Below are 57,671 nucleotides of genomic sequence, written 5' to 3' on the forward strand. Positions count from 1 at the left end.
AGGATCGCCCGCCAAGGAAGAGTTTGTAGATGAGCTTCACCACTTTTGCCTGTTCCTCGTTGATTTTGAAGTCCTTGTCATAGCCGAGAAAGGCACTGTAGCCCACACTGGTCTTGCCCTCGGCGAACTGCTTCCGCTTGCCCCATGTGGTATTTTCCGAAATACTGCGGCTCTCCTCCTGCGCTAGGCTAGACATTATCGTAATAAGGAGTTCGATTTTCCCGGCATCGCAGTCATCGAGCAGACGCTGAAATTCTGCCCTGCGCCGGATGTCGCCGCCGGAGATGCCGCTGTCGGCGTACACCCCGGCATAGATCCATTCGGGATTCTTTTGGATACGTTCACTGAAGTAGTTGACCTGCGCCGAAAGCGAGTGGTTCAGCCTGTCCGATTCCATCGAGATGCGGGCATACGCCGCCACGCGTTTCCTCAGCTTTAGAGCCGTAACGACGGGTTCTATTTTTCTTGCATCCGCCACTCTACCCACCTCCTTTCCATCCTATATATTGCTCTGTGAGGTAGATTTATCAAGCATTTTCCGAGATAAGCCGCCCAAGATACGGCTGGTATTTTTCAAGGAGCATGGCATCCATTTCGTCATATTCATCTGCCGTGATGAGACCCTGCTCCCGCATGGTCTTTGCCACGGAGAGCGATACTTGGTAGAGCATGTCCGCACGATACTGCTCTTTACGCATTTGCATTACCGCCTTGAAAACGCTCTGCCACATAACAGCCGTGTGAGCAATATTTCCGCTGCTCGCGCTCGTAAGCAGAAAATGCTTTGCCACAATGGATGTAGCGGATGGTTTCGCCCGTAGGCTTATTGCCTTTGGCACGATTCTGGTTCCACCACTTCTCCCGACATTCTGCCAAGCAGAACTTCCGCTGTTTTCTCCTCGGCATCTGCACCAGAGGCTTGCCGCAAGCAAGGCACACGGCAGATGAGAAATTGCCTGTCAACTCGTTGTTGCGACAAAAGGACTTCACCGTGTTTACGGATATGCCAACCGCCAAGGCTATTTTCTTGTAACCCAGTCCACCTCTGCGGAGCGCATGAATTCGTTGTTTTTGTTCTTCCGTCATAGAAAACACCTCCTGCAAGGTAGCCTTGGCAGGAGGCGAAAAAGGACGTTTTATTCTTTCTGATAGAACGAACACTCAAAACCGTCGGCGCGAAGCAGCAGTCCTTTCGCCCAAGGCGGGGTTGTCGCCATCTGCTCGCACACAGCAGAGAGCGAGGCGCATTCGTCGCATTCGATGACGAGTTCATCGTGGATGTGAGCGACAATATCCATGTGCTTCAACGTCTGCATGGCATAGCAAAGGATGTCACGGCTGATGGCCTGTGTGATATTTTCCACGAGCTTCGGTCCGTACGATTCTATCCGTACCCACTTCTTTGCCGTGTTCAATCCCATGTAAGTGATGGATTCGCCGCCGAACTTGTTCTCGCCGATGCGCGGCTTTGCATAGGCAAGCCGTCTGCCGCTCGGAAGTTCGATGAACATCATGCCGCTTTGGCAGATGAATCGGATACCATGTGTGACCTTTGTGTTTCGCTCCTTGATGCAGTCTTTTGCGGCGCGATCGACCGCCCACCAGAAATCCACGATGTGCGGATTTGCCGCACGCCAAGCATCCACGAGAGGCTTCAGCTCATCTTCCTTCATGCCGGATTCCAATGCGCCGAATGCCTTGAGCGCACCGACGGAGCCGCCATAACCGGAGGCCAATTCTGCCTGCTTCCCCTTCTGCCGTAGATGCCCGTTCTCACCGCGCTTCACCACATTACAATGGAACATTCTGCCCGCCGTGGCACAGTAGATATCACCATCATTTGCAAATACGTCCATGCGCCATCGTTCCTTCGCAAGCCATGACAGCACCCTTGCTTCAATGGCAGAGAAGTCCACGACGATGAATTTCCTGCCCGCCTTGGGGATAAAGGCAGTACGGATCAGCTGCGACAAAACATCGGGAACAGAGTCGTAGAGCATTTCCAATGCCGGATAATTGCCTTGCTGCACGAGGGCACGGGCATACTCCAAGTCTGTGAGGTGATTCTGCGGCAGGTTTTGCAACTGGACGATGCGTCCTGCAAATCTTCCTGTACGATTCGCGCCGTAGAACTGGAACATGCCCCGTGCGCGACTGTCCGCACAGGCGGCATTTCTCATCGCCTGATATTTCTTCACGGAGGATTTCGCCAGCTGTCTCCGAAGGCTCAAGACTTCCTTCAGCGGCTCGGAAACCGTCTCCATAAGCGAAACCACAGACTTTTTGTCGAGCGAATCCATCTCTGCGCCACGCTCTTTGAGCCATGCCTTCATCTGCGCCACGCTGTTCGGATTTTCAAGCCCGGTCAGAGCTTTCAGCCGATCTGTCAGCTGCGCCTTGGCCATCTCATCCATCTTGACGGCGTTCTCCACTAGAGACATGTCGAGCCGTATCCCACGGTCATTGATTTTCTGGTCGAGCACATATTCATCCCATATTGACTGCGGCACAGGGTATTTGGATAGTCGCTGTTGGATTGCCATTTCCACTTCCACGTCACGGCGATTGTAGAATTTGAACAGTTCCCACTTGTCGCCCACAGGTTCATGAAACGGCCGCACGGAAAAATGGCGAATGAGCGTCTTGCCCTCGGTCATTTTCTGTTCTTCCAAACCCAACACACTGCCGACGGCGGCAAGCGAGAGCGGCAAACCCATATAGGCAGACCAGACCATTGTGCATCGCCAGCTCATTTCCTCATCCCAACCCGCATCGAGCGCGAAGCGGTTGTCCGCGAGGATGTACGCTTTCTTCTGCGCTTCCGTCAGATGCTCGGCAAAGACGCAAGGCACGCTCTCCATGCCCTCCGCCTTGGCAGCGGCGACGCACCCGTGACCTGCAAGGATGCCGTAGTCCTTGTCAATAATAACGGGATTGATGAAGCCGAACTCGCGCAGACTGCCGCGCAGCTTGTTGATCTGCTCCTGCGAATGCGTCCGTGCGTTATTAGCATAAGGCACGAGCTTATCTATGGGGACGAGCTTCATTTCGCTTGTGGTTTTGTCCAAATTTTTCACCTCACATTTTTCCTCGATCGGAGCAACTGCTCCATTCGGTCTTCCTGCGGCGAGCCGCTGAACGTCGTCGTGCAGTTCTGCTTCACGATGTCGAAAATCTCGTACCAGAGCAAGTTGGACTGTTTCTGGAATGCCTGCCCCATCTGAACGAAGGGGCTTGCAATCGCACCGCCTGCCGTCGGATGCTTGCCGATGAGCCCATATTGGCTCACAGCTTCCTCGCATTGGATGAAACGGGCGAAGGCCTGCGCGTAACTTTCGAGGAGTCGTGGATTCACCAGACGCTCACAGCCGCGCTCCTTGAGCCACAGCCACGTTTCGCGGAAAATCTCATCTGCACCGAGCGGCTTGCCGTTACGTTGGCGTGCCGAAAGGTACTCACTCGGATTCGACATATCTGCACCGAAAAGCTCTGCGGCATCTGCAAGGTCTGCGCCGTCCAATTCCGTCATGGGGAACTCCATGATGTTCACCGCCCTGCCGCCTGCGATCTTGTCTGCCAATGCGTCGGGCTTGTCTCCCGCACGGATGCGTCTGCCTCCGCGATGCGTGCCGTCCTTCGCCATCGTTTCACCTCGTTTCTTTAGGAATCACTGATAAATTTAGCCACCCATCTTCACACATCTGCACCGCCCTCTCGTCGTCGACAAATCCTCGACGTAGCACCGCTACGCCTGCGGTTTGTCTCCTAGATAGGAACAGCGCATCTGTGCAAATCTGGGCGACCTCATTTTATCAGCGCTTCCTTTAATACCCCGTTTGAACCGTTCTTTTTTTGCGCGTGACCCATCGCCAGTCCAGCAATGGCGCGCTTTTGGAGATTTTACCGCCCCTTCCCAGTCATGAGCAAGAATTTTGCTTTACATCGTAAACCAAACAAGCTATACTATTTCTAAAAGAAAGGAGTGTGATCACCATGTCAACTGTCCCTACTCAAATAAGAATTGACCGAGATATAAAGGAACAGGCCGGGGTTTTGTTTTCCGGGTTGGGCTTGGATATGTCCGGTGCCGTTAACATGTTTCTGCATCAGTGCGTTCTTCGTGGAGGCATCCCTTTTTCTGTCGAAATGCCCCATTATAAGCAAAGCACTTTGGCCGCTATGGGAGAAGCAAGAAAAATATCCCGCGACCCGAACGTCCCCAGCTACGACAATATGGATGAGCTAAAGAGGGCCTTGGAAGAATGACTTATCGCATCAAATTCACCAGCGCCTATAAGAAAAGTTACAAGCGTGCAAAAAAACGCGGCTTTTTCAAAATTTTTTCTACATCTTCCAAGGCAAAAAGGCTCCCGCTTTGATCGGCGGGAGCCTTTTATTTGTCCGCATGATGAATTTCAGAACTACTGCAAAAATCAAAGCAGTGCCTTGTACCGTCCCTGCTCCGACTTCGGGATGGCCAATGCATCCATCGCCTTCTCAGCCGTCCATTCCAGATTCTTCATGAGATTGCGTATGGAAAAGAGGCGTTCGCTTTCCCTGCCTTCTTCCCTGCCTTCTTCTCTGCCTTCTTCTCTGCCGATTGCCTTTGCCTCACTCGTAAGAGCTTCCATGGTCATACCCATACTCGCAACTCCTTTCTCCTCCTGCTTAAAATATCTTGTTCGCTCCGCCAATATGTCATAGTACATAGCCTCCGGATCACTGCAGCGGAAATCATGCATCAGCTTCCCCAGCGGCGTATCTTCCTCTATGATCGAGCTGTTGACATAAAGAATATGCGTGCCATCCCCAAAAGCCCTATTGCTTCCTTTTATTGTCCGCTCAATCTCATAGAGCGGTTTTCCGTCGCCAAGGACATCCGTTTCTGTAATGAAGATGACATACGACTCCGGCAGATCCTCATAGGAATCACCGGCAGGCAAGGCATTGGCGTCCATAAGGCTGCTGTTATATCTCGCACGCCGTGCCGAGGCGCCTTTTTCCGCACGTTGGATTTCCACGTCGAACTCTTGTCCGTCGGCAAAAGCATGAATATCCAACCGAACCCCCCTCCCCTGTAAATTCTTCATCGTATCCTGCGTGACAACCTTTTCTGCCTTAAGACGAGGATTATTCAAGATAATTTGCAAAACTAAATCAACACACGCAAGACTATCCTGAAAGACAACCGTCATAAAGATATCATCCAATAAACAGAGATTTTCCAATACGGTCAAAAATTTCTTTCTTCGTTCCTCTTTCCCGTTCTCTTTCATAACGTCCGCTCCCATATCCTTGCCCTTCTTTTCACCTATATTATACAACAAAAAAACACCCTTGCGACAAAAATCGGCGAGGGCTGTCAAACGGCCTGCCGAAACAAACGGCAAAAAGGCTCCCGCTTTGATCGGCGGGAGCCTTTTTTTAGCTTTCTCTGTATTCTTATTTCACCGTTTGCAGGTTATGCTAGGCCGCGGATATCATCCGCATCGATGGTCGGATTGAAGCCCATGCCGGTGAAGTTTCCAACGCCTGCAAGGTTGATGCCCTTGCCGCTGTATTCAACAGAAGCGTCGGCTTCGCGGTAGTACTTCATATCCTCATCGTCGTCATAGGACGCACGCGTATAGGCAATATCGTCGGGGCGGAACCTGCGGTCGACACCGTCATCTCCCATCGGAGCGACAGCGAGAGTACCGGGAACCTCATCGAGGATGAAGTTATCCCCGTAGTTTCCTGCTGCCAATGTGCGGCTGCCGGCATTCATGTACCAGCCATGAATATCATAGCGACCCGGAACCATGTAATCCACATCGCCTGCAGGTCCGTAGGAGAATCTTCCGTCGTTGAGACGGTTAATCTCGTCGTCGAGTTCATCAGGCCGCGCAGCGCCAGGGTTGACGCCGTCTTTGATGCGACCCGTGAAGTTTGCCGCACCGCGGCCCGCCGTGACGAGCTTGGAGTCAGAAACAACTTGCAGATGGCGGCGGTCGATCGTGCCCTCGCCCGTGACCGTGTTGCCATAGGTGGATGTACCGCTGTTCGCGAACTCGTAGTTTTTCATGACATCAGCATCCGACTTAAAGGTATATGTCACATTCTTGCCGGTGCCGGCATCCTTATCATTATAGCTTCCCGTCAGGGCGCCTTCGAGCGCTTTCTTATCCTTATCAATAAGAGCCGGCCCAACTCCATCATAATGGTTGAATGTCAGCTTGTTCCATGCGTCGTTGACCTTTGTCGTAGCGTCGTATGTCTTCCGGGCTTTTGCCGCAGTGACGTCGACCTTGCGTTTCGTGATCGCGGCCGTATCCGTCGTGATGCTCACCTTGTAGACGCCGTTCGCATCGGGCAGAGACGAGGCCGTCACATGATCCCCCTTGAACGTATAGTTTCCGTCCGTCCAGTTGAGCTTATACTCCACTCTCTTGTTCGGCCCGGCGTTCTCATCATCCATATACTTTGCACTCTCCTGATTCAAGGTCGGCAGAGTCAACGTATTGTATACGGGGTTGTGGTCTGTTTTGTCGATATTGTCCGTGAAGAAGTTGCCTGCAGCGTTGTCCTTGACCACTGTCGTGCCGTCGTATTCCTTCGTGACATTGGGATTCTTGAGGCTGAGATCGATCTCACGCGGCGTGATCTTTGCCTGCTTCGGATCCTTGTAACCATCCTTCGCCTCGGCTACGATGTAGTTGTTGCTCGCCGTACCGCCGAGGGTGAATCCTTTGTAGACGACATCCTTGTTGATGACATTGCCGCTTGCGTCTCGCTCTACATCCTTCGAGCCGTACTTGCCCGTCGGTGAAGCGAAGTGCCCCTCAGCTTCGTCGTTTGCGAGATTAACTCTTCCCGCATCCGGTGCGAGTATGCCGGTATCGCCCGAGACCGCATCTTCCAGCTTAAACTTGCGCTTAAACAGCGTGCCGTCAGCGTTGCGCACATAATCGTCACCGTCGAACATCTTATCGACAGGCTCTTTCGTATCGTCCGCCACCACATGAACCATGCGGCGCATGATGTCGCCCTTGCCGACGACCGTATTTCCTCCCGTCGAGAACTCGTAGTTCCCCGTCTCGACCGCCGGATTCACAGCCGTGCTCTGCAGGTTGATCTGATACTTGACTCGCTTGCCGTTTACCGTCTCGCCCGGATCTGCCGAAGCATCGGCATTCTCCGTAACGCCGTCCGCCGCGAGGAACTTCGATCCCGTAGCGTCGACTTCGACCGTCACCTTGTCCTTTGCCATCATCGTACGCGTCTCTTCGTCCGCGACGAGATCGGCCTGCGTCCAGCCGGCGACAGCCCCTGCGGGAATATTCACCGTGGCGTCGTACGTCTTGGAAATATACGGTGCCGCCACCTCGACCTTCTTCGGCGTGATCATCGCCGCCGTATTGTTCGGCGTCTCCGAGCCCGGGTCCTTCAGGTGAACTTGCGTGCCGTCGCCGAAGGCGGTGGCAAGCGCGGAGTAGTCATAGTCGACATTCTGATTGTTTTTCACAAGCTCTTTGAGGGACTTCAGGCCCTTGAGCGTGTAGATCATATCTTTGTCCGTCGTCACGCCGTCGCTGTTCTTGACGTTCTTGTCGTCATAGTGCGGGCGGAGCTCTTTGGCATCTGCCTTGTCCTCGCCGTACATCGTGTAGTCGAGCGTGATTTGCTCTCCGGTGCTGAGGCCGAGTATGAGATCGAGCTTGCGCTTGAAATCGTCCTTGTTTTCGGCGTTCATGGTCTTTCCGCCAATCATCGCCTCCGTCGTGCCGTCGTAGGTCTTGCTGAAGGAAGACCCTCTCCAGATTCTGCGCACATCGTTTGCCGTGACGGCAAGCGGCGTGATCTTTCCGGTGCCGAAGACTTCCTGCTCCTGAACGAAATAGTTCTTCGCTGCATTGTTTCTGGTCTTCAAATCATTGAAGGCCGGCTGCAGATTCCTGTACTGCACGTCGCGGTCAAGGACCGTGCCGTCAGCATCACGGTTTACATGAGGATTCTGCGTGAAGGAGCCGTTTTCATTTTTCGTGCCGTAATAGGCGCGAACGGCATTATTGTTGTGCGCCGTATCAAAGGACGTGTTGTCAAACTGGACGTTCTCGCCGTTCGTCTGACCGACGAGGTAGAGATGGCTCTGCGCCGTCGCGTCCGTGACATTGGCATTTTGGTCGTAGACCTTGTTTGCCCCCGGCGTCACTACGGCAGTCAGCTTCTTGCGCCAGATGTCGCCCGTGCCGACTACGCGATCCTTCTTGCCGGTACCCGCATCCAACTCGGTGATGTCCGTTCCGCTGCTATTGACAAACGTATAGTTCTCATTTGGGTCGGTGACCGTCGTATCGCCTTTGAGGCGCACGGTGTAGGCGACCTTCTTGTAGCCCGAGGCATCGCGGCCCGTGAGGCTGCGGTTCGCATCGGCCGCGTCGCCCGGATTGGTATCCTCGTAGTGCGCGTTGACGTTCGCCACATCGAGCACAGCACCGTCGCTTTCAACGAGGCCATGCTCCATCAGAAGTTCGCCGTTATCATTGCGCGCGGCCTTTTCCAAGACGAGCGTCTTGGTCACATCAGCAAAGACGTTGGCATGTTCCGTACCATCCGCATCGTAATGACCATCGCGCACGGCGTTTGTACCATCGTAGATCTTCTCCACATGGTTGACCGTCAAGAGGACATTGCGCTTCTTGATCTCGCCTAGCGCCTTGCCGGACGGATCCCTGTCATAGTCGCGCGTATAGTGGCGCGTCGTCGTGCCGTCGGCAGCCGTTTCCGTCGTGACGCCGGTCAAATTCGCGAGGTTGAAGTTCTTGTCATCAAGCGTGAACTTGAAGGTCACGTCCTTCTCACCGGCTGCGTTCTTGCCGCTGCCAGGGCGTCCGACCGTATCCTTGTAGCTCGCGCTGTCGACCTTCTGCGTCATCGCGACCCGCTTCGTCGTGCCGCCTTCCGTATACTCTACATAGACGGAGTTCACAAATCGAGCGGCGTCGCCGTTGACCTTCGCCGTGCCGTCATAGACCTTGGAGATCGGCGCTCCAGTGAAGCCAACCTTGAGATTGGCATCGCCGTCGATCACGCGCTTCGTGATCCTGCCGTCGCCATGGAAGCTGTAATTGCCGTTCGCATCCGGCGTGAGGTCGTTTCCGTCATAGGAAAGCGTATAGTTGCTCGCCCCCGTACCCGAAAGGCGGACATTGCTGTAGTCAACGCCCTTGTCGTTGACATTTTCATCGAGGTACGTGCCCGCATAGCCCGTCTGAATGCCGATGCCCGTGGGCGCTCCCGTAAGAGTGAGCAATGTGCCCAGATTCTTGACCGTCCGCGTGCCGTCATACTGCTTGTCGGCATAGGCTGCATTGAGCATGAGGGCGGCCTTGTCGATGATGTTCGTATACGTCGAGAGCGTCGTGACCTCGACCGTCGGGCGATTCGCATCGTAGATGACATAGTTGTCCCTGAAGTTATGGCCGTTTCCATCATCGCCGCCGATGGCGAGCGTGTAATCCACCTGCTTGTTCGTTCCGGCGTCCGACGTCAAATAAGCCGCCGTGGTGTCGTTGGTGCCGTAGCCCGTGACCATGCCCGTCGTCGCCGCTTCCGCTGCATTGCTGCTCTTGCCGAAGGTGACGTAGGCATCGCCCGTCGCCGGCACTGCGCCGTTGATCTTTACATCCCGCGTCCCGTCGTACTTCTTCCGCACATCCTGGTTGACCCTGGCATAGACCTTGCGCTTTTCGATGTCGCCCGTCGCCGTCAGCGTCTTCGTGTTCGCTCCGGCAGCATCGAAGGCATAGTTGACCGCATCCGTGCCGGAAAGTGTCGACGTATAGGTGATCACGCGGCTGTTCGTAGCGGCAGCTCCCGGATTGACGCTCGCATTCGCATCGTCATAAAGGGCGGTCTTGCCGTACTCAAGGCTGTCACCGTCGAGCTTACCCGCGATCTTGAGATTTTCCTTGTCCGCATCCTTCGTGCCGTCGTAGACCTTGCGCAGATTCGTCGGCTGATCGAGCGTCGCCGTCAGAAGCTTCTTCGTGATGTCGCCCGTCGTGTAGCGGTCGTACGTCTTGTCCGCGAGCATGTGGTTGCCCTGCGCGTCCGGCGTATAAATCGAATTGTCGAACTCGAGGTTCTGCAGCATCTCATCCTTGAACTTGACGTTGAAGAGAACCTTCTTGCCCGTTGCCGCATCCTTCGCGCGGCTGCCACCGCCTGCCTGGTATTCCGCCTTCGTCACCTTGTCGATATCATTGTTGAGGTCGATCAGCCTTGAGCCGTCCGCCTTCTTGATATAAATATCGTTGATATAGGTGCGCCACGTCGCCTCATTGTCCGTGCCGCCGACATTGGCGTTTCTGTCATATTCCTTCGTAATCGAATTGAACGCAAAAACAAGGTTCTGGTTCGTGACCCTGAGCGGCGTGATCGCACCGTCGCCCGTCATCGTGAAGTAGCCTGCCGCCACATCGGAGGCAAGCGCCGCACCGCTGGCGTCAGTGAGGTAATAGTTGCCTGCATCCGCGCCCGTGAGCTGGAGATGCTTGTAGGTGACGTTGTTCTTCGCTGTCGCCGCATTCGTGACGTTCGGCGAATTGTACGTGAGCGTGTAGGCGTTCGCAGGCGGGATGGCTCCTGCCGGATAGGGGTTCAGCGAAACATCGTCCTGCTGCCCGTTCTCATCCGTCAGGCCGTTGTCCAAGAGCAGCCTGCCGTCGCCGTCCTCGACCGTCACTCCGCCGTCATAGCTCTTCGAAACGGGAGAGCCGGGATCCTGGCGCACGGTGAGCGCCGCTTTCTTGATCGTGTTCGTATTCGTCGAGATGATATAGTTGTTCGAAGCGTCGGGATTGACGGCAGCCCCTGTACGTGCATCGAAGAATTCATAGTTCGAAGCATAGGTCGGATCGATCTTCAGCGTGTAGTTGACCGTCTTCGTGCCTTCGCCGTAGTTCTTATCGGCGTACTTCGCTGTTGAGACGTTCGTGCCGTACTTCGTGCCATTGATCTCGACCAGGCCTGCGTCCTGTACGATCGTACCGTCTGAGCGCTTGTTCCCCAGTTTCAGCAGGCCGTCTCCCGTCAGCACGGACTTATCCGCACCGAGGACAGTCGTCGCCGCATCGTACGTCTTCGACACATTGCCGTTCGTAAGCGCATAGACAGGACGCTTCGTGATCGTGCCGACGCCGAGCGTGCGCGTGACGGTGTTGTTCGCACTGTCGTAGCTGTAGCCTGCAGCCTGTCCCGCCGCATTGTTGAGGTCGGCGAAGCTGTAGTTCTTCAGAAGGCCGCTGGCAAGCTTGAGCGTATAGGTGACATTGCCCGTGCCCTGATTTGCCGTCACATTCGGATCGGCATACTCAGCCTTGACCAGGGTGTAGCCGTTGCCTGGCGTGAATTGCTTTTTGCCGACCGTGCCGCCGAGATCGACAGAAACCTCATCAATGTATCCGTCCGCCTGTGCCGCATCGCCATTTTTCTTGACATCCTTCGTGGCGTCGTAAACCTTCGTGACGCCGGCGAAGGCGAGGTTGAAGTCGCCGGCATTGACCTGGCGCTTATTGATCGTGCCCGAGCCTTTCTTGCTGTCGGCAATCGTGTAGTCGCCGCTCGAAAGCGCTGCCTTGATGCCCGAATACTGCACGAGGTTCGTGTAGTCGCCGGCGTCGCTCTGATGAGCGCCGTGCGCGTCCACATAGTGACCCTTGAGCGTCGTGCCCGCAGCCGTATTGAGCGTCGGGTTGTCCGCCGCAAGGAACGCCTCCGTATTCGCCTTGTCCGCATCGCCGTTGAGCGCCTTGAGCTTATAGCCCCAAGCAGGTGTGGTTCCCGTGAACTTCACGTCGGACGTGCTGTCGTAGTTCTTGACTGCCGGCTTGAACTCCACGTCGATCTCACGCGGGGTGATCGTCCCCTGCCCCGTCAAGGTCGTGATGGACGCCCCACCCGACGTCGAGACGAAGTAGTAGTCGTTTTCATAACCGGAAGAGACCTTCAGCGTATACGTCACGGTTTTGCCCGTGCCCGCGTGCACGTTATCGTAGGCGCCTTCAGACATATTGGAGCCGTTGCCGAGGACGAGATCCGGCATGTTGATGATCGCGCCGCCGCCGCTGGCCTGTCCGTGCTCATCGAGCACATCCGTGGCACGGTTGTACGTCTTCGTGACATTCGGCTTCGAGACGGTCGCCAAAATCTCCTTCGGCTTGATATAGCCGGCCGCCTTCTTGCGCGCGACGGTGTAGCCGCTGTACATATCGCCCGTGAGCGTGTAGTCGCCGCCGCCGATGCCGCTGAGGTCATAATTGCCCGCGCCGCCGCCCGGCAACTTGACCTTGTAGGTGACATCAATCTTCTGCTTGCCGGTGAGGAGCGCACCGCTGCGGTCGGTATTGGCATGTTTGTCCGCGTATTCCTTGCCCGCCATCGTGTAAGAATTCGGCGTAGCCAAGAAGTTCACGACCTGCCCGTTTTCCAGCGTGATGTTCAGGGCGGACAATCCTGCCGACTGCGAAACGGCAGTCGTTCCGTCGAATGTCTTCGTAACATCGTCGAAGTCCATGTTGAAGTTCGCGCTCGTCGGCTTGTACTGCGTGATCTTGCCCCTGCCGTCCGCCACGGTATTGGCGACTTCATAGTTGCCATTGTCGAGCGTCGGCGTAAAGGTATAATTGACCGTATAGTGCGTCTGCCCAGGCAGGAACGAGCCGTCCGGACGCGCATTAGCGTTTTCCGCCTCCGTCGCCTTCGTATTATCCGTGTAGTACTTGCCGACGACGGCGTTGTCTGCCCCGAGGGCGAGTTTCACCACATCGCCGCCGAGGACACCGTTCGTCACCGTTTCATAGCCCGCAGCCCTGAGCTGCTTGGCGTAGACGTTCGACGTCGTATCGTAGGAGCGCGTCACATCACCGGGCGCGGCAAGCGTCAGCTTCTTCGGCGTGATCTTGCCCGTGCCCGTCATCGTGACGGTATCGTTTGCACCGCCGTTCGTCACTTGCGTCGCGCCGCCGCCCGACGGCGTATAGGAGAGGATATAGTTCGTCGCGGCATGGTCGCCCGTAAGGCCGATCTTATACTCGACGTCCTTGCCGTCATTTTCCACAGCGCCTGTCAGAGCATTGCCCGTGCGGTAGACTTCGTGATCCTGCTCCGTGTGGCTGCCCCGCTTCTTGTAGACGGCAGCCGTCGCGGTGATCTGCGCACCGTCATCCGCTGCGCCGTCCTCCTTGACGAGCTTGTTCGCATTCGCCGCCGTCGCAAGGTAGCCGAAGTTCGTGCCGAACTGCTTGTCGGCAGCGAGGACATTGACATCCTTGTCATACTCCTTGTCGATGCCCGTCTTTTTCAGCAGGTCGACATAGACCGTGCGCGGCGTGATCTTGCCGTCGCCCGTGACCGTATGGACGCTGCCCTCGGCCAAAGCCTGCACGCTGCCGCCGCCCATATCAAATTCGTAGTTGGAAAGAATGTCCTCCGTAGTCTCGTTATGCGCCTTGAGCGTGTAAGAGAGGTACTGGGCGCCGTCCGCCGCATTTGCGGCGTCATAGACGTTCTTCGTGCGCGTCGTGCGGTCTCCCCGCACATAGTACGCCTTCTTGTCCGCAGCGCTGATAGAAAACGAAATTTTGTTCGCATCCGCTGCAATGATGTTCGTATCTGTGCTCGCTCCGGCGGCAGGCCCCGTGATCTTTTTCGTCACGCCGTCGACGACGGTGTAGTCCGTGCCGTCATAGACCTTGTCCGCACCGCCCGTGACGCTGAACTTCGTGGGATCGATCTTGCGTTTCGCAATCGTGCCCGTGCCCCAAATGGTGCCCGAGGTCACGACATCGCCTGCCATCGCAGCCGGCTCGCCCGTAACAGCCTCACGGTAAAGGATATTGCCGTCTCCATCAACAAGCTTGTAGTTGTGCTTATTGGCACCCGTAAGTTTGATGCCGCTGTAGGCAACACCATGTGCCCCCGCCTGCTTCGTTTCCGTGCCGGGGTTGGCATTGCTGTCGCCTGTCCTGTACTTCCCCTTGATATCCGTATAGTCAAGAAGATTTGCCGCCGTATCACTGCCGACGGTATTCGTAAGCGTCAGCACATTGTTTGTCGCCGTCGGAATATAAGCAGCGCCCTTGACATCCACATCACCGTCATAAACCTTGTTGATGCCCGTCGCCGGGTTCAACGTCGCCGTAATCGTGCGCTGGGTGATGTTGCCCTTAAGGTTCAGGGCGTTGATAGCGCTCGCATCAAACTCATAGTTTTCCTCGCCGCCCGTAAACCGCACCAAGGTACCGTCGACATAGACGGGCTTGTCATATCCGACATCCGGACTTTCCGCTGAGGCGGCCGTCCATGCCTGACGGAAGGTGACGGCATTGTTGTTGGCGAAATTGACCGCCGCACCGTCGCCGTCCACAAGACCATCCGTGCGCAGGGAAACATTGCCCGTCTTGATGGCGTTGGCAAACTGCGCCGAGGCATCGGCCGTGCCGTCGTACTCACGCTCGATCTTGCCCATATTATTGACCGATCCGATAACCTTGCGCTTGCCGATCGTGACGTTCGCGCCCGCGATATCATAGCCGTGCTGTCCGCCATAGAGCATAGCCTCGCGGCCACCCTTGCCGTCGACTCCATCATAGGCTGCATTGGATCCCGCATTGCGGCGGCCGCCGCCGGCCGTATCTTGGGAAAGATGTACGAGTGAGCGATCATCTGCGCCATAGAGTTTAAGATCCGCATCATTAACATTCGTGATGGCAGAGTACGAACCATCGCCATTTTTCTTCGCAATCTTCAAATAGTCGGCATTGTAGACACGGCTGATGCTCTTGCCGTCGTTGCTTTTCTTGCCCGCACGCGTGACATAGCTGCCGTCCGTCTGCTTGTCCGCTGCCTGCACCGTATAGGTGGAAGCGGTATCGCCGCTGTGCGCATGACCCGCCTGCTGGAAATCGGCATAGGCATACTCCGCCTGCACCGTGCCCTGCATAAAGGCGGTCAGAAGCGGCAGGGAATGACCGTCGAAAATGCGCCAGGTCTTATTCTCACCGCCGTCAGCAGCGATATCCCAAGTACGGTAGGAAGTGGCAGAAAAAGCGTCCTTTTCATCCGTGCCCTTCAAGAGTTTATTCTTGTTATTTGCACCATTGATCTGATACGATTCCTGCACCGACATGCTCAGGTCGTTGCCGCCTGCTGCTGCAGCTCCATTGTTTTTCAAATAGACATTGCGGAGAATAGATGTGGTTCCCTGACCGGTCGCATAACCGCCCCATGATTCATTGATGTTAGTGCCCGTATTAACCTGAACCGCACCCGTATTATAAGCATCCATGATCTGTGAATAATCCAAGTCACCGACCAGTCCGCCCGCCTGCTTTCCTATGTTGGATGTATTATATACAGTATCCAGCGTAGAATTTTTAAGCCAGCCTACAACACCGCCGGCTTTCGCAGCACTTGATCCCGTGCTGCCAATCATGCTCGTGCTTTCGTTGTAAACATTGAAAATATGGCTGTTCTCCGCCTTACCGACAACCGCGCCTCCATAATTAAGCGAGGAAAGATTCGCATTCTTGATGCCGACATTCATGATGACTGCACCGTTGATATTGCCGAAAAGCCCGGCATGGTCTGCAGCCGTACCTGCTCCGAGCGTCATATTCTTCACTTCATGGAACATGCCGTCGAATTTGCCGGTAAAAGGTGTAGCCCCATTACCAATCGGCGTATGCGCCGTAGCCGAAAGGTCAATATCATTCTTCAGCATATAATTGCCCGCGAGATCATTCTTCATATCCTCGAGCTCTTGCGGCGTACTGACGAGCTTAAAGCCATCCACGGCAAGATTGCCGTGATAATGTGCCGGAGCAGCGCCGCCCGCCGTGCTGCCGATATGGATATAGCCTTTAGACCGTGCAGCTTCAACAAATCCAGGTGGGGGATTTTGGGGAGAATTGCCAAACTTCTTCGTGTCCGTGCTCGCGCTGATCTGGACGTCCGTCGCCGTGATATTTGCCGAGTTCAGGATGCGGACGCTCTGCCCCTCGATCACGATCTTATTCGCTGCCACGCTGTGACCTGCACCGTCGACAAGGCTGACGACCTCCGCCTTTGCCGTATTCGGTGCGGCAGCCGCCGTCGTATTGATGATGGAGCTTTCCTGCGAGGCCAGCGTCGCGCCGCCTGCCACAGCCGTACCGATGGCATCGACATCGACCGCGCGCGTCGTCACATAGAGGTTGCCGACATTGACATTGGCCGTTTCGCCAAAGACAACGCCGTTCGTATTCGCGATATAGACATTGTTGCCGCCTGTAATCGAGCCGTCGATGCGCGACGTGACCTTGCCCGTGACGACATTGAGGTAATTGTTTGTCTTTGCGCCGCCGTCAAACACTACAGATTCACCGTTTTTGACGGAAAAATCCTTCCAGCCGATAACATTGTTCGGGTTGCCGCTCGTAATATTTGTCGTCATACCGGACTGGCTGATCGCTGCGCCGCCTGCGCGCACACCGTCATGATTTGGGCCGCCACCGTCGGCAATCGGCGCGCCGTGCGCCGTCGAGGCCACGCCGAGGAGGCCAGCCAAGATCCCGAGACTGACTTGACAGGCCAAGGCGTCCTTTTTTCCTATTCTCCTCATTGCATTTCTTCCTTTCTCATGGGGAAGCGTCCTCCGTTCTGCGCTTCCTCTATCGCAAGAAAGGCCACCACAGAATTGTGGTGGCTCTTCCTTCCCGGCATTGCCTCTTTTTCCAAAGGGCTTTCACTCATAGTTTACTGCAGCAGACTCAGAACGCCGCTCGACGACTGATTCGCCTGTGCGAGCATGGCCTGTGCCGACTGCGTGAGGATATTGCTCTTCGTGTAGTCCGTCATCGACTTCGCCATATCGGCGTCACGGATTGTCGACTCGGCATTCTGCGTATTCTCGCTCGCCGTGATGATATTGGCTGAGGTGAACTGCAGGCGAGCCTGCGCCGCGCCGAGCACCGTCTGCTGATCGAGACACATGGTGAGCGCATTCTCGATGACATTGATCGCCGCATTGGCACGGTCGCGCGTCGTGACCTGGATGGCCTTCGAATCATTGCCCATCATGCCAAGCGCCTTGGCGTGCATATCGGTAAAGCCGACTTTGACCGCCTGGTTCGAACGCGTGCCGATCTGGAAAACCATCGCATTGTCCGGCGTCGGATCCTGGGCGCGCACCGTCATGTTAAACTTATCGAACATATTGTTCTGCGACTTCTTGATGTTGCCGCGCGAATCTGTCAGGCAGAAAGTCACACCGCTGACTTGTCCATTTGTGCCGCCTTCTCTGGCACGGATTGTCATGGCCGTCTGCCCGTCAGGCGTATGCACCTTGTGCCCGTACTGGTCGACACCGACATCAGACCAATCGGGATCGGTGGTGCCTGGAAGCGGATCAACCCCAGTATAAACTTCCATATCCGTATTGGCAGGCACCCAGTTAAAGATATCTTGGAATCGATTATCCCCTACCCGCATCGTATTCTGATAAGTCTTACCGTCCTTGACATAGGAAACCGTCATCCAGTCCGTCGGCAGAACACCCACAGCACCGCCGTTTCGATCCTTCAAATCCGTAAGTTTGACAGTCGCAGGATTCGTCGTCGGTGCGCCGAAGTCAAATGCCGTATTGGCATAAGTCGAACTCGTTCCCTTATTCGTATCCGCAACTTTATTGTTGTACATGCCGCTCATCAGAATCTTGCCGTTGTACTGTGCATTGGCATTGTCGTTGATCTGGTCGACCATCTCATCCATTTCTTTCTGGATGGTCGCACGGTCATCGTCGGTGTTCGTGTCGTTCGCCGCGTTGATGCACTTTTCCTTCAGCGTGCGGAGGATATCGACCGTAGAGCTCACCGCCCCTTCGGCAACCTTCATCATGCTGTTGCCGTTCTGCGTGTTCTGATTGTCCTGGTCGAGCGCGCGGATCTGAACGCGCATGCGCTCGGAAATCGACATGCCGGACGGATCGTCCCCGGCGCTGTTGATCTTCATGCCCGAGGAAACTTCCTTCAGGCTCTTCATGCGGTCCTTCTCGTTCTTGTTCAGTGTGTTCAGCGTATTCGCTGCCTGCATGTTGTTCTTTACTACCAATGGCACGGTAAAAACCTCCCTGATCATGTGCCGGCTCGGCTTGAGAAATTCTCAAATTCCTGCTTCCCTGCGCCGCAGCCGCCTTCCCTGATATGATGTCCAAGAGACCTCCGCCGGCCTCCCTCTGCTTTACAGTCTTTATATCGTCGCTTGACCTCTTTTCCTTAAGTGCAGCAAGGAAATTTTTATGATTCGTTTTCTCAAAGGGAAAACCCGGCGTACGCCGAAGCATATGCCGGGTTGATTTTTTTGCAGACGAGCCGTATCCCTTACCGCGGCTTCGGAGCATCTGTCGGATGGCAGCTGCCTCCGTGGCAGCCGCCGCATCCTCCGCCGCAGCCTCCGCTGCAGCAGTCCTCCTTGCCTTCCTTCACGTTATGGTAGACGTGGCGCAAAGCAAAGAAAAGTGCAGCGACGACAGCAGCGCCAACAATGAGGCTGGCCATGGCGAAACGCCTCCTTCCCTGCGAGGAACCATCAGCTCATGCCAAAGGCGCGCGCACCCCAATAGACGAGAAGCGAGACAACCCAGGCGACAGCGAAGGTGTAGAAGGCGGCGAAAGCCATCCAGCTCCACTTGCCCGTCTCCTTCTTGATCGTGCCGAGCGAAGTCATGCACGGCGTGTAGAGCTGCGAGAACACCATGAAGGCGAGTGCAGAAGCCGCCGTGAAGGCCGTGCCCATCGTACCTGCAAACTGCGTGGCCGTCTCGGCAGCATCCTCCGCCTCGGTGGAAACATCGCCGACACCGTAGAGAATGCCGAGCGTCGAGACAACGGATTCCTTCGCCATGATGCCCGTGACGACAGCCGCACCGGACTCCCATGTCTCAAAGCCCTGCAAAGCGAAGAGATGGCTCATGCCGCCGCCGATCGAGGCGAGGAAGGACTCGCTCATCTCATCCGTAGCGCCGTCCGCATTGTAGTTCGACAAGAACCAGATGGCCACGCTCATCGCGAAGATAATCGTACCTGCCTTGATCAGGTAACCCTTGCCCTTATCCCACGTTTCGAGGAGCACGGTCTTCATATCCGGCATACGGTACGGCGGCAGTTCGAGGAGGAACGTCGATCCCTGATCCTTGAACGCCGTGACGCCCAAGACCTTCGCCATGATGATGGCGACGACGATGCCGATGATGTACATCGAGAATACGAGATTCGCGGCATGTTCAGGGAAGAACATCGCAGCGAAGAGCGCCATGATCGGCAGCTTCGCCGAGCATGTCAAAAAAGGCGTGATGAGAATCGACGTGAGCCTGTCCTTTTCCGAGTCGAGCGCACGCGCACCCATGATGGCCGGCACGCCGCAGCCGAAGCCGACCATCAGCGGCATGATGCCCTTGCCCGTGAGGCCGACGCGGCGCATGATCGGATCCATGATGAAGGCGACGCGTGCCATGTAGCCCGTGCCGTCGAGGAAGGACAGCATGAAGAAGAGCGTGAAAATGAGCGGCACGAAGTTGATGACGTTGCCGACGCCGGCAACGATGCCGTCAGCAATCAGGGATTCAAGCCATTCGGCAACGCCCGCATCCTCCATAGCTTCCTTGATCCAGTCCGTGAAAGGTCCGCCGATCCAGTCGCCGACGGCATCGGCCAGCGGCTGCCCAATCCAGGTGAACGCGATACAGAACATCAAGTAGAGGATGCCGAGCAGAATCGGCAGTGCGAGGACGCCGTTCGCAAGCACCTTGTCGATCTTCTCCGAAGTCGACATGCCGACGTTCTCGACGACGACGGCCATCTTCATGATTTTGTCGATGAGATCATAACGCAGCTCGATGAGCTTTTCGTCGAGCTCTTCGGCGGAAAGGCCGCTCTTCTTGAGTTCCGTCGCCTTCGCCTTGTGCTCTTCGACCATCGCACTCGGACGATAATTCGACATGACGGTCGTCGTGAAGATTTCGATGAGCTTCTGGATGCTCTTCTTGCTGCGGCCGACCGTCTGCACGACGGGCATGCCGAGGGCTTCCTCAAGCTTCTGGATGTTGATGCGGATGCCCTTCCTCTCCGCCTCGTCCTGCATGTTGAGGTCGATGAGAAGCGGGATGCCCTCTTCGAGGAGCTGCACCGTGAGGAAGAGGTTGCGCTCGATGTTCGACGAGTCGATGACATCGACGGCGAGATCGGGCATCGTCGTCTTGAAGTAGTCGATGACGACCTGCTCCTCTGCCGAGCGCGCATTGATGCTGTAGGTGCCGGGCAGGTCGACGACCGTGATCACGCGATCCTTGTAGTTGACGACGCCCATCTTCTTGTCAACCGTAACGCCCGGCCAGTTGCCGATCTTCTGGCGCATACCGGTCAATTCATTAAAAATTGTAGATTTGCCTGTATTCGGATTGCCCGTCAAGGCTACACTCATTGTACTCATGATTAAGCGTTTGCTCCCTCCCCGATCTGTGTCACCTGGATCTTCTCCGCATCAGCACGGCGAAGTGCAAGATTATAAGAGCGAAGACCGATGGCCATGGGATCTCCCATAGGTGCGGAACGCAGCACCTTGATGCGCGTGCCCGGAATCAGGCCCATCGTCATCAGGCGCTGCTTGAGTTCCGAGTCTCCCACCTTGTCGACGCGAAGAGACATGCCTGTCTTTCCGTCTTTCAAAGTCATTTTCCATACCTCCGTTTATAAAAAATAAAAAATCCTGCCAAGAACGGAGTGAAAATGAACCCCGTTACCAGCAGGATAATGATAACCTATCTCCTGACAGATGTCAAGCGGGCAAAACTCTCCCTGACGATTTATATCAATCACCATGAAACCCCAAGAGGTCAAGCCCGAAGGGCATCGACCACTTGTCCGGGTTTCTGCAGGAGCGGCGCACCACCGTCCTCTCCTGTCTTTTCCCTGAAGTTTCTGTTGCGGAACTTCCCCAAGCGCCCCGGCAGATTCCCCATTACGCTGAATGTTCGGCGAGTACATTCTGCAGAGCCGCCATGCTGGCCGAGTGACAGAAGGCGATCTTCGCGTTGCACTTTTTCGCTTCTTCCTGTGCGTGCATGGCAAGCTGGTGTGACGCCGTGCTCGTAAAGAGGATGATGAGATCGGGCGAGCCGATCTTCCGCCTGAGATCGCGGCACATCTTCGGGAACACTTTCGCCTTGAACCCGCAGCTCTTGCACGCCTCCCGATAACGGCACTCCATGCATTCGTTCCCTCCGAGAATCACCACGCTGCTCATAACCATTCCCCTTTCCATTTTGAAAACCACTATCATTGATGTGCTTATCATACACGAATTGAGAATAGTTGTCAAGTCTATAAAAAAGCACGCCGCTAACTTTTGTCTTGCCTTACATTTGCAATTTGCGTACCATGCTTTTTGCCCGGCCGAATATAAAGATCCTTACAGCAAACCAAGGAACAACAACAGGGATACCGCCCATTCATCTGCGGTATCCCTGTTGTTACCATGAACCCCCAAGAGGTCAAGCCCGAAGGGCGCAGACCGATTGGCTAGGTTTCTGCAAGACGTCAGGACATATACAGCATCGTGCTGCACAGATGTCCCGAAAGTTTATTCACCGTTCATTCACCGTTCAGCCGGCCTGCTTTATCGGGCGTTTCTTGCCGCCTGAGAGGATGCGTGCGCTGTTCAGGACGACGGCGAGCGTCGCCGTGTTGTGTATGACAGCCGCCCAGAGCGGGCTGATCATGCCCAAGGCGCCCATGAGCATGGCTCCCGAGTTGACGAGGATCGTGGCGCGGAAATTCTGATGGATCAGTCCCATCGTGCGCTTGCCGAGACGCAGAGCGTCGACGAGGCCTTCGGGATCTTCCGAGCGAATCGTCACTGCCGACGACTCGGCGGCGATGTCCGTCTGGCGGCCGCCGAGCGTCACACCGACGTCGGCAAAAGCAAGCGCCGGCGCGTCGTTGATGCCGTCGCCGACCATCATGACCCTGCCGCCGCGCTCCTTGAGCTTCATGACGTAGTTCGCCTTGTCTTCAGGCAAGACTTCGGCATGGTAGGAGTCGATGTCCATCTGACGCGCCACATGATCGGCGACCTTTTCCGAGTCGCCCGTGAGCATCACGATCTCGTCGACGCCGTAACGGCGCATCTGGTTCAGCGTCTTCTTCATCTTCGGACGCACGGGATCGGTAATGCCGATGATGCCCATGAGCAAGCCGTTCCGCGCGATGTAGAGGAGGTTTTCCGTCGTGTCCTCGACGACGAGCTCGCCCGCGCCCTGTACGCCGCGCTCCTTCATGAACTTGTAGCTGCCGACGATCACGTCGCCGCCCTTGAAGCCGTCGAAATCAGGCACAACCGCCTGCATGCCGCGTGCGACAATCGTCTTCGACGAGCGGTGCTGCGGCACTTCCCAGTTGTTGTCCTTGACGTACTTCTGAATGGCGACAGCCAACGGATGCACGGAGTGCATCTCCGCCGATGCCGCCAGAAGGATCATCTCTTTTTCCGTCACGCCCTCCGCCGTCTTGATGGAGGAGATCTGCGGGATGCCGACCGTGATCGTGCCCGTCTTGTCGAGGACGACGGTATCGGTATTGGCGAGCGCTTCCATATAGTTGCCGCCCTTGACGAGGATGCCCTTCTTCGCCGCCGCCGCAATCGAGGCGGAAATCGCCGTCGCTGTCGAGAGCTTCAAGCCGCACGAGAAGTCGATAAACAGGAGGTTCAGCACCCTCTGCCAATCGCGCGTCGCGCCGTAGACAATCGCTGCGCCGAGGAAGGAGATCGGCACGAGCATGTTCGCCATGTCGTCGGCGAAATTCTGCACGGGGGCACGTCTCGACTGCGCCTCTTCGACGAGGTGGACGATGTGCGCAAGCGACGTGTCCTTGCCCGTCTTCTCGACCTCGATGACGATCTCACCGACCTCGATGACAGAGCCTGCGTAGACAGGCGACTTCTTGCGCTTCATCGCAGGATTCGACTCGCCCGTGATCGAAGCCTGGTTCACAGACGCCTTGCCGCTGACGACGCGGCCGTCGACGCAGATCATCTCACCCGAATGTGCCGCGATACGGTCGCCGACCTGCACGGACTCGACCGCGACCTTGCGCTCCACACCGCCGTCAATGAGCCAAACAAAGCGCTGGTTCATGTTCAGAAGGCCGGAAATCTGCTTCTTCGCACGCTCCGCAGCGTAGGCGGTCAGCATCTCGGCGCCGTTCGACAGCGTCAGAAGCGTGAGGCTCGATTCGGGCTTGCCGGCGAGCACAGAGGCGATGACCGCCGTACTCGTCAGCGTGTCGGCGTTCGGGCGGCGCTCTTTCACCATGCCCACGACGCCGTTCTTGAGAAAGTTGCGCGCGATGGCCAAGACGAGGAGGCTGCGGAACACCTTCATTCCAGCAAAGGCTTCAGGTGCAAGCTTTTCGAGCGCCTTCATGCCCGCGAAGCTCACGAGCGAGAAGATCGCCTCACGCCGATAGCCCGCCATATCAAGCTCGGGATCGCTCGGTGTGCACTCTTCTTCCATGCGCTTGACGAGCCGACGCACGAGTGCGAGCGGCAAGTCTTCCTTGTACCAGACCGTCAGCGTCTTGTCACCGACCGAAGCGGCGACGACGCCCTTTATGCTTCGAAGCTGTGCACCCAAAATGGCACGCTTATCCTGAGCAAGATCCACCGATAGGCGGAGCGAGCACGTCCCATACGTCATATCATCTTCCATCCTTTCAAGATCGAGAATGCCCACCAAAGCATCTGCGGACCCGACGGCCGCTGCTCATAGAGCAGGATCTTGCGCAAACCGCGCACGATGAAGCCGAGGGCAAAAACCGACGGGAAATCGAGCCAGCCGCGCGTCTTCTCGCGCAGCCATGCATTCGCCGCACCTGCTGTGCGGCGGATGCTTACACCGAGTTCAGCGAGCGGCTGCGTGAAGCCTGCCGCAGGAAGCAAAGTGGAAAGCCCCTGCGGCAGATTAAAACCCACATGCTCCGCCGCACCAAAGACGCGCTTGCCGAGATCCGCCATCAGGCGGTCGACAGCTTCCTCAGCGCCCGTATAGCAGACAAGCAGGCTGCCCGTGACGCTCGATGCCTTGACGGAATCGACGAAGGCGATGCGGCCGAGGTTCTTCTCCAGAAGCTTTGCCAGCTCCTCATTTCCCTGCAAAGCCGCTGCGTAGTAGCGCCTGCGCCCGGGCACGGCACTCTTCAGCGCGAAAGCCGGCAGCGCCGGTGCAGACACAGCCACAGAGCCGGATGCGCCCTGCTCCATGCCTTTGCCGCGCCCCCTGCCCGCGCCTTGACCAAACATGCTGCCGAGGCCGCTTCCCATGCCCGTCGGCATCATGCCAAAGAGTCCGCTCATGCCGGAACTTCTGCCCATGCCGCCCCGCCCCATGCCGGCCGCCATGCCAAAAAGACCGCTCATACCCGCGCTCCTGCCCATGCCCATGCCGCCGCCCATGCCTGCAGAAGCACCGCCCGAAAGCATGCTGCCGAGGCCTTGGATAAGGGCCGTGCCGATCATCAAACCAGACATATAAGACATAAAGATTTAACTCCTCCCCTGTGCCATCTGCACATGATGCTTCACATACGTTTCAATCTGTGAAAGCTCTTCGTTCTCAGCAAAAAGTTCCGGCTCGTAAGTGATGAGCACGGAGCCGGTGAACGTACTGCACGCCACCTTATCCACCTCAGGACAAGCGGCGAAATACGTCTCGATCTGCTCTTTCAGCTCCTCGTTTTCGACGAGTGAGCGGCTGTAAAGGCGCATCCTGCCCGGCATATAAGCGGCGGGGCGCATCGAGCCGATGAGCGCGCCGAGCTTCGTCGGCGGCAGCGGCAGCTTCTGAAGCCCCTCTCCGACCTTCTTTATTACACCTTGCTTGAGACAACTGCCGAGCGGCGCCGCCGCAAGATCTTTCGCGAGCTTCTTGCGATACTGCCAAGCGTGGACAAGCGAGAGCGCCGCCCACGCCGTGCCGCAGACGATATGCAGGCGCTTTGCCGGAACAAAGAGCGTCACGACCGTGCCTGCGGCAGCCACCGCCAGCGGCAGGCCCAAGGAAATCTTCGCCATAGCGTCCTCCCTTCATGCAATTCATTATCAACATCAAAACAGCAAAAGGGCTGCGCACGCAATATGCCATGACGATACGAGCATTTGCCTGTCGCAGCCCCTCTTATGTTTCCCTTACTGGTTCGCGCCGGCTTCCTGCGCAGCGATGAGATCCTCAAGCTCTTCCTTCTGGCGCTGAAGCTCAGCAAGCGGCACCTGCGCCGCAGGAGCACCCTGCTGGATCGCCATCATCTGCTGCTCGCGCTCCTGCATGAAGCGGTAGCCAAAAACGCCCGCGACAGCACCGACAGCAAGACCAATCCAGAAATCGCTCTTAGAGAAAATCGTACCCATGATATTCATCCTCCTAAATTTTCATGAAGATATTGTTGAGAAAAGTTATTGAATCATCAATCCTTCCTCAATCTCAACTTCTTTTATTATCATACGCGATTATCCTATTTTTTGTCAAGATTATTCAGGCAGCGAACCTTTCTCAATTAAAGGACAAGAAGCGCATAAATGCCTGCTTATTGTCCTGCGGCGACGTGGTCGGCCGGCCAAGATCGGCACGAGAACCAATGGCGCAGCGCACTTCGATAAAGTGCGGTTTCGTCCCTCCCCGAGGAACGGCAAGAGCCGCAGCCAAGCCTTCCCGATCGGTGACGCACACCGCACTCCCATAGCCAAGAGCAGACGCCAATGCCGGAAAATCAATCCCTCCGGCCGCTGTCGGCATACCGCCGACACTTTCATGAGCCTCGTTGTTCAGCAAGATATGCATGAAATTTTCTGCCCCCAGCGAGGCGACAACAGCAGCCGCCCCCATGTGCATGAGAAAGGCGCCATCCCCGTCCAGGCACCAAATGCGCCGCTTGCTTTGCTGACAGGCAATGCCAAGCGCAATGGAAGAACTATGCCCCATCGAGCCAATGGTCAGGAAATCGCGTTCGTGTCCCTCGCCCCGCTCTTCCCGAAGCTCAAAAAGTTCGCGGCTCACCTTGCCCGTCGTCGAGATGAAAGCATCACTCTCCTCCGACGTTTCGAGAAGCGTACGAATCGCATCCTCGCGGCGCAGCTCATAGCCGTTCTTGTATGCAATCTTCGTATCGTGGAGAAGTGCGCCCTTCCTTACGACAAAGGCGACCGAGCGCCCCGCCTGCAGCACGGGGCGAAAACGCGCCATCGCCGCTTCCATTTCTTCGCTCGTCGTCTCTTTCGAAAGCACAAAATGCTCGACCTGCATGAGATCGAGCAGTGGGAGCGTCACCTCGCCCTGCCGGGCGTGCTGCGGTTCGTCCTTCACTCCCGGCTCGCCGCGCCAGCCGATGACGAAGATCAGCGGAATGCCATACGCCTTTTCATGCAGGAGCGAAGCGAGCGCATTGACGATATTGCCCTCGCCGCTGTTCTGCAAGTAGACGAGCGGCACGCGTCCTGTCGCAAGATGATAGCCAGCTGCTGCTCCCGCCGCCGTTCCCTCATTCGCTGCTATGACATGATGCCGGCCATCTATGCCATAACGCTCCATCAAGCAGTCGCACAAGGCGCGAAGCTGTGAATCGGGCACGCCGACAAAGAAATCCGCTCCCGTCTTGCGCAGAAAAACTTCCGCATCCATCAAAAGCCCTCCGTTTCCGGCCGCCTTCACTTGCGGCGATAGAAAAAAACATGGTAGACAAACGGTGCATTCCAGTAGCCCTCCAGATCAAAGGTGTGGAAAAAGATATCCAACCCATGCTTTGCCGCGAAACGCTCGAAAAAGGCTTTCTCGAAAAAGATTTTGCCCAACCCTTCGTAGTGCTCATCATAATCCGGCTCGATCTCTCTGCGATACCGCAAAAATGCTTCCTTCTTTTCTGCATCATGCACGTCGAGCAAGACGATGCTGCCGCGTGTCTTTTCAAGCATCCTTTCCAGAACGATCTCCGCATAGGCCTCATCGGAAAAATACGAAAAGACACTGTTTGCAAATACGCCGTCGTATTTTTCTTCCAGCGGCATATCCTTTGCCTCGACACAAGCACTCTCCCGCAATTCTCCTTCGGTGAATATGTCATGCAAAATAGAAACCATCTTTTCCGAATAGTCGATGCCGCCGACAGAAAAGCCATCCAGGCGAAACAGCCAGAGATTTGCACCTGCACCGCAGCCGACCTCGAAGACACTGCCGCCTGCAGGCAGTCGAAGCGCCGCCTTCGTTTCCTCGTATTGCTTCAAAAGCGACGCATACGGTATGCCGCCCCCCGTCACATCAAAGCCGTTGATGCGTTTGAGTTCCAAGAGCATTGACCGCTTGTCCGCGCGGTCGATGCCCGCGAGCCGCGAACCCCTCTTGTTCCAAATTTTTTTCCAAGAATTCATATCTTTCCAATCTTTCTCAGCCGCTTCTTCTATTTTCCCGACAGCACTATGCCCGTCGCCTGCAGAGCCTCTCCCAGCACGCGAAAAAACGCCTCGATATCCGTCTCGTCGATTGCACCGAGCGCACAGAGACGGAACGTCCCCTTCGCCTGCATCTTGCCCGGGTAGATCGTGAAGCCCCGCGCATAGCAATAATCGTGCACGCGGTCAAAGTCCCAATGTTCATCTTCCGGATACAGCACGGAAACGACAAGCCCCGATTGAATCTCCCGACGAATCGCTTCCTTCAACCCCAGAGCCGCAAGCCCGCGATGAATCGCCTGCGCCACCCGCGCATGACGCGCCGCCTTCGCCGCCTCGCCCTCGGCAAAGTATTCGGCGAGGGCCTGCTTTGCCGCATAGATCGTCTGCACGGGCGGCGTGAACCGCATCTGCCCCGTCTTTTTGAAGTCGATGTACTGCTGATAAAGATTGCAGTAGTAGGAGCGTACGGGATTGCGCATCGACGCCTCGATGAGCGAGGTGCGGCCAATGACGAACGAAAGCCCCGTCATCGCCTGCAGTCCTTTCTGTGCCGACGCCATGCAGAAGTCAATGTTCTCCTCTTCCATAGAAAAGGGCAACATCGCGTACGTCGACGTCGTGTCGACAACGAAAATCGCGCCGTGCGCATGGGCAAGCGCGCCGATTTCGCGGATGGGATTCAGGACGCCCGTGCCCGTCTCATGGTGCGTCGCATAGACGAGCGCAATGTCGGGATCGTCCGCGAGTTCGCGTTCAATCCTCTTAAGATCGGGGACATCGTCAACCCATGCCTGAAGATCAATCGCAGGGAGTCCGTATGCACAGCAAATATCGACGGCGCGTGTCGAGTATGCACCATTATTGACGACAAGCACCTTTTTATCCTCGGGCAGGAGCGAGTTCAGGCACACGTCCATATTGAGCGTGCCTGAACCGCAGAAGAGCACGCACGAAAACTCCTTCTCATCGGCATGGACAATCTGCAAGAGTCCCTGCGCGACCTCACGCATGACGTCGCCGAATTCTTCCTCGCGCGGGCAGATATCCGGCACAACCTGCGCCATCTTTACAGAATCCGTCGTCGTCGCCGGCCCCGGATTCAAGAGAATATTTCTCTTCATCGTCCAATCCCTCCATAAAAAAATACTCTGTTCAGTATATCATAAGGAAAAAAAAAGAAAAAGACCGCCGACATGGCAGTCTTTTTCAAACGGTTCCCGGCCGGGGCACGCACAGTCCGCTTCCCCTCTCAATGCGGTCGCCCCTTGCCGGTGGCTTTCGCGGCGAGATAGGCTTTTCGCATTTCCTGCTTTTTCTTCATGTCACGGATGAAGGCGCGCGCGTTTTCGAGATCCTCTTCATTGGGATGCTGCGCAGCCCGCTTCCAGCGCTCCTGCGCTTTCTTTCCCGCATGGGGATCGTCGTCGGCGACGCCCGTTTCCTTCATGCGTTTTTCGATGAGCGCCGGGTTGATCTTGCCCTGGCAGCCAAAGGTGCCGACAATGCGGCAGCCTTCACCGAGCGCATATCCCGCGCGGGCGAAGGCCGTGACGGCGTGCTCGCTGCCCGGTTCCGTACCGTGCGTCTCAAAAAACAGAACCGCCTTGCCCGTGACCTTCGGCAAAAAGGCAAGCATCTGCGCGTCCGGCGCACCGAGGCGCAGCCAGTAGCCGAGCGCTACGACCTCATAGCCCGAAAGATCTGCCGGCGCATCCTTCAAGGCAAAGATATCCGCTCCGGCTTCCTCCGCCATGGCTTCCGCCACCATTTTCGTGTTTCCTGTCACGGACGAATAGATCACGCACCATTTTTCCATAAAAAAAGACCCCCTCCTGTTTTTTGCCCAGTCGCAAAGGACTATACCACAAAAAACGGGAGGAGGCTGTAACAAATGCTACACAAATCCCTCGCCTTTCACACTTCCCCGCAGGGGGAAAGAGCCTTCAGCCGGCAGAGGGAACATCGCGCAAAGTTTTTTCAGCGGCCCCTTCTGGCGCTAAAGCAGTCGCGGCAGTATACCGGACGATCATCCTTCGGCTCAAACGGAACTTCCGTCTCCTTGCCGCACTCGGCGCAAATCACTTTGAACATCGGGCGGTCGCCGCTGTCGCCGTCATGGCTGCGGCGTCTCTTGCCGCGGCAGTCACGGCAGCGAACCGGATCATTCTCGAACCCCTTTTCCTTGTAAAACTCCTGCTCTCCTGCGGTGAACGTGAACTCCTTGCCGCAATCCTTGCAAACCAATGTCCTGTCTTCAAACTCCATGAATAAATATCTCCTTCTGGGTATTATAGTTGAGCCTCACCTATGAGGCTGCCTGCGCCGACGATTTCTGAAACCTGCGCTTGCCATCCTATTCTATCAGCTTGTCGGCAAAAGTGCAACTGAAATTATTCTTCCATTTCCTAGAAGCTATTATTTTGCCGTTATTCATAATCATTCTCTCGTTTTTCTTCGCCGCGCAAGATGGCTCGAGCCACTTCTTCCAGCGGCAGCCGCTCCTCCATGCTGCGGCGCTGTATGCGGCGAAAGGCTTCCGCCTCCTTGAGCCGGCAGCGGTCCATGAGCACGCCCTTGGCGCGGTCAAGAAGTTTGCGGTTCTCCAGGGCGGTTTTGAGCTCTGCAAGCTCCGCCTCCATCTGCCTGCGCTCCCTGGTGCGGGCGCAGGCAATCTCGATGGCCGGAAAGAGCTGCTCTTCCTCGACGGGTTTCACGAGGTAGGCGCTGACCCCCGCCGCGTTCGCACGCTCCACTGTGCGGTCGTCGGAAAAGGCGGTCAGCAGGATGACGGGCGCGAGCTTCTCGCGCGTGATGATGCGCGCCGCCGCAATACCATCGATCTCCGGCATCTTCACGTCGAGCAGCACGCAGGCGGGATGCAGGCGGCGCGCAAGGGCGATGGCTTCGCGTCCGTCGGACGCTTCCCCCGCGACCTCGTGCCCCGCCTCCTCAAGCATCTCGCGCAAGTCCATGCGGATCAGCGGCTCATCATCGGCAATGACGAAGCTCAGCTTCTCTTTTCTCATCATGCACCCTCCCATGGGATGTCCAGAGCAATCTGCGTGCCCTGCGGCGGCAGACCCGCCATTGCGGCATCGTCCGCCGCACCCTCGGCCTGCCCTCCCCTGATGCGCACGATGCCGCCAAGCTCACCCTCGACGATGGTCCTGACGATGGCCAGCCCCAGCGTGCGGCTTTTTTCAAGGGAAAAATCTGTGGGCAGGCCGCAGCCGTCATCAAAAAAGACAAGCCGCGCACACCGCTCCGCCGCGCTCGTCCGAAGGCCGATGCGGCCGCGCTCCCGCCCGGCAAAACCATGCGTCAGGGAGTTTGAAAAAATCTCGTTCATCACGAGCGCGAGGTTCGCGGCACGCGAGGCGGGAAGGATCAGCCCGGCTCCCTGAATCTCCCGGTTCAGGGAAAAGCCTGCCGGCAGCATATTTGCGGCAAGGAAGGCGAGCACTCTTTTCGCCGTCGCATGCACGTCGACTTCCTGTACCGCACTTTTCGAGAGAAACTCGTGCGCCCCTGCCATCGCGAGGATCCGCCCTACGCTCTCCTGCAGGGCGGCGCGCACTTCGTCCGATGCGCTCCTTCTCGCCTGCATGCGCAGGAGGCTCGCGATGGTCTGAAGATTGTTCTTCACACGATGGTGGATTTCCTGGATGACGGCCGACTGCACGCGAAGCTCGCGCTCCTTCTCGCGCAGCTCCGTCACATCCTGCAGGAGGCGGATGCGCCGCAGCTGCGCGCCCCCCTCTGTGAGCGTCACATCGCGCACGAGGAGCGTGCGCCCGCCCGCCTCGAGCTCCTTCTCCTGCGGCTCGCCTGCGCGCACGCTTTCGCGCGTGATCTGGGCGCAGAGACGGCGGTCGAAGAGCTGCACGCCGACGAGGCTGCCGACGCCGAGCACGCGATAGAGATGAAGCGCCGCCGCATTGGCAAAGACGATGCGATTGAAGCGGTCGGCGATGAGAATCGCCGTGCCGGGCGCGAGCGGCGGAAAAAAGCCCTCGGTCTGTGCTTTCTTCGCCTGCCGTACGACATCCTGTGCCGTTTCGATGAGATGGACGAGCGCCGTTTCCGTCCGCCCTTCGCTGTCGATCACGAGCGCGACCGCAGCGACGGCGGCCGCACCGTCCGTGACGGCGAAGGCGAACATTTCAAGGCTCTCGCCGAAGCCGATTTCGCGCCTGCCCCTTTGCAGGCCGCCCTTTTGCAGAGCCGCACGCACGAGAGGCTCTTCGGCGCACGCGACGGATGTCCCCGCGCGAGGAAACTCCGCCGCATTCGGAAAAGCGGCGGTCTGCGGCAGGAGGCTCGCGGCGATGAAGAAGCGCCCCTTCTCCAGCGCGGGCAAGTAGAGCGTCAGCTGCGCACCGAGAATGTCGGCGCAGAAGGGGAGTGCACGGCCAACGCGGCGCAGGAGCTCCGCCTGCATCGCCGTCAAAGGCGAATGCTCCCTCGCCGTGGCTGCGAGTTTTGCAGCGGTATACGCATCCTTCATGCCCCTGCCACATCCACGAGGGAAAGCCCCGGCACAGCGTTCAGGGAACGATCGGCATAGCCGCCGGCTTTCGCCTGATAGTAGGCGCGGCAGCCGATCATCGCCGCATTGTCCGTGCAGAGACGCAGTCCCGGATAGTGGAATTCAATGCCATTTTTCTGCGCCGCCTCGCGCAGCCGTCCCTCGAGCGAGCTGTTCGCTGCGACGCCGCCTGCCAGAACAAGCGTCTTGAGACCTGTTTCCTGCATGGCCGCAAGCGATTTCTGCACGAGCGTTTCCACGACGGCGCTTTGGAAGGAGGCCGCAACATCCGCTTTATCGATCTCGATCTTCTTGAGCTTCATCGAATTCAAGTAATTCAAGACTGCAGATTTCAGCCCGCTGAAACTGAATTCGTAATTGCCTTTTTCCTCCAGCGCCCGCGGGAAATCAATCGCTTCCGGATTTCCCTGCGCCGCCAGGCGGTCGATCTCGGGGCCGCCCGGATACGGCAGGCCGAGCACGCGCGCCACCTTGTCGAAGGCCTCGCCTGCCGCGTCATCGCGCGTCTGCCCCATCAGCTTGAAATGATTGTATCCTTTGACATGGACGAGCGCCGTATGGCCGCCCGAAGCGACGAGCGCCATAAAAGGCGGCTCAAGCTTGGGCGAGCTTAAAAAATTTGCAAAAATATGCCCTTCCAAATGGTTCACGCCGATGAGCGGCACGCCCAGGGAAAAAGCCAGCCCCTTCGCCGCCGCGACGCCGACGAGAAGAGCGCCGACAAGCCCCGGCCCATAGGTGACGGCGACCTGCCCAATCTCCGCTTTTGTCACCCCCGCCGTCTGCAGGGCTTCCTCGATGACGGGCAGGATCTGCACGATATGGCAGCGCGAGGCGATCTCGGGCACGACGCCGCCGTATTTTTGATGCACAGGAATCTGCGTCGCTATGATGTTCGACAAAACCTCGCGCCCGCCGCGCAGAACGGCAGCCGACGTCTCGTCGCAGCTCGTCTCGACAGCAAGCGTCAAGATCTCCTTATCCATGCGCCTCATCTCCTTTTCCGTCCGTCCCGCCGAGCGCAGCAAGCGTCGCTTCGATGTCCGTGTTCCAAAGAATTTCCGCATCCTCGTCGTTGTCCGTATAGTAATGCGGCCGCCTGCCGACGCTCCGAAAGCCAAACTTCTTGTAGAGCGCAAGCGCCGCCTCGTTCGACGGCCGCACCTCAAGCGTCATGCTTCGCACGCCGCGTCCGTGAGAAATCTTCATGAGCCCAAGGAGAAGCGCCCGGGCGATGCCGCGCCGACGCCTCTCGGGCGCGACGGCAACGTTCGTGATGTGCCCCTCCCCGCCAAGGAGCCAAACGCCGACGTAGCCGATGACCTCTCCGTCATCGAGCGCCAGCAAATAGTACGCCGCTTCCTGCGACGCCTCTTCCCAGAAGGACTCGCGCGACCACGGCATGGAGAAGCACGCACGCTCCACCTCTTCCACGGCGGCAGCATCCGAAGGCACCATGCGGCGAAATGTCAGCATGGCGCACCCGCCTTTCCTTCCTCCATGCCATGGCGTTTTTCCCAGAGCACTTCCGCTTCCGAACGGCGAATGTAAAACGGCTCGAGCGTCATCAGCTCATCGGCCTCGCCTGCCGCAAGCCGCGCCAGACCGAGCCATGCGACATGCGACGCGCGAGCCGTCAGCAGATGCGCCGGCGCCAGCAGGACATGCGGCGGCAGATCGCCGAGCCGCGCGCGCTTCTTCGCTGCAAGCTCGCCTGCCAAAAGGACGGGCCGCCCCCTCGACGCCGCTTTCGCGACCGCCTCCTTGAGCGGTGCGACATGAACCGCCTCGACTTCCTCAAGCGCCCCTTCCTTCCATTCATAAAGAGCCGCATAGGCATTGCCTTTCTGCGCATCCATCAGTGCGAGCGTATAGGCTCCCGGCACAGGAAAAGAGAGCGCCAGCGCCTGAAGCGTCGGAACGCCCACGAGCGGAATGCCCAACCCGTAAGCCATCGCCTTCGCCGTCGCCAATCCGATGCGCAGCCCCGTGAAGGAGCCCGGGCCAATGCTCACGGCAATGCCCTCCAATGCCTCCTTTGCGACACCTGCAAAGGAAATCGCCCCCTCGATATGCGAGAGCAGCGTCTCCGAATGCGTATGCCCCGCCTCGACCGTAACCTCCGCCTCCAGGCAGCCCTCACGCGCCACGGCAACGCTCGAAACGGAGCTTGCCGTATCAATCGCCAGAATCGACAACGTTCTTCATCTCCTCATAAACATCCCGCAGACCTTCACCCACAAGAGAAAAGCGCAGGAGGCGCCTCTGCTCTTCCCGCAGATCCTCTCCCGCGGCATCCGCCCGCTCGATCGCCAGACGCACATAATCCTCCGGCATTTCCTCCGGAAACCTGTCCGGCCACTCGATGAGAACGACCCCGCGGTCATCCTCGGCATACTCATAAAATCCGATGTCATAAAGCTCCTCCGCGCGTCCAAGGCGATAGAGGTCAAAATGCGTGATGGGCAATTTTCCTTCATAATAATTCATCAAATTGAACGTCGGGCTCGTGACCTCGCCCCGAAAGCCAAGCCCTCTTGCCAGGCCCTGCACAAAAAGCGTCTTGCCCGCTCCGAGGTCGCCCACAAGGGCCAGCACCGTGCCCGGCCGGCAGGCCGCCGCCATACGTTCCGCCAAGCGCGATGTCTCCCCGGGCGAGGAGGATTCTACTGTAAACATACGATACACCTCCGTCGGATTTTCTCCTCAGCCTATCATACCACAACCCCCATTCTTTTTGCACGGGCACAGTTATTGATTTCCAATTTCAATAATAATTATCCATTAGTATTTATTTTAAAAAAGTATGTAAAGCGGAGAGAAAATGAGATATATTGATATAATCGATGATAACCTCTGAATTTCCTCATTTTTGCCTGTTTTCATTTTGGGACGACCCGCCTATAATAAAGCCATAGCAAGCGACAAGCGAGAAACGCCAAGAGGCGAAAACATCTCCACTGCAAGCTTGCCTGACAGAGAATAATCCATCATCACCATACAGGAGGAATGTATCATGAAAAAGTTTGTTTGCACGGTTTGCGGTTATGTTCACGAGGGCGACCAGGCTCCGGCAGAGTGTCCGATCTGTCATGCACCTGCCTCGAAGTTCATCGAGCAGACGGGCGATATGCAGTATGCCGACGAGCACCATGTCGGCGTCGCCAAAGGCGCGGATGAAAGGGTCATCGAGGGTCTGCGCATGAACTTCACGGGCGAGTGCTCGGAGGTCGGCATGTATCTCGCGATGAGCCGCCAGGCAGACCGCGAAGGCTATCCGGAAATCGCCGAGGCTTTCAAGCGCTACGCTTTCGAGGAAGCCGAGCATGCAGCGAAGTTCGCGGAGCTTCTCGGTGAAGTCCTGACGACCAGCACGAAGGAGAACCTCAAGATGCGCGTTGACGCCGAGCACGGCGCATGTGCAGGCAAGAAGGAGCTCGCTACGCTCGCGAAGCAGCTGAACCTCGACGCCATCCACGACACCGTGCACGAGATGTGCAAGGACGAGGCGCGTCATGGCCGCGGCTTCAAGGGTCTCTTCGACCGCTACTTCGGCAGCAAGTAATCGATTCTTTCCCTCGGGGCGGGGATCTTGAACCGTCCCGAGAAAACTTCCCCATATAACCTTCTCAAACCCCATAACCACTAATTTCTAACGGGAGCGGAGGATTCCCCATCCCCTTCTCCCAACACGTCAGGGAAAGCTTCCCTGACAAACTTCCCCCAAAAGAGGCCCTTTCCCCAAGGGTCTCTTTTATTATGCACCGAATCAGTAGCAGAGATTTTTGAAAGAATGTGCAGTTCTTATGTCATAATGCAAGATCCGTCAATCTATCCCAGACAGTGATCTAACATTAAGAACTCTGTCTGATTTACTGGCTTTTTTGCTTTATGATAAAATACATGCGAGTTATTTATTTCCATTGGCCATTGTTTCTTGACTTCTTTGCCATACTGCTTCCTCCTGGGAAGCAGCCGCCACAAAAGGATGTGAAGCGAATGAACACACCCCGCGCGCGCCAACAGCTGTGCGCCCTCCTATTCATCATCGTCAGCCTCCTCGCACTTATCGGCCCATCCGCCGACGCCGCTGTGCCGCCTAGACCTGCGCAGCGCGAATACGTCGTCGATGCGGCGGGCATGGTCCGTCCGGGAGATGCCGAACGGATCCGGCAAATCGGCACGGAGCTGCGCGAAAAAACGAAAGCGGAGCTCGTCGTCGTGACCGTTGACACCTTGGACGGCACGGACATCGAATCGTACGCAAACGAACTCTTCCGCAGCTGGGGCATCGGCGACGCGAAGCAAAACAATGGCGTCCTTCTGCTCATCGCCAAGGAGGACCGCCAGTTCCGCATCGAGGTCGGCTACGGCCTTGAGGGAAAGATCACGGACGGCTATGCGGGCAGCGTGCTCGACGCGATGAAGGACGAGTTTCGAAAGGAAAACTACTCCCCCGCTATTCTCGGTGCGTATATAAATCTCGCACAAAGGGCCTGCGAGGAATACGGCGTGGGTCTGCAGAGCCTCGGAGCCGCGCTCGGCATACCGGCAAGGCCCGCCAACCTAGGCTATGTGGTCGACCTGGCGGAACTCCTTACATCCGAGGATACAGCACAGATTGAGCGGATGGGCGGCGATCTCAGCGATGTGACGGGAGTGCAGGCCATCATCGTTACTGTACCGACGCTCAAAAAGGTGCAGGCGAAGCAATATGCCGAGCAGCTTTTTGCTGATTGGCAGCTCAAGGATGCGGCCGGAGGAAAAAGCATCCTGCTCTTTATCGCCAAGGAGGAAAGAGACGTCCTCTTCGTCTTCGGTCCCGCCGTATCGGACGCGGAGAAAGGCGACGGAGGGCAGTACGTCATCAATCGCATAACTTCCTCTTTCCCCTATGGCAAAGAGGATCTTTCCGAGGCAATCGTCAAGGGTTATGCTCTGCTCGGAGAAGATCTGTGCAAAGCAAACGGAGCCACGGTTCCGAAATCAATTGAAGAGGGCGGCAGCGAGCCCTTCTACGTCTATATACTCGGAGGCCTCGTCGCGATTCTGCTCATCGGACTGCTCATCAGAGTCTTCTATTGCGGACTCGGCATAGTCTTGCTTCCTTGGTATGCGTTTGCGGCTCTCGTAAGTCTCCTTACCCTCGGCAAAATCAACCTGCCGGGACATGATTACTTGAAAAACATAGCGCCCGCCGGCGGACGCTATGATGACGACGATGACGATCGCTACGGAGGAGGTCCCGGCGGCGCTTCCGGCAGCGGAGGCGGCGGCTACGGCGGCGGCTCTTCCGGCGGCGGCGGCGCATCGGGCGGCTGGTAGAATGCAGAGAGGATGTAAAAAAATGAACTACGCCAAACAACTGCGTGCGCTCTTTGCGCTTCTCCTTGCGATCGCGGCAATCTTCGCTTGCGGCAGTCCGGCTGCGGATGCCGCAAGCGAGCTGCTGCCCAAGCCTGCGCAGAGGGAATATGTTGTCGACACAGCAGGCATCGTCTCAGCAGAGGATCGCGCACAGATCGAGAAGATCGGCGAAGAACTGCGCGAAAAGACGAAGGCGGAAATCGTCGTCGTGACCGTCGCCACCTTGGGCGATGCAGACATCGAATCGTATGCGAACAAACTCTTCCGCAGCTGGGGCATCGGCGACGCGAAGCAAAGCAACGGCGTCCTCCTGCTCATCGCCAAGGACGACCGCAAGTTCCGCATCGAAGTCGGCTACGGACTTGAAGGCGAAATCACAGACGGCAGGTCAGGCGAAATCCTCGACAAGATGAAGCCGTACTTCCGCGATGAAAAGTACTCCGAAGGCGTGCTCAATGCCTATCAAAAACTCGCCGCCTACACCTACCGCGCCGCAGGAGTCGCACCGGGCGCTGATGTGAGCGAGACGCTTGAAGAAGCGTCCACGAATGAAGAAGAGGAGCCGAGCATCCTGATGAATGTCCTCATCTTCTTCCTCGCCATCGTCGGCATGATCCTGCTCGGCGTCATCCTGAACTGGCTTCTCGGCATCCTCAACCAAGCGCTCGGCCCTGACAGCGGCGGCTCCTCGCGCAGAAACAGAGATTTTTCCAACGACAGAAGAAACAGCAGCAGCAGAAGCAGCGGCGGCGGTTCCTCCCGCGGCGGCTACGGCGGCGGCTCTTCCGGCGGCGGCGGCGCATCGGGCGGCTGGTAAACTACACGCACAAACGTCCACTTTGTGGACATTGTGCGCCGCCCTTACAGAAGCCTACCCAATCGGTCTGCACCTTCGGCTTGACCTCTTGGGGCTTCATGGTAAACTACACGCACAAACGTCCACTTTGTGGACATTGTGCGCCGCCCTTACAGAAGCCTACCCAATCAGTCTGCGCCTTCGGCTTGACCTCTTGGGGCTTCATGGTAAACTACACGCACAAACGTCCACTTTGTGGACATTGTGCGCCGCCCTTACAGAAGCCTACCCAATCAGTCTGCGCCTTCGGCTTGACCTCTTGGGGCTTCATGGTAAACTACACGCACAAACGTCCACTTCGTGGACATTGTGCGCCGCCCTTACAGAAGCCTACCCAATCGGTCTGCACCTTCGGCTTGACCTCTTGGGGCTTCACGCTAAACCATTCTATATTTGCTCAATCATTCGATCGGCAGAAACAGAAAGGAGTTTTCAACATGAACAAAGGACTGATCGCGCTCGGCGCCATCATCGTCGTCATTATCTTCATCCTCGGCGGAGCCATCTCCCTCTACAACGGACTGAAAGAGGCGGAGATCAGCGTCGACGCATCGTACGGACAGGTCGAGAACCAAATGCAGCGGCGCAGCGACCTCATCCCGAACCTCGTGAACACGGTCAAGGGATATGACGTACATGAAAAGACCGTCATTGAGGAGGTTGTCAATGCACGCGCCAAACTCGCAGGCGCGCAGGGCGTCGAGCAGATGGATGCGGCGAACGCCGAACTCACAGGCGCGCTCGGCCGCCTCTTCGCCATCGCCGAGGCCTATCCCGACCTCAAGGCAAACACGCAGTACCTCGAACTCATGCGCGAGCTTTCCGGCTCGGAAAATCGCATCGCCGTCGCACGCCGCGACTACAACGAGGCAGTGCGCCAGTACAACATGAGCATCTCAACCTTCCCAGGCGTATTCTTCGCCGGCTTCATGGGGATGACGAAGAAGCCCCAATTCCAAGCGAAAGAAGGCGCAGATACCGTCCCTGAAGTGAAGTTCTAATCGGCGTCCATTTAAATGAAAGGATGAAGATGATGCTGCAAAAGCCTGCCATGAAGTCCCAAGAGGTCAAGCCGAAGGCGCAGGCCGATTGGCTAGGCTTCTGTAAGGGCGTGAGGACATATGTACAGCGCGCCTCCTTGATGAAGATGGCGCAGAAAACGGGCGCGAAGCAACTCATGCCGCTTCGCGTGGCGGCTGAACATATGTCCTCAAAGCTTGCCATGAAAATCGCGTCAGCGGCGCTTGCCGCTTTTGCACTCGCATCAGCTGTTGTCTCTGCGATGCCCGCTTCTGAGGAGGCACAGATCCAAGCGATTGCCGATGCTCAAAATCTCTGGAAGGACGAATTCGTCGCCCTCCGGGACAAGGGACAACTACCGCAGCCCTATCTGCTGAATATGACCCCTGAACAAACGCGCTTTGCCGTCACCGACCTCGACGGCAACGGGCGGCTTGAGCTGCTCTTCCGCCACGCTGCCGTGCCGACGGGGGATAAGGGCGCCATCCCTCGCCCCTTCCACTACATTCCCACGGCAGTCGGCATGGCTGTCTACGAAATCGATGCGGACGGGCGCCTCCAGCGGCTTCCTGAGGAGGAAAACGGCTATGGCTGTCCCGATCTCAAGAATTTGGACGTGCTCCATGCAGTCCGAAAAGACGGCACACGCTGGTACAACATCTGCACACGGACGCACATCGAATCCGTCTACGGTTACTTTTCCTATATCGACTCCTATCAGCAGATTGCTATCGTCAACGGCAAAGTAAAAGTTAAAAATCTCGCTGAAAAAAGCGGCCACTACAACGTCTTTGACTGGGATCGAGTCGAGGAAGTTCCAACCTCCGCCAGTATTTTCGACGGCGACCCCGCTCACAGAGAGATGCGCCCCGAGGATTTCGAGCGGACGAATTTTTATCGTGACTTCCATCGAACATATGACACATCCGGCCAGCTGCACATGATGAGCTGCGGCCAACTCCTCGAAGATCCCCGCGCAACGCTCAACCAATCATGGTTTCTCTGGCTTCACCATGATGCCGTGGAGGGATGAACTCAGCAAAAAGCTTTCCTGCACAAAAGCCCCCGCGCCTTTCGGCGCGGGGGCTTTTGTGCAATTGGCGACAACCTTGCAGCAGCGTTATCTGAGCAGCAATCCTCTTAACTGCGTTATCAGGAGCGGCAACTCTTCAAAAACGACTTCTGCAATGATATTCCAATTCGTTCCATCATACTCATGCACAAGACGGTGTCGCAAGCCAGCAATCATCGCCCATGGAATTTCATCATGCTCCATTTTGTACTCTGCAGACAAATTATAACTATGCTCACCCATATTGTATAACGGCGTTGCAACAAGCCACTGCAACGGCAGCTGCATCAGCAATGCTTCTTTTTCAATATGATTTTCCAAGATATATTCCTGCAGACGAACGGCATAATCATAAATCTTCTGAACCCTTTGCCGGTCTGAATACTTCATGCCACAAGAACCTTTTCTTTCATAATCCTCTTATAGAATTCGCTGTCCGGGTTGACTTCCCCTATTTCAAAAACATCCACCTTTTTCTTCAGCGCCTCTCGCAAATCTTCCGCCAAAGCGAAAATCATCGTTCGCTTAAACATTTCTCCGCCGAAAACGAGAAAATCCAAATCACTGTTTTCGTCCGCTTCTCCTCTCGCATACGAGCCAAATAAGTAAATCTCTTTCACGCGATATTTATCAGCAAGCGGTTTTACCGTCGCAACGATCTGCTCCATAGCAAGCCGTACGCATGAACGTCCACTTCGTGGATATTGTGCGCCATCCTTACGGAAGTCTGGCCCATCCGTCTGCGCCTTTGACTTGACTTCTTGTGGTTTCATGGCAAATACAGGCTTCTGCATCGCGATCCCTCCCATTTTTTATTATATCACATCAGAGTGCACGCACAAAAGCCCCCGCGCCTTTCGGCGCGGGGGCTTTGCATTTCATGGTGGCGGCACAGAGATTCGAACTCCGGACACTGCGGGTATGAACCGCATGCTCTAGCCAACTGAGCTATGCCGCCAATGGTGGGCAGGGATGGATTCGAACCATCGTAATCCGAAGATGACAGATTTACAGTCTGTTCCCTTTAACCACTCGGGCACCTACCCATGAATGCCTCATCTCGAAGCATTGTTATTATAGCGGCTTTTTCCTGCACTGTCAAGCCTTTTGCTTCACTGCGCCGAATGCGAAAACGTTCCAAGAACGCGAACCGAAGGTGAAGCGCGATTGGCTAACGTTGACCGCCGCTGACCAATGCCGCATACTTCGCACGCTCCTCGGCTGGAATCTGCAGCACTTCCATCGCCTTCTCCACAGAGAAGTTCATGCTTTTCATCACATTGCGGATGGAAGTGAGCGTCGTTTCGAGTATGCCTTGCGACAAACCCTGCGACAAACCTTGTGACAGGCCCTCTTGACGGCCGTCCTCCCTTGCTTCTTTGGCACGGACCTCTAAGGCACGTTCCTGATCCCAAGCAAAATTCAGCATATCGAAGACCTCCTCTTTATGCTTTTGACGAAAGTATTCCTCTAGATAGTCATGAACCACGCAATAACGCACGGCATCGCCTACAGCCGCTTCGAGGGTGCTGCCGTTCTTGACGCACTCTCGCACCTTGGCGACAAAGACGCTGTAACTTTTAAGCGCATGGCATTTTTCCAAAATCGGGCGATTCGGCTTATCGTCCATATAGTTGATGTTGAGAACTTCGACGACAAGCTCCATCGCGCCTTGATGTGCGCCAAAGGCGTCGGATAGGCGCAGCGTCCAGGCATCGGGCATTTCCTCGATGCCGTTATAGAATACATAAAATTTCGGTGCAGGCAGAGAGATCAGATTCTTCTTATAGACAGCTTCTTCATCTACATAGCGGCGATAGATTTCAGCGAGGTACATAAAGAGCCGCAAAGGCATATTCTGGTTGATGGTACTTTGGTGCTCGGTGAGGAGCACATGCTGATTTTTGACGATGAAGCTGACATCGTTCTTCACGCCCGTGAAAAGCGTTTCATCAATCGTAGCAAGCGTTATATCGTCGGGCGCTGCCTTACTATCGAGGAGAGCCTCATAAATTTCCGGCAAGCGTTCTGCGTTGTTGAAAATATCGCGAAAAAGCGAGTCTTTATAATTGTACTTCGTCGTCCTCATACAGCCGCCACCTCTCGCTTATATTATACTATACGCTCACAGAGGCGACAAGAATGGAAACGACGCCAATAAAGCGGTCGCGCCGGACAGCAAAAGGGGCTGCTGCACAAAATAATTTTTCTGCAGCAGCCCCTTCTTTTTGCTTCTTTGTCGTTTTACATTCGTCTTGATCCCGTCGCTCAGAACGCCCAGTTGACCTGCACGCCGCCGGAAATGCCGCGGCGTTTGCCGGCCCAGCCATTGAGGTTGAGTTCGTAGCTGACGTTGCTGTCCTTCGGTGCGAAACGTGCGCCGAGTTCGAAGACGGCGCTCGACCCCTTGAGACTGGGGCTGGGCGTGCTCATGCCCTGATAAGTCGCTCTCGCCTCGCCGTCAAATTCATGCTCCCAAGCAATGCCTGCATAGACCTGGCTCTCGGGGCTGTCGCCCTTCGTATAGCGCAGGCCGAGGCGCAGGCGGCTCGAAGTCACGGCATCGAAGAGATACCGCTCGCCTGTCATGAGCGTGGCGCTCGCATCGTTCTGACGCGAATAGAAATACTTGAGATAGGTGTCGAGCGAGGATCCGCCCTTGAGTTTTATCTCGCGTCCAATGCCCAGATGGAAGCCGAAATAGGAGCTTGAAATATCATAGCTCGTATCGGTGCCCGCGATATTGCCCGTGTAGTCGCTCTTTATGCGGCCCGCACGCAGGCTGCCCTCGATGTAGGAACCGTTCTCCATGTCCTGTCTCCCCAGCAGGCCGCCGCCGATGTAGCTCGTCTTGCCCTCGCCGTGCGTGCCGTCGTCGAGATAGGAATCGTAATTTCCCCTGCCGTATTCAACAAAGGGACTGAAGGTGAACTTGCCGTCCTGCACCGCATCCTGGCGGGCAAAACCGAGGCTGAGGTTGCAGCCGCGCGTCTCGACATAGGAGCCGGTCTTGGCGCGTATGTTCGTGCCGCCCTGCACCGCCCAGAGCGCGTACTGGTCGTTTTTGCCTTCCTGGGAGACGTCGGCAGCGCCGGCAGCTTTAGCGGCGGAGCTTACACCCGCATGGGACAGCATATTCGTGCCGCTGTTGTAGAAGTCATGCGAAGCGACCCTTGTTTCGGCCAGCGACTTCGTCCCTTCGTTGAACTTCGCCCCGGCGACCCTTGCAATCAGTTCGTCCGTCCCCCTTCTTTCCAGGAGGAGTTTGTACGTCATGGAGACGCCCTGCTTGCCTTCAAGTTCATTCTTGATATTTTCGTCCGTCGTCAGCGTGCCGTTTTCCGCAATTTTCATGAGGCTGACGGCATCGTTCGGCGCAAGCACAGGCGCTGCGCCTGAGAAGCCCACGCCCACCTTCAGTCCGCGGATGTCCTTTTGCTGCGCGTTGAGCCGCAAAAGTGTCGGCGTGGCGGGATCGGCGGTTTCGGACAGGTAGAAGTTCAGATTTTCTATGCCGCTGAAATCATTCGCCGTTGTGCCGGGCGCAAGAATCTCCAGCGTATTGCCTTCACTTCCTCCTGTGCCGCCCTTGATTTCGCCCGCAATCTGCGTGCCTGCAAGCCGGATGGTGTTTCCCCTTGTCTGCTTGTCCTGGCCGCCTCGTCCGCCGATGACGTCGCCGCCTATGCGGACAGCGCTGATCTCGAGATTGTTCTCGTTCGCCTCGCCTCCGGCGGAATGGCCGCCGACAACGCTGCCTTCAACATCGATCTGCACATCCACCGCATTATTCGAGGCCTCGCCTGCGCCTGCGGCAAAACCGCCATAAACGTCCCTCGTCACCTTGCCCTTACTGAGCGTGACCTTGTTGTTCTTGACGGCGCCGTTATTGCGGGCATTGCCGACATAGCCGCCGTAGAGATCCCGGATGCTGTTTTCGCTCTCGCTTTCAAGCAGCAGCCGGTTGTTCAGGGAGCCGCCCTCTGCACCCTCGGTCTTGCCGCCGTAAGCGGCAAGGATGCCGCGTGCCTGCACGCCCTTGACCACAAGGTTGTTTTCTTCCGTCGTCTTGCCGAAGCGGGAAATGCCGCCGACAACCTCATCGAGAGGCTTCGTGCCGTCATAGGCGACCTGACCGTCCTTAAAGCGGTTCACATCGAAGAGCAGCGCACGCGTCACATCGCTGTTCCCCTCGGTGTAAAGCGCCGTCTCGTATTTTTCGGTGAAGTGCGTCCTGGCATGGCCGGCCGCACCCGTGAAATGGAGATCCTGTGCCGGACTCTTCAGAAGCGTCAGCGTGTTCGCGCCCTGCAGCGTTTCGAGCTTCTCATCGTCAACCGTGGCCGTGACATTATCCCACTTGATGCTGGCGTCCTGCCCGCTGGGGTTCATCGTAACCGGATCCGTGACCTTGTCGAATCCTCCGGCTTCCATGAGTTCCAGCAGTGTTTCGCCGTTTTCAACGCCGTTGTTGAGACGGAAATTGAGCTTGTCGATATTGCGGATTTTGCGGATTTTGCCGATTTTCGCATTGACATTGAGCGTATTTCCCGCGATCTTTTCATCGCCGCCGTCATAAACAAAGCTGTCGTACTGTGTGCCGCCCTGCTGCGTCGGCACACGGTAGCTCGATCCCCAAATGGACAGGCCTTCGAGATCGGCGTTGAAATTGCCCGCCTCGTCGCCAAGGTTGATGACGTTGTTGTTCGATTGGCTCGTCGTGCCCCAGGCATTGCCGCCGACAAGCCAGTTGTTCGAGTTCATCCTGCCGCCCGTCACGGTGATCTCGTTTCCCGACATATCCCCCGTCACGGAAGCGTCCCGGCCGCCGCCGCCGATAACGGCTCCATTCGCCTTGAATTCTCCTCCTTCGATAAAGACCTTGTTCCCCTTCGCACTGCCGCCGGCTCCCACAGCAAGGCCGCCATGAACCGAGCCGATCTTGCCGCCCCTGACGGTCGCCGCATTTCCCTCGGCCGTGCCGTCCGCGACAAAGGTCGCGCCGCCGATGACATTTGTGATCTCACCGGTGACTTCCTTCTCCACCGTCACTTTGTTTTCTTTGGAATCCTTCGTCGGATAATCGGCGGGCGTTCTCGGCGTCCCTGTCGTCTTGCCGCCGTAGACGGTTTCCAGCCCGCCCGTCGGCGTGCCGGTCACTTCCAGCTCATTGTTCGCCGTCGTGCGCCCGAAATAGGATATGCCGCCGTATACTTCGCCGTTCGTCGCAGGGGTGGAGCCGTCATACTTCTTCTTGGCGTTGCGGAAGCGGTTGTAGTCCAGCAGCACTTCCTGCGCCGCGCCGGTTCCCGTATCGGTGTGCAGGGAAAGCTCATAGTCGCCGCTATTCCCCGCAGGCGTATGATCTGCCGGACCGGTATAGCCCGTGAAATTCATCACGCTCGCGCCCTTCAGGAGCGTCAGCTTGCCTTCGGTCTGATCCGTGGAAAGCGCCGAAGCGTCGACCCGGATCTTCGACCAGTCCATAGCGCGTCCCAGACCGTCATTATCCGTGAGCGTCAGCATGGTGGAGCCCATGCCGATCTTGTCGCCCAGATGGAAGTGGAGCGCATCGAAATTGCGCAGCGCCTTGACGTTAATATCCTTCGCCTTGACATTCAGCGTGTTGCCCGTGACGTCGCCTGCATTGCTGCCGCCGTAGAGCGTCACGCCCGAGAGATCCGTGCCTGCCGCCAGCGCCGCCGCGCCGTCGCCGAGGTTCACCGTGTTGCCCGTCGTAGCGCCTGTGCCTGCCGTGTAGCTGCCGTAGATGTCGCCCGTGATCCTGCCGCCGAGGAATGTCACCGTGTTGTCCGTGGCATCGCCTGTATTGGCGGCGTTCTCCACATAGCCGCCGTAGACGTTCTTCAGCGCGTGCGCACCCGTGCCTTCGACCGTTACGCTGTTGCCTGCGGATGCACCCGCAGTGCCGGCCGTCTTGCCGCCGTAAGCGGCGTCGACATCGTCCTTCAGGCTCTTGATCTTCAGATGATTGTTCTGCGTCGTATTTCCGGCATACGAAATACCGGCGAACAGCTCGCTCGTCGTGCTGCCGTCGCTGTGCGGCATTGTGTACGCATCGTTTGACCCGTCATGCACGGCGTCCGTATGGTTCCGGAAGCGGTTGTAGTCGAGAATGACCGAGGTCGCCGTGCCCGCATTCGTATCCGTGCGCAGCGCCGTCTCGTAGTCGCCGTTCGTCGCGGCCGTCGTCTTGTTCTGTCCCGCGTAGTTCGAGAAGCTGAGCGCGTTCGCCGTCGCGCTCTTCAGAAGCGTCACATTGCCGATGACCGTGCCGCTGCCAAGCTTGTCCGTCGCGACCCGGATACGCGACCAGTCAACCGCAGAGCCGAAGCCGTCCGTTCCCGCGAACGTCAGCATGGTGACGGCGGGATCGTTCGTCGCCGTATCGTCCTTCACATGGAACACATACTTGTCGAAGTTGCGCGCAGACTTCACCGTGACGTCCTTTGCATAGACATTCAGCGTATTGCCCGTGACGTCGCCCGCATTGCTGCCGCCGTAGATCGTAACAGCCGAGAGATTCGTCCCGTCCGCCATCGACGGCGTCAGGCTCGTCGTATCGCGGCGCATGCGTGCTCTGCCGTCGTTGCCGAGGTTGACCGTGTTGCCCGTCGTCGCGCCCGTGCCCGTCGTGCAGCCGCCGTAGACGTCGCCCGTGATCGTGCCGCCCGTGATCGTGACCGAGCCCCCGGTCACATCGCCCGTGCCCGTCGTGTAGCCGCCGTAGACATTGCCCGTCACCGTGCCGCCTGTGACAGCGACATCGTTTTCCGACACATTGCCCGCGCCCGTCGTATAGCCGCCGCGGACATCGCCCGTCACCGAGCCGCCCGTAATCCGGGCGTCATTTTTCGTCACGTCGCCCGTGCCCGCCGTATAGCCGCCGGAGACATCGCCTGTCACCGTGCCGCCCGTGATCCGGGCGGCATTCTCCGACACCTTGCCCGCACCCGTCGTATGGCCGCCGCGGACATCGCCCGTCACCGAGCCGCCCGTGATTCTGATCTCATTCTCCGACACATTGCCCGCGCCCGCCGTATGGCCGCCGCGGACATCGCCCGTCACCGTGCCGTCTGTAACAGTGACGTCGTTTTTCGTCACATCGCCCGTGCCGCTTGTATAGCCTCCGGAGAGATTCTTCGCCTCGCCCTTTTTCATATTGACGTGGTTGCCCGTAACGACAGCGCCGTTCGCCGCATCTCCGATGAAGCCGCCGTAGACGTCTGTGATCTTGCCGTTTTCCAGCTCGACGTTCACCATATTGTTTTCCGAGCCGCCTGCCGTGCCCGCCGTCTTTCCGGCGTAAACGGCGTCAAGCGTTCCGCCGCCCTGCGTTCCCGTCACGGTCAGCTCATTGTTCTCCGTCTTGTTGCCGTAATAGGAAATGCCGCCGTAGACTTCCTTCGCGCTGCCCTCGGTCACGGGCGCCTTCGATCCGTCATAGGCATGACGTCCGTCCTTGAAGCGGTTCATGCGCAGGTAGAGCGAGGTCGCTTCCACCGTGCCATTGTTCAGTACCGCGCTGTCATCCGCAAGCAGAGCGCGTTCGAGGCCGTCCGAGGCGCCGTTGTATACCTCGCGGCCGGACAGCTTGAGCGCACCCGTCACACCGCTCTTGATGAGCGCCACGCGTGTAAAGATATTGCTCTTGTTCGCCTCGCTCCATGCCGCCAGCTTGTCCGCGTCGAGCGTGATGTCCGTATCGAGCCGCGCCGTCCTGCCGCCGAAGCCATCCTGCGCGATCGTCAGCATCGTATCGCCGTCCGCAACATTCTCTTTCAGATGGAACTCATATTTTTCAAAGTTCTTCACCTTGTTGACGGCGGCGTTCTTTGTCTTGACCGCAAGCGTATTGCCGGTAATCCTCGCTGCATCGCTGCCGCCGAACACCGTGCCTGCGATCTCTGACGCGGCGTCCCAGTCGCTCTCGCCGTCGCCAAGGTTCACCGTGTTGCCCGTCGTTATGCCCAAGCCTGCCGAGTAGCCGCCGTAGATGTCTCCCGTGATCCTGCCGCTGACGAACGTCACCGTGTTGCCCGTAACGGAGCCTCTGCTTAAGGCATGCCCTGTGTAACCGCCATAAACATTTTTCAGCGCGTGCGCGCCCGTGCCCGTGACCGTCACGCTGTTGCCCGTGGACGCGCCCTGCCGGCTCGCCGTCTTGCCGCCGTAGGCAGCGTCGACATCGCCCTTCAGATTCGTGATCTTCAGATGGTTGTTCTTCGTCGTATTTCCGGCATAGGAAATACCGGCGAACAGTTCGCTCGTCGTGCTGCCGTCGCTGTGCGGCATCGTGTACGCATCTTTGGTTCCGTCGTACACGGCGTCCGTATTGTTCTGGAAGCGGTTGTAGTCGAGGATGACTGAGGTCGCCGTGCCCGTATTCGTGTCCGTGCGCAGCGCCGTCTCGTAGTCGCCGTTCACCACGCCATGCGTACGATCCTTGCCATCATAGGCCGAGAAGCTGAGCGCATTCGCCGTCGTGCTCCTGAGGAGCGTCGTCCTGCCGATGATCTCCTGCCCACTCGACAGCCCGGACATATCGACATCGATCTTCGACCATCCTTCCGTCCCGCCGAAGCCGTCCGCCGCCGTGAGCGTGAGCATCGCGCCGCTGCCCGTGCCGTTTTGCGCGATGTCGTCCGTCAGATGGAACTTGTACGCAGCAAAGTTCTTCGCTGTCTTGATCGTGACATCCTTCGCCTTGACATTCAGCGTATTGCCATTGCCCCCTCGGCTGCCGCCATAAACCGTCGTGTTCGCGAGATTCGTGCCCGCCGCGAGCGTCGCCGCCGTGCCGTCGCCGAGGTTGACGATGTTGCCCGTTGCCTGTCCCAAAGAACCATCTGCACGCCCGCCGTAAACATCCCCCGAGAAAGCGCCGCCCGTAATCGTGACTTCGTTGTTCTCCACTTTCCCATTGAAAAGGGAATATCCCCCGTAGACATTTTTCGCGAAAGTGCCGCTCTTGATTCTGAGCTTATTGTTCGACGCTTCCCCATTGCCCTGGATATAGCCGGCATAGACAGGGCCGCCCACCGAAGCGCTGCCCTCGATCGTGACCGTATTGCCGGACGCCTTGCCGGCATTGATGGAATGACCCCCAAAGACCGTATCGCCAATCGCCGCATCCTTGATCGTCACTTCGTTTTCCGTTACGGTCGCGCCCGACTTGCCGTAAGCCCCCCAGACGTCCTTGTTGACCTGCCCCCCGTCGATACGAACCTTGTTCCCCGTTGCCACGTCGCCGCTTTCAAGGTAGGCGGCGATTACACTGTCCCGAACCGTGCTGTTTTCAACGGTCACAACATTGTTGCTCGTGTCCTCCTTGCCATAGGCGCCGCGAACGCCGACGGTGACCGTGGCATTTTTGACCGAAACGATATTATCCGCCGCTTTTTTCGCTGCCCATCCGCCAAAAATTTGTCTGACCTTGCCGTTTTCCAGCACGACATGATTGCCCGTCGCATTTCCGGCAACCTTCGCCCAGCCGCCAGTCACAAAGCCCTTGGCCTCGCCGCCGGTGATCGTGACGATATTGTCTTTCGCCGTACCCGCGCCTTCCGTGTAACCGCCGTAAAGCGCAGCGCTGAAAGGGATGCCGACCTCGCCTTTCTTCAGGTTGACCTTGTTGCCGACGACATCGGCTGCATTTGCCTCATCCCCGATGAATCCGCCGTAGACGTTTTTGATCTTGCCGCTTTCCAGCTCGACGTTCACTGTATTGTTTTCCGAGCCGCCCGCCGCACCCGCAGTCTTTCCGCCGTAGACGGCGTACAGCTCGCCGCCGCCCGGTGTTCCCGTCACAGTCAGCTCGTTGTCCTCCGTCTTGTTCCCGTGGTAGGAAACGCCGCCGTAGACCTCGCTCTCCCCATCCGCCATGACGGGTGCTTCTGCACCGTTATAGTCCTGCCTGCCGTCCTTGAAGCGGTTCATGCGCAGATAGACCGAGGTCGCTTCCACCGTGCCGCCGTTCTCCGTCGCCTCGTCGTCCACCGTCACGCTGCGCTCGAGGCCGTCCGCCGCGCCGATGTACGCATCGCGGTCAGACAGCTTGAGCGCGCCTGCCACACCGCTCTTGATGAGCTCCACGCGCGAAAAGATGCGGTTCTTGTTCGCCTCGCTCCATTCCGCAAGGCCGTCCAACGCGATGTCCTGGTCGATGCGGGCGGTGCTGCCGCCGAAGCCGTCCTGCGCGATCGTCAGCATCGTGGCTTCCTGCGGCGTGTTCGCATGGAGGAAGAACTTGTACGTCTCGAAATTCTTCACCTTGTCGACTGCGACATTCCTCGCCTTGACATTCAGCATGTTGCCCGTCACATCACCCGCATCGCTGCCGCCCGCAAGCGTCGCCGCCGTGAGATCCGTGCCTGCAGCAAGCTCATCGGTCGAGCCATCGCCAAGGTTCACCGTATTGCCCGTCGTCTTGCCCGTGCCCGTGGCATTGCCGCCGTGAATCGTGCCTGTCACCGTGCCGCCCGTGATCGTCACCATATTACCCGTCGCACTGCCCGCGCCCGATGTGCCGCCCGCCGCGACATCGCCCGTCGTGCCGCCCGCAATCTCGACTGTATTGCCTGCCGCATTCCCCGTACCTGCGGTAAAGCCGCCGACCAGCCCGCCCGTCGTGCCTGACGTGAGCCTGACCTTATTGCCCGTCGCTGTGCCCGCTCCCGCAACATTCGCGCCGTACGCCGCACCCGTCACCGTACCGCCCGAGACCTCGACTGTATTGCCCGCCGCATTTCCTCCCGTCGCATATCCGCCGACCAGCAAATTCGCCGTGCCGCCTGAGAACGTTACCTTATTCTTCTCAAGAGCACCCGTGCCGAACGACATGCCGCCGAAGAGGTTCTTCACCTGCCCGCCGCTCATCGTCGCCGTATTTTCCTTAACCGCTCCTGTCGTACCCGCATGTGCGTAGCCGCCCGCCGTGAAGTTTCCGTTCACTGTGCCGTTCGTCACCGTGACTGCATTCTTCGATACAAGCCCGTTTCCGTGATTGTATGCGCCGATCGCATTGTTGCCAATCGTGCCGCCCGAGATCGTGACCTTGTTCTCCGTGAGCGCACCTGTGCTCGATGTATTGAGCGTCCCGCCGCCGAAAACCGTCTTGTTCACCGTGCCGCCCGTGACCGTTGCGCTGTTTTTCGTGATCGCGCCGCGGCCCGCATTCGAACCGCCCACGACGGCATCCACCGTGCCGCCCGCAAGCGTGACGGAATTTTCTTCCACGGCATTTGTCCCCGACGTTCTCGACAGATAGCCGCCGTAGAGGAACGAATTCGCCGCCGTGCCCGCCTTGAACTCGGCGCTGTTGCCCGTGACCGCTCCCGTCCCGCTCAGACCGGCATGGATATACCCATTGCCGACCCAGATATTGTTAATGGTCAGCACATTGCCGCTGACCGTCGCGCTCGTCGTGCTGCTGCCGCCGGCAGTCGCGCCGCCATGGTTCACAATCGGACGATTCGCCGTGCCTGCAGTGCCGACCGTGACATGGTTGTCCGTCACGCTGCCCGTCTTGCTTGTCCCGCTGATGCCGGAAGATACCGTAGTATCATTCGGAGCGATGGTCACATCATTTGCAGCATACGCCGTGGGCATTTCCCACAGTGCTCCCTCCGTTCCCGTCGGCAAATATGCCCCTCCAGCAGATAAGGCCAGCGTCACCCAAAACGACAGCTGCTTGCGCGCTTTCTTCCCCGTGAACATAAGATTCCTCCTCATGCCTAAAAGAAGCAGTATCCCTCCTGCTCCTTCCCCTCCTGACCAGAAACATCCTTATTATAGCTAATGAGTTTCGATATCATTATCGCTATGTTACCATTTTCCCACTTTTTTGTCTATAGATTTTCTAGGTTTTCTGAAAAGAGTATTGGGTTTTTTCGGAAAATCTCAAGGATTAACAGCCCAAAACAGCACTTGAAACCTGCCCATTTTACCTAAACGAACAAGGATTTCACCATTTCTGCTTTATCCCGGAAAAAATTCTCTGTGCAGCATAACAAGAATGTTATTCTCGAATGAGCCTTTTATACCATGCGTTTTTTCTATTTCATGTAAGGGCGACGCACACGGTTCACAAAGCGACGTTTGTTCGTGCAGCTTATCAGGAATACTGAGCAGCTGACCTCAGGTCAGCGGTGCAAATTTCCGCTCACGCTGCGCCGGCAAATCACATTCCGGCAAATTGGAAGAAACTGCCGTATTTTTATGACACAAAAAAGATTTTGTGCTAAAATGAGTTTGATAATCCTTCTCTTAAGGAAGCAATCTGCATTGGGAGGCAATGACAATGAAAAGAAATTATTATCTGATTCTTGGCTTGGCTGTCGGCATGATCATCTGCCTTGTGACGGGCACCTTCATGTATCTCCATGTCTTCGCGGCCGGCCCCGCCAAAGTCGTCAACAAGAACATCCATATCTATGTCTCATATCTCCTGACCATCGGCGTCATCTTTCACCTCGCCTGGAACTGGAAGTGGCTCCGCAACACGACAAAGGAGATCTTTGGCAGGAAAGAACACGAATAACCTCGGCGGACGCAAAGGAACCGGATACAAAGCCCTGTGGCTTCGTATCCGGTTCCTTTTTATTCCTTAATTCGTCTTGATCCTGTAAATCAGAACGCCCAATTGACGCTGCCCCCGCCGGAAACACCGCGGCGCTTGCCGGCCCAGCCGTTGAGGTTGAGCTCATAGCTGACGTTGCTGTCCTTCGGTGCGAAACGCGCACCGAGTTCGAGAACGCCGCTGGAGCCTTTGAGGCTCGGGCTGGGCGTATCCATGCCCTGGTAGCTTGCCCTTGCATCGCCGTCGAACTCATACTCCCAAGCAATGCCTGCATAGACCTGGTTCTCGGGGTTGTCGCCCTTCGTATAGCGCACGCCGAGGCGCAGGCGGCTCGAATTGACATCGTCGAACTTATACGTTTCACCTGTTGCGAGCGTGGCATCCGCATCGTTCTGGTGCGCATAGAAGTACTTGAGGTAGGTGTCAACGGAAGCGCCGCCCTTGAGCTTCGTCACACGACCAAGGCCGAGATGGAAGCCGTAGTAGGGATGCGAGATGTCGTAGCTCGTATCGACGCCCGCAATATTGCCCGTGTAATCGCTCTTCATGCGTCCGGCACGGATGCTGCCTTCGAAGTAGGTTCCGTCCTGCCCATCCTTTCTCGCCAGCAAGCCTGCACCGATGTAGCGCGTCTTACCGTCGCCGTGCGTACCGTCGTCGAGGTAGGAATCGTAGTTGCCGCGGCCGTATTCAACAAAGGGGCCGAAGAGCAGCGTGCCGTCCTTCTGCGCGATTTTGCGCGCAAAGCCGACATTGAGGTTGTAGCCGCGGACATCCGCATAAGAACCAGTCTTCACCTTCATGCTCGTGCCGCTCTGCGCCACCCATGCCGCATAGTCGGTAGCTGCACCAGAGGACGCAGGCCCGCCTGCCTTGCCGCTCTCTGCCGCTTCCGCAGCCACAGCCGATGCAGCTGCCGAGAGACCGCTGCCCACGAGGCTGTTGACGCCGCTGTTGTAGAAGTCCATGGCGGCAGCCCTCGTTTCAACCAACGACTTGGTTGCTTCGTTCAATTTCGCCTCGGAAACGGTGGCGACAAGCTCATCCGTGCCGCGCTTGGCAAGCGCGAACTTGTAGCGCATCGATACACCCTGCTGTCCTTCGAGCGCATTCGTCAGCGTATCGTCCGTCGTCAGCGTGCCGCTCGTGTGGTCGGGCTTTTCCGCGACTTTCATGAGGCTGAGCGTATCATTCGCCTTCAGTGTCCGCGCCCCGCCGGCAAGGCCGACGCCAAGCTTCAGCCCCCGGATATTCTTCGTGTCCGTGCCAAGCTTGAGCATCGTAGGCATGGAAGCGCTCGCGCCTTCAGGCAGGTAGAAGTTCAGATTTTCGATGTTCTCGAAGTCATTGATCTCCGTGCCCGGCGCATGGACGGCAAGCGTGTTGCCCGCAGCCTCCTTATTGCCGCCGAACACCTTTCCTGTCACCTTTGTGCCGAAGAGATTGATCGTGTTGTTTCGCGTCTGCACGTTCGGCTGAACTGGCTCCACCTGGCCGCCGTAGACATCACCTGTGACATCGACGGCACCGAGATTCACGGTGTTGTACGAAGCCGCGCCCTTGGCCGCATAGCCGCCGACGATATCGCCCGTGACCTTGCGCAGGACGTTGACCGTATTGCGCAGAGCATTTCCTGTGCCTTCCGTCTTGCCGCCAAAGACCTTGCCCGTAAACATATTCGCTGCATCAGTCTCCGTGAGCGTCGTCACATTATCTGCGGCATTCGCCGTATTGTCCACATTGTGGATATAGCCTGCGGCGATAAACGACCGAGCAGTAATTCCTGCATTGCCTTTTACGACAAGCTCATTATGGTGCGAACCACCGGCCTCGCCTTCCGTCTTGCCGGCGTAGGCAGCGTCAAGACCCGCAGGCGCGGCGTCAATCTCGAGGTGGTTGTACTCCGTGCCGGCGCCATACTCGGAAATACCGGCATAGAATTCATTGTTGTCGAGCGTGCTTGCCGCGTTAAGCGTGCGATTGCCATTCTTGAAACGGTTGAGCGAGAGTTCCACAGATGTGGCGTCTGCCGTCTTGTCGGGATTAACCGTCGCATTAGCGTCAAGATGCGTGACAGTCTCATAATTTCCCTGAATTTTCGAATCCAGGGCATAATCCGAGAATTTGAGTTTACCGGAAGCCAGCGCCTTGAGAAGGGTAATCTTATTCTTGCCCTGCAAGGTGTCGAGGTTTTCAGGCACATTAGTCGTGACATTTGTCCATTTTACGCGAATATCCGTATTATCCGATGACAGCTTTCCAAAGCCGCCCGGATCGGACAGCTCGAGCATGGTAGCACCGTTCTGGAGTGCGTCCGTCATCTTGAAGTTCAGCTTCTCGAAGTTGCGGATCTTCTTCACTGTCAAACCCGCTGCCTGCACGTTCAGCGTATTGCCCTTGATCTCGTCATCGGTATTGGCATAGACAGTGCCGTTATAGCTCGTGCCCCAGACCTCTGATCCATCGAGCGTACCGCCGCCAAGCGTGACGGTATTGTTGTTCGACGTGCTCGTCGTGACGCGCGAATCGCCGCCGACAATCTGTCCCGTGACCGTGCCGCCCGTGATGGTAACGCGGTTGTTCGACATACTGCCCGTGACCGTATTGTCCAGACCGCCGCCGCCGAACACGTTCGTGACCGTACCGCCCGCAACGGTAACCTTGTTCCCCGTCGCAGAGCCGCTTCCAACGGAGACAAATCCGCCATAGACGTTCGTGACCGTGCCGCTCTCGATCGTTACCGTGTTTTCTTTCGAGTCTGCCGCGCCGTTGGTCTTGCCGCCGTAGACGAAGTTCAGTCCCGCCGCAGGCGTTCCCGTCACCGTGATTTTATTCTTTTCCGTCGTATTGCCGTCCTTATACGAGATGCCGCCATAGACTTCATTTGCCGTTGCCGGATTCGTTCCGTTGTAGGTCCACTCATTATTGCGGAAACGGTTGTAGTTGAGAAGGACGGATGTCGCCGCAGCCGTTCCCGTATCCGTGCGCAGGATTGACTCGAAGTCGGAGTTCGGATTGTTGGCGAGGTCACGAACCGCATAGTTCGAGAACTGCAGGGCATTTGCCGTATTGGTCTTGATAAGCGTAATCTGCCCGGTCGGCGCCCCGCCGGCGGTCGGCAGCACGATATTGAACTTATTCCAGTCAATCGTGCGCCCGAAGCCGCCCGAGCCCAGCGTCAGCATAGTATCGCCGTCGCCGATCGAGCTGTTCAGTTTGAAGTTATAGTTTTCAAAGTTGTTGACAGATTTCACCGCAACATTCTTTGCATTGACATTCAGCGTATTGTCCGTGACATCACTTGTATCATTGCCGCCATAAATATCGCTGTTCGTCAGCGTTGCCGTATATGTGCCGTCATCTGCACCGAGCGTGACCGTGTTGCCCGTCGTCGCGCCGCCTCCCCACGACAGACCGCCTTTGATGTCGCCGCTGAACGTTCCTCCCGAAATGGTAATGGTATTTCCCGTAACCGCATTCGTGCCGTCCGATGCACCGCCGATCACGTTCCCCTGAAAAGTTCCTCCCGAAATAACGATATGATTATCCTTTGCCGTACCGGCATCATAGGCCATACCGCCATAGACGGCTTTCTGCAGGGTGCCGCCCGAAATGGTGACTCGGTTCTCCCTGGCCGTACCCTTCCCAAAGGATAGAGCGCCGTACACCTCCTTTTCCATCGTACCGCCCGAAATAATGACTTCATTCTTTTCCAGGGTTCCATTTGTCGTAGTGTAGCCGGGCTGCGCATTTGCATGGCCGCCATATACAGCGCCTTTGATCGTCGATGTGCCCGCAATCGTGACTTTATTCGAACTTGCCGACCCGTCGCCCAGAACAAGGCCGCCAGTGATTTCCCCCGTAACGGCTGTATTCGTCACGGTGACTTCGTTCCCGTCCGCCTTGCCGTTTGCTCCTCTGGAAAATCCTCCGGTGACATGACGGACATTGCCGCTCGTACCGACTGTGCTGTTTTCAAGCGTCACAATGTTCTTCGTGACACTCGCATCGACGTCACCTTGGGCGCCAATCACATACCCTAATACTTCTGCGCCATTCCCACGAACCTCATTGCCCTCGGCCGTCCCGCTGCCTGCAAGAAAACCGCCGAAAACGGACCAGTCAGCGTGTCCTTCGATATTGACAATGTTACGGACGACGCTGCCCTTTGCCCAGCCGCCAAAGATTGTATTATCGGCATAGCCACCCGTCTCAATGTTGACGGTATTGCCCTCTGCCCTGCCGTTCGCCGCCGTCGCATAGCCGCCATAGGCTTGCTTGACCCTGCTTGTACCTGCGATCGTGACCGTATTGTTCGTCGAATCGCCTGCGCCCGCTGTATAGCCGCCGTAGACATTCAGGCTCGTATTATTTGTATTCGTAACCGTGAGCTTGTTGTTCGTGGTCGTATGGCCGAGACTCGAATAGCCGCCATAGACTTTATCCCCCGTTGCCGGGGTCGTGCCGTCGTAGGTCCATGTATTATTGCGGAACCGATTGTAGTCGAGAAGGACGGACGTTGCCGTATCCGTTCCCGTATCCGTGCGCAGAGCTGACTCGAAGTCAGAGTTCGGATCGGTGATGAGGGTACGTGCAGCATAGTTCGAGAACTGCAGCGCATTTGCCGTACCAGTCTTGAGGACTGCAATCGTCCGATTCGGCTGTCCCTGACCGCCGGGCAGTCCCTCTATATTGA

Annotated in this window: 38 protein-coding genes, 2 tRNA genes and 1 pseudogene (2 of these 41 only partly in view); 7 read left to right on the forward strand and 34 right to left on the reverse strand. The window is 57.1% G+C overall.

All coding sequences use genetic code 11. The features are described from left to right. The 5 genes and pseudogenes from ACRTGH_RS01840 to ACRTGH_RS01860 all read right to left on the reverse strand — a co-directional run. Nucleotides 1–478, reverse strand: a pseudogene (locus tag ACRTGH_RS01840) (recombinase family protein); it reaches 931 nt to the left of the window's first position. A gap of 49 nt (nucleotides 479–527) precedes the next feature. Further along, nucleotides 528–698, reverse strand: a complete 171-nt coding sequence (locus tag ACRTGH_RS01845) for an SHOCT domain-containing protein (RefSeq protein ID WP_368847171.1) — start codon at nucleotides 696–698, stop codon at nucleotides 528–530. Next, nucleotides 691–1,086: an RNA polymerase subunit sigma-70 gene (locus ACRTGH_RS01850; RefSeq protein WP_368847170.1), complete on the reverse strand. Its 396-nt coding sequence runs from the start codon at nucleotides 1,084–1,086 to the stop codon at nucleotides 691–693. Before ACRTGH_RS01850 ends, ACRTGH_RS01845 begins: the two co-directional genes overlap by 8 nt. A gap of 50 nt (nucleotides 1,087–1,136) precedes the next feature. Beyond that, the gene (locus ACRTGH_RS01855; RefSeq protein ID WP_368847169.1) at nucleotides 1,137–3,077 is read right to left on the reverse strand and encodes a DNA polymerase; all 1,941 of its coding nucleotides are present in this window, start codon (nucleotides 3,075–3,077) and stop codon (nucleotides 1,137–1,139) included. Then, nucleotides 3,074–3,643: a P27 family phage terminase small subunit gene (locus ACRTGH_RS01860; protein WP_368847168.1), complete on the reverse strand. Its 570-nt coding sequence runs from the start codon at nucleotides 3,641–3,643 to the stop codon at nucleotides 3,074–3,076. The genes ACRTGH_RS01855 and ACRTGH_RS01860 overlap by 4 nt, the downstream gene beginning before the upstream one ends. A 350-nt stretch (nucleotides 3,644–3,993) precedes the next feature. Between ACRTGH_RS01860 and ACRTGH_RS01865 the strand changes: the two genes are divergently transcribed. Then, nucleotides 3,994–4,266 carry a type II toxin-antitoxin system RelB/DinJ family antitoxin gene (locus ACRTGH_RS01865; protein WP_368847167.1) on the forward strand — a complete coding sequence of 91 codons (273 nt, stop codon included), beginning with the start codon at nucleotides 3,994–3,996 and terminating at the stop codon, nucleotides 4,264–4,266. A 167-nt stretch (nucleotides 4,267–4,433) separates the two neighbouring features. On the opposite strand, the gene ACRTGH_RS01870 is transcribed toward ACRTGH_RS01865, so the two are convergent. The 22 genes from ACRTGH_RS01870 to tsaE all read right to left on the reverse strand — a co-directional run bounded on the left by ACRTGH_RS01870 (nucleotide 4,434) and on the right by tsaE (nucleotide 34,738). Beyond that, nucleotides 4,434–5,276: a PD-(D/E)XK nuclease family transposase gene (locus ACRTGH_RS01870; protein ID WP_368847321.1), complete on the reverse strand. Its 843-nt coding sequence runs from the start codon at nucleotides 5,274–5,276 to the stop codon at nucleotides 4,434–4,436. Between the two features lie 185 nt (nucleotides 5,277–5,461). Next, the gene (locus ACRTGH_RS01875; protein ID WP_368847166.1) at nucleotides 5,462–16,642 is read right to left on the reverse strand and encodes a YDG domain-containing protein; all 11,181 of its coding nucleotides are present in this window, start codon (nucleotides 16,640–16,642) and stop codon (nucleotides 5,462–5,464) included. A 134-nt stretch (nucleotides 16,643–16,776) separates the two neighbouring features. Continuing rightward, nucleotides 16,777–18,135, reverse strand: a complete 1,359-nt coding sequence (locus tag ACRTGH_RS01880) for a flagellin N-terminal helical domain-containing protein (RefSeq protein WP_368847165.1) — start codon at nucleotides 18,133–18,135, stop codon at nucleotides 16,777–16,779. Nucleotides 18,136–18,398: 263 nt separating this feature from the next. Next, nucleotides 18,399–18,575, reverse strand: a complete 177-nt coding sequence (locus ACRTGH_RS01885; protein WP_368847164.1) for a FeoB-associated Cys-rich membrane protein — start codon at nucleotides 18,573–18,575, stop codon at nucleotides 18,399–18,401. 31 nt (nucleotides 18,576–18,606) lie between these two features. Continuing rightward, a complete protein-coding gene (gene feoB, locus ACRTGH_RS01890) occupies nucleotides 18,607–20,505 on the reverse strand; it encodes a ferrous iron transport protein B (protein WP_368847163.1) in 1,899 nt (632 codons plus the stop codon). A gap of 2 nt (nucleotides 20,506–20,507) precedes the next feature. Beyond that, complete coding sequence (locus tag ACRTGH_RS01895; protein ID WP_368847162.1) at nucleotides 20,508–20,747, reverse strand: FeoA family protein; 240 nt, start codon at nucleotides 20,745–20,747, stop codon at nucleotides 20,508–20,510. Between the two features lie 286 nt (nucleotides 20,748–21,033). Next, nucleotides 21,034–21,318 (reverse strand): DUF2325 domain-containing protein, encoded by a 285-nt coding sequence (locus ACRTGH_RS01900; protein WP_037369648.1) that lies wholly within the window; start codon nucleotides 21,316–21,318, stop codon nucleotides 21,034–21,036. A 358-nt stretch (nucleotides 21,319–21,676) separates the two neighbouring features. Then, complete coding sequence (locus tag ACRTGH_RS01905) at nucleotides 21,677–23,770, reverse strand: heavy metal translocating P-type ATPase (RefSeq protein ID WP_368847161.1); 2,094 nt, start codon at nucleotides 23,768–23,770, stop codon at nucleotides 21,677–21,679. Next, nucleotides 23,767–24,609: an HMA2 domain-containing protein gene (locus tag ACRTGH_RS01910; protein WP_368847160.1), complete on the reverse strand. Its 843-nt coding sequence runs from the start codon at nucleotides 24,607–24,609 to the stop codon at nucleotides 23,767–23,769. Before ACRTGH_RS01910 ends, ACRTGH_RS01905 begins: the two co-directional genes overlap by 4 nt. Nucleotides 24,610–24,615: 6 nt before the next feature. Continuing rightward, on the reverse strand, nucleotides 24,616–25,143 hold the full coding sequence (locus ACRTGH_RS01915) for an HMA2 domain-containing protein (protein WP_368847159.1): 528 nt from the start codon (nucleotides 25,141–25,143) through the stop codon (nucleotides 24,616–24,618). A gap of 114 nt (nucleotides 25,144–25,257) precedes the next feature. Continuing rightward, complete coding sequence (locus ACRTGH_RS01920) at nucleotides 25,258–25,467, reverse strand: 50S ribosomal protein L9 (protein ID WP_037367891.1); 210 nt, start codon at nucleotides 25,465–25,467, stop codon at nucleotides 25,258–25,260. A 151-nt stretch (nucleotides 25,468–25,618) separates the two neighbouring features. After that, nucleotides 25,619–26,743: a phosphonopyruvate decarboxylase gene (gene aepY, locus ACRTGH_RS01925; RefSeq protein ID WP_368847158.1), complete on the reverse strand. Its 1,125-nt coding sequence runs from the start codon at nucleotides 26,741–26,743 to the stop codon at nucleotides 25,619–25,621. 26 nt (nucleotides 26,744–26,769) lie between these two features. Continuing rightward, entirely contained in the window at nucleotides 26,770–27,486 is a 717-nt protein-coding gene (locus ACRTGH_RS01930; RefSeq protein WP_368847157.1) for a class I SAM-dependent methyltransferase, read from the reverse strand. Nucleotides 27,487–27,515: 29 nt separating this feature from the next. Next, a complete protein-coding gene (locus ACRTGH_RS01935) occupies nucleotides 27,516–28,631 on the reverse strand; it encodes a 2-aminoethylphosphonate aminotransferase (protein ID WP_368847156.1) in 1,116 nt (371 codons plus the stop codon). Between the two features lie 128 nt (nucleotides 28,632–28,759). Continuing rightward, nucleotides 28,760–29,326 carry a flavodoxin family protein gene (locus ACRTGH_RS01940; RefSeq protein WP_368847155.1) on the reverse strand — a complete coding sequence of 189 codons (567 nt, stop codon included), beginning with the start codon at nucleotides 29,324–29,326 and terminating at the stop codon, nucleotides 28,760–28,762. Between the two features lie 161 nt (nucleotides 29,327–29,487). Continuing rightward, nucleotides 29,488–29,775 (reverse strand): zinc-ribbon domain containing protein, encoded by a 288-nt coding sequence (locus ACRTGH_RS01945; RefSeq protein WP_368847154.1) that lies wholly within the window; start codon nucleotides 29,773–29,775, stop codon nucleotides 29,488–29,490. Nucleotides 29,776–29,936: 161 nt separating this feature from the next. Further along, complete coding sequence (locus tag ACRTGH_RS01950) at nucleotides 29,937–30,536, reverse strand: ANTAR domain-containing response regulator (protein ID WP_368847153.1); 600 nt, start codon at nucleotides 30,534–30,536, stop codon at nucleotides 29,937–29,939. Beyond that, nucleotides 30,536–32,017 (reverse strand): sensor histidine kinase, encoded by a 1,482-nt coding sequence (locus tag ACRTGH_RS01955; protein ID WP_368847152.1) that lies wholly within the window; start codon nucleotides 32,015–32,017, stop codon nucleotides 30,536–30,538. The genes ACRTGH_RS01950 and ACRTGH_RS01955 overlap by 1 nt, the downstream gene beginning before the upstream one ends. Next, nucleotides 32,014–33,045 carry a tRNA (adenosine(37)-N6)-threonylcarbamoyltransferase complex transferase subunit TsaD gene (gene tsaD, locus ACRTGH_RS01960; protein ID WP_368847151.1) on the reverse strand — a complete coding sequence of 344 codons (1,032 nt, stop codon included), beginning with the start codon at nucleotides 33,043–33,045 and terminating at the stop codon, nucleotides 32,014–32,016. Before tsaD ends, ACRTGH_RS01955 begins: the two co-directional genes overlap by 4 nt. Further along, the gene (rimI, locus tag ACRTGH_RS01965; RefSeq protein ID WP_368847150.1) at nucleotides 33,038–33,535 is read right to left on the reverse strand and encodes a ribosomal protein S18-alanine N-acetyltransferase; all 498 of its coding nucleotides are present in this window, start codon (nucleotides 33,533–33,535) and stop codon (nucleotides 33,038–33,040) included. The genes tsaD and rimI overlap by 8 nt, the downstream gene beginning before the upstream one ends. Next, nucleotides 33,529–34,257, reverse strand: coding sequence for a tRNA (adenosine(37)-N6)-threonylcarbamoyltransferase complex dimerization subunit type 1 TsaB (tsaB, locus tag ACRTGH_RS01970; protein WP_368847149.1), 729 nt, complete (start codon nucleotides 34,255–34,257; stop codon nucleotides 33,529–33,531). Before tsaB ends, rimI begins: the two co-directional genes overlap by 7 nt. Further along, nucleotides 34,238–34,738, reverse strand: coding sequence for a tRNA (adenosine(37)-N6)-threonylcarbamoyltransferase complex ATPase subunit type 1 TsaE (gene tsaE / locus ACRTGH_RS01975; RefSeq protein ID WP_368847148.1), 501 nt, complete (start codon nucleotides 34,736–34,738; stop codon nucleotides 34,238–34,240). The genes tsaB and tsaE overlap by 20 nt, the downstream gene beginning before the upstream one ends. A gap of 337 nt (nucleotides 34,739–35,075) precedes the next feature. On the opposite strand from tsaE, the gene ACRTGH_RS01980 reads away from it, so the two are divergent. From ACRTGH_RS01980 to ACRTGH_RS02000, 5 genes are all read left to right on the forward strand, one after another. After that, nucleotides 35,076–35,624, forward strand: coding sequence for an NADH peroxidase (locus tag ACRTGH_RS01980; protein ID WP_368847147.1), 549 nt, complete (start codon nucleotides 35,076–35,078; stop codon nucleotides 35,622–35,624). 434 nt (nucleotides 35,625–36,058) lie between these two features. Continuing rightward, nucleotides 36,059–37,384, forward strand: a complete 1,326-nt coding sequence (locus ACRTGH_RS01985) for a TPM domain-containing protein (protein ID WP_368847146.1) — start codon at nucleotides 36,059–36,061, stop codon at nucleotides 37,382–37,384. Between the two features lie 22 nt (nucleotides 37,385–37,406). Further along, complete coding sequence (locus ACRTGH_RS01990) at nucleotides 37,407–38,243, forward strand: TPM domain-containing protein (protein ID WP_438474549.1); 837 nt, start codon at nucleotides 37,407–37,409, stop codon at nucleotides 38,241–38,243. A 476-nt stretch (nucleotides 38,244–38,719) separates the two neighbouring features. Beyond that, nucleotides 38,720–39,283, forward strand: coding sequence for a LemA family protein (locus ACRTGH_RS01995; RefSeq protein WP_368847133.1), 564 nt, complete (start codon nucleotides 38,720–38,722; stop codon nucleotides 39,281–39,283). A 32-nt stretch (nucleotides 39,284–39,315) separates the two neighbouring features. Next, nucleotides 39,316–40,335 (forward strand): hypothetical protein, encoded by a 1,020-nt coding sequence (locus ACRTGH_RS02000; protein WP_368847132.1) that lies wholly within the window; start codon nucleotides 39,316–39,318, stop codon nucleotides 40,333–40,335. An 87-nt stretch (nucleotides 40,336–40,422) separates the two neighbouring features. Here the strand turns inward: ACRTGH_RS02000 and ACRTGH_RS02005 are convergent, their stop codons facing one another. From ACRTGH_RS02005 to ACRTGH_RS02030, 6 genes are all read right to left on the reverse strand, one after another. Beyond that, nucleotides 40,423–40,764, reverse strand: a complete 342-nt coding sequence (locus tag ACRTGH_RS02005; RefSeq protein ID WP_368847131.1) for a HepT-like ribonuclease domain-containing protein — start codon at nucleotides 40,762–40,764, stop codon at nucleotides 40,423–40,425. Then, the gene (locus tag ACRTGH_RS02010) at nucleotides 40,761–41,168 is read right to left on the reverse strand and encodes a nucleotidyltransferase family protein (RefSeq protein WP_368847130.1); all 408 of its coding nucleotides are present in this window, start codon (nucleotides 41,166–41,168) and stop codon (nucleotides 40,761–40,763) included. Before ACRTGH_RS02010 ends, ACRTGH_RS02005 begins: the two co-directional genes overlap by 4 nt. Before the next feature lie 87 nt (nucleotides 41,169–41,255). Continuing rightward, nucleotides 41,256–41,332: transfer RNA gene (locus ACRTGH_RS02015), tRNA-Met, on the reverse strand. A 2-nt stretch (nucleotides 41,333–41,334) separates the two neighbouring features. Continuing rightward, nucleotides 41,335–41,420 (reverse strand) — tRNA-Tyr (locus ACRTGH_RS02020). A gap of 125 nt (nucleotides 41,421–41,545) precedes the next feature. Continuing rightward, nucleotides 41,546–42,463, reverse strand: a complete 918-nt coding sequence (locus ACRTGH_RS02025) for an Rpn family recombination-promoting nuclease/putative transposase (protein WP_368847129.1) — start codon at nucleotides 42,461–42,463, stop codon at nucleotides 41,546–41,548. 179 nt (nucleotides 42,464–42,642) lie between these two features. Further along, the gene (locus tag ACRTGH_RS02030) at nucleotides 42,643–52,113 is read right to left on the reverse strand and encodes a hypothetical protein (RefSeq protein ID WP_368847128.1); all 9,471 of its coding nucleotides are present in this window, start codon (nucleotides 52,111–52,113) and stop codon (nucleotides 42,643–42,645) included. A gap of 583 nt (nucleotides 52,114–52,696) precedes the next feature. Here ACRTGH_RS02030 and ACRTGH_RS02035 point away from each other — a divergent pair. Beyond that, complete coding sequence (locus tag ACRTGH_RS02035; protein ID WP_368847127.1) at nucleotides 52,697–52,936, forward strand: DUF4405 domain-containing protein; 240 nt, start codon at nucleotides 52,697–52,699, stop codon at nucleotides 52,934–52,936. An 89-nt stretch (nucleotides 52,937–53,025) separates the two neighbouring features. On the opposite strand, the gene ACRTGH_RS02040 is transcribed toward ACRTGH_RS02035, so the two are convergent. After that, a protein-coding gene (locus ACRTGH_RS02040) for a hypothetical protein (protein WP_368847126.1) crosses the window boundary here: on the reverse strand, nucleotides 53,026–57,671 show its 3' portion. 1,558 nt of this gene lie beyond the right edge of the window; the window shows 4,646 of its 6,204 coding nt (coding positions 1,559–6,204); its start codon lies beyond the right edge, outside the window; its stop codon occupies nucleotides 53,026–53,028.

This window comes from Selenomonas oralis (assembly GCF_051603425.1).
Lineage (GTDB): Bacteria > Bacillota > Negativicutes > Selenomonadales > Selenomonadaceae > Selenomonas > Selenomonas sputigena_A.

What these genes read in the sequence shown, in the direction of transcription:
- ACRTGH_RS01845 (WP_368847171.1), bottom strand. Translation starts at nt 698, where the DNA reads ATGCGTAAAGAGCAGTATCGTGCGGACATGCTCTACCAAGTATCGCTC.
- ACRTGH_RS01850 (WP_368847170.1), bottom strand. Translation starts at nt 1,086, where the DNA reads ATGACGGAAGAACAAAAACAACGAATTCATGCGCTCCGCAGAGGTGGA.
- ACRTGH_RS01860 (WP_368847168.1), bottom strand. Translation starts at nt 3,643, where the DNA reads ATGGCGAAGGACGGCACGCATCGCGGAGGCAGACGCATCCGTGCGGGA.
- ACRTGH_RS01865 (WP_368847167.1), top strand. Translation starts at nt 3,994, where the DNA reads ATGTCAACTGTCCCTACTCAAATAAGAATTGACCGAGATATAAAGGAA.
- ACRTGH_RS01870 (WP_368847321.1), bottom strand. Translation starts at nt 5,276, where the DNA reads ATGAAAGAGAACGGGAAAGAGGAACGAAGAAAGAAATTTTTGACCGTA.
- ACRTGH_RS01875 (WP_368847166.1), bottom strand. Translation starts at nt 16,642, where the DNA reads ATGAGGAGAATAGGAAAAAAGGACGCCTTGGCCTGTCAAGTCAGTCTC.
- ACRTGH_RS01885 (WP_368847164.1), bottom strand. Translation starts at nt 18,575, where the DNA reads ATGGCCAGCCTCATTGTTGGCGCTGCTGTCGTCGCTGCACTTTTCTTT.
- feoB (WP_368847163.1), bottom strand. Translation starts at nt 20,505, where the DNA reads ATGAGTACAATGAGTGTAGCCTTGACGGGCAATCCGAATACAGGCAAA.
- ACRTGH_RS01895 (WP_368847162.1), bottom strand. Translation starts at nt 20,747, where the DNA reads ATGACTTTGAAAGACGGAAAGACAGGCATGTCTCTTCGCGTCGACAAG.
- ACRTGH_RS01900 (WP_037369648.1), bottom strand. Translation starts at nt 21,318, where the DNA reads ATGAGCAGCGTGGTGATTCTCGGAGGGAACGAATGCATGGAGTGCCGT.
- ACRTGH_RS01905 (WP_368847161.1), bottom strand. Translation starts at nt 23,770, where the DNA reads ATGACGTATGGGACGTGCTCGCTCCGCCTATCGGTGGATCTTGCTCAG.
- ACRTGH_RS01910 (WP_368847160.1), bottom strand. Translation starts at nt 24,609, where the DNA reads ATGTCTTATATGTCTGGTTTGATGATCGGCACGGCCCTTATCCAAGGC.
- ACRTGH_RS01915 (WP_368847159.1), bottom strand. Translation starts at nt 25,143, where the DNA reads ATGGCGAAGATTTCCTTGGGCCTGCCGCTGGCGGTGGCTGCCGCAGGC.
- aepY (WP_368847158.1), bottom strand. Translation starts at nt 26,743, where the DNA reads ATGGATGCGGAAGTTTTTCTGCGCAAGACGGGAGCGGATTTCTTTGTC.
- ACRTGH_RS01930 (WP_368847157.1), bottom strand. Translation starts at nt 27,486, where the DNA reads ATGAATTCTTGGAAAAAAATTTGGAACAAGAGGGGTTCGCGGCTCGCG.
- ACRTGH_RS01935 (WP_368847156.1), bottom strand. Translation starts at nt 28,631, where the DNA reads ATGAAGAGAAATATTCTCTTGAATCCGGGGCCGGCGACGACGACGGAT.
- ACRTGH_RS01940 (WP_368847155.1), bottom strand. Translation starts at nt 29,326, where the DNA reads ATGGAAAAATGGTGCGTGATCTATTCGTCCGTGACAGGAAACACGAAA.
- ACRTGH_RS01945 (WP_368847154.1), bottom strand. Translation starts at nt 29,775, where the DNA reads ATGGAGTTTGAAGACAGGACATTGGTTTGCAAGGATTGCGGCAAGGAG.
- ACRTGH_RS01950 (WP_368847153.1), bottom strand. Translation starts at nt 30,536, where the DNA reads ATGAGAAAAGAGAAGCTGAGCTTCGTCATTGCCGATGATGAGCCGCTG.
- ACRTGH_RS01955 (WP_368847152.1), bottom strand. Translation starts at nt 32,017, where the DNA reads ATGAAGGATGCGTATACCGCTGCAAAACTCGCAGCCACGGCGAGGGAG.
- tsaD (WP_368847151.1), bottom strand. Translation starts at nt 33,045, where the DNA reads ATGGATAAGGAGATCTTGACGCTTGCTGTCGAGACGAGCTGCGACGAG.
- rimI (WP_368847150.1), bottom strand. Translation starts at nt 33,535, where the DNA reads ATGCTGACATTTCGCCGCATGGTGCCTTCGGATGCTGCCGCCGTGGAA.
- tsaE (WP_368847148.1), bottom strand. Translation starts at nt 34,738, where the DNA reads ATGTTTACAGTAGAATCCTCCTCGCCCGGGGAGACATCGCGCTTGGCG.
- ACRTGH_RS01980 (WP_368847147.1), top strand. Translation starts at nt 35,076, where the DNA reads ATGAAAAAGTTTGTTTGCACGGTTTGCGGTTATGTTCACGAGGGCGAC.
- ACRTGH_RS01985 (WP_368847146.1), top strand. Translation starts at nt 36,059, where the DNA reads ATGAACACACCCCGCGCGCGCCAACAGCTGTGCGCCCTCCTATTCATC.
- ACRTGH_RS01990 (WP_438474549.1), top strand. Translation starts at nt 37,407, where the DNA reads ATGAACTACGCCAAACAACTGCGTGCGCTCTTTGCGCTTCTCCTTGCG.
- ACRTGH_RS01995 (WP_368847133.1), top strand. Translation starts at nt 38,720, where the DNA reads ATGAACAAAGGACTGATCGCGCTCGGCGCCATCATCGTCGTCATTATC.
- ACRTGH_RS02000 (WP_368847132.1), top strand. Translation starts at nt 39,316, where the DNA reads ATGCTGCAAAAGCCTGCCATGAAGTCCCAAGAGGTCAAGCCGAAGGCG.
- ACRTGH_RS02005 (WP_368847131.1), bottom strand. Translation starts at nt 40,764, where the DNA reads ATGAAGTATTCAGACCGGCAAAGGGTTCAGAAGATTTATGATTATGCC.
- ACRTGH_RS02010 (WP_368847130.1), bottom strand. Translation starts at nt 41,168, where the DNA reads ATGCAGAAGCCTGTATTTGCCATGAAACCACAAGAAGTCAAGTCAAAG.
- ACRTGH_RS02025 (WP_368847129.1), bottom strand. Translation starts at nt 42,463, where the DNA reads ATGAGGACGACGAAGTACAATTATAAAGACTCGCTTTTTCGCGATATT.
- ACRTGH_RS02030 (WP_368847128.1), bottom strand. Translation starts at nt 52,113, where the DNA reads ATGTTCACGGGGAAGAAAGCGCGCAAGCAGCTGTCGTTTTGGGTGACG.
- ACRTGH_RS02035 (WP_368847127.1), top strand. Translation starts at nt 52,697, where the DNA reads ATGAAAAGAAATTATTATCTGATTCTTGGCTTGGCTGTCGGCATGATC.